57 protein-coding genes, 1 tRNA gene and 1 pseudogene (1 of these 59 running past the window's edge) are annotated in these 55,073 nt (G+C 58.7%); 36 read left to right on the top strand and 23 right to left on the bottom strand.

The window, feature by feature from the left end:
• The 5 genes in view from ispD to INF61_RS10225 are tightly spaced (each overlapping or abutting the next) and all read left to right on the top strand, a layout consistent with a single transcriptional unit that may run on beyond the window.
• Positions 1-244, top strand: the 3' end of a protein-coding gene (ispD, locus tag INF61_RS10245; RefSeq protein ID WP_193547749.1) for a 2-C-methyl-D-erythritol 4-phosphate cytidylyltransferase. It extends 467 nt beyond the left edge of the window; the window shows 244 of its 711 coding nt (coding positions 468-711); its start codon lies beyond the left edge, outside the window; it ends in the stop codon at positions 242-244.
• A complete protein-coding gene (gene ispF, locus INF61_RS10240) occupies positions 244-723 on the top strand; it encodes a 2-C-methyl-D-erythritol 2,4-cyclodiphosphate synthase (protein WP_015571711.1) in 480 nt (159 codons plus the stop codon). The genes ispD and ispF overlap by 1 nt, the downstream gene beginning before the upstream one ends.
• On the top strand, positions 720-1,769 hold the full coding sequence (gene truD, locus INF61_RS10235; RefSeq protein WP_047741218.1) for a tRNA pseudouridine(13) synthase TruD: 1,050 nt from the start codon (positions 720-722) through the stop codon (positions 1,767-1,769). Before ispF ends, truD begins: the two co-directional genes overlap by 4 nt.
• The gene (surE, locus tag INF61_RS10230; protein ID WP_033487588.1) at positions 1,750-2,511 is read left to right on the top strand and encodes a 5'/3'-nucleotidase SurE; all 762 of its coding nucleotides are present in this window, start codon (positions 1,750-1,752) and stop codon (positions 2,509-2,511) included. The genes truD and surE overlap by 20 nt, the downstream gene beginning before the upstream one ends.
• On the top strand, positions 2,505-3,131 hold the full coding sequence (locus INF61_RS10225) for a protein-L-isoaspartate(D-aspartate) O-methyltransferase (protein ID WP_193361075.1): 627 nt from the start codon (positions 2,505-2,507) through the stop codon (positions 3,129-3,131). Before surE ends, INF61_RS10225 begins: the two co-directional genes overlap by 7 nt.
• A 94-nt stretch (positions 3,132-3,225) precedes the next feature.
• Here INF61_RS10225 and INF61_RS22880 read toward each other — a convergent pair whose 3' ends face one another.
• Entirely contained in the window at positions 3,226-3,366 is a 141-nt protein-coding gene (locus INF61_RS22880) for a peptidase (protein WP_223230135.1), read from the bottom strand.
• On the opposite strand from INF61_RS22880, the gene nlpD reads away from it, so the two are divergent.
• On the top strand, positions 3,299-4,372 hold the full coding sequence (nlpD, locus tag INF61_RS10220; protein WP_223230139.1) for a murein hydrolase activator NlpD: 1,074 nt from the start codon (positions 3,299-3,301) through the stop codon (positions 4,370-4,372). The genes INF61_RS22880 and nlpD overlap by 68 nt on opposite strands.
• A 59-nt stretch (positions 4,373-4,431) precedes the next feature.
• Positions 4,432-5,424 (top strand): RNA polymerase sigma factor RpoS, encoded by a 993-nt coding sequence (gene rpoS / locus INF61_RS10215; protein ID WP_013098493.1) that lies wholly within the window; start codon positions 4,432-4,434, stop codon positions 5,422-5,424.
• A 50-nt stretch (positions 5,425-5,474) separates the two neighbouring features.
• Here the strand turns inward: rpoS and INF61_RS10210 are convergent, their stop codons facing one another.
• Positions 5,475-5,852 (bottom strand): DUF4440 domain-containing protein, encoded by a 378-nt coding sequence (locus INF61_RS10210; protein ID WP_062938006.1) that lies wholly within the window; start codon positions 5,850-5,852, stop codon positions 5,475-5,477.
• A 131-nt stretch (positions 5,853-5,983) separates the two neighbouring features.
• Positions 5,984-6,349, bottom strand: a pseudogene (locus tag INF61_RS10205) (MFS transporter); the annotation flags it as partial.
• Between the two features lie 109 nt (positions 6,350-6,458).
• Here INF61_RS10205 and INF61_RS10200 point away from each other — a divergent pair.
• Positions 6,459-7,346, top strand: a complete 888-nt coding sequence (locus tag INF61_RS10200; protein ID WP_045615863.1) for a LysR family transcriptional regulator — start codon at positions 6,459-6,461, stop codon at positions 7,344-7,346.
• Here INF61_RS10200 and INF61_RS10195 read toward each other — a convergent pair.
• Complete coding sequence (locus INF61_RS10195; protein WP_015571704.1) at positions 7,343-7,750, bottom strand: MarR family winged helix-turn-helix transcriptional regulator; 408 nt, start codon at positions 7,748-7,750, stop codon at positions 7,343-7,345. The genes INF61_RS10200 and INF61_RS10195 overlap by 4 nt on opposite strands.
• 173 nt (positions 7,751-7,923) lie before the next feature.
• Here INF61_RS10195 and INF61_RS10190 point away from each other — a divergent pair, with 173 nt between their 5' ends.
• From INF61_RS10190 to INF61_RS10180, 3 genes are read left to right on the top strand one after another with little or no spacing between them, the layout of a single operon-like run.
• Positions 7,924-8,526: a non-oxidative hydroxyarylic acid decarboxylases subunit B gene (locus INF61_RS10190; protein ID WP_003862111.1), complete on the top strand. Its 603-nt coding sequence runs from the start codon at positions 7,924-7,926 to the stop codon at positions 8,524-8,526.
• The gene (locus INF61_RS10185; RefSeq protein WP_015571702.1) at positions 8,516-9,943 is read left to right on the top strand and encodes a non-oxidative hydroxyarylic acid decarboxylases subunit C; all 1,428 of its coding nucleotides are present in this window, start codon (positions 8,516-8,518) and stop codon (positions 9,941-9,943) included. Before INF61_RS10190 ends, INF61_RS10185 begins: the two co-directional genes overlap by 11 nt.
• A gap of 10 nt (positions 9,944-9,953) precedes the next feature.
• Positions 9,954-10,175, top strand: coding sequence for a non-oxidative hydroxyarylic acid decarboxylases subunit D (locus INF61_RS10180; RefSeq protein ID WP_003862116.1), 222 nt, complete (start codon positions 9,954-9,956; stop codon positions 10,173-10,175).
• A gap of 139 nt (positions 10,176-10,314) precedes the next feature.
• On the opposite strand, the gene mutS is transcribed toward INF61_RS10180, so the two are convergent.
• Complete coding sequence (gene mutS / locus INF61_RS10175; protein WP_017692766.1) at positions 10,315-12,876, bottom strand: DNA mismatch repair protein MutS; 2,562 nt, start codon at positions 12,874-12,876, stop codon at positions 10,315-10,317.
• A gap of 113 nt (positions 12,877-12,989) precedes the next feature.
• On the bottom strand, positions 12,990-13,220 hold the full coding sequence (locus INF61_RS10170; protein ID WP_017692767.1) for a SymE family type I addiction module toxin: 231 nt from the start codon (positions 13,218-13,220) through the stop codon (positions 12,990-12,992).
• Between the two features lie 175 nt (positions 13,221-13,395).
• Here INF61_RS10170 and INF61_RS10165 point away from each other — a divergent pair, with 175 nt between their 5' ends.
• Positions 13,396-13,740: a nitrous oxide-stimulated promoter family protein gene (locus INF61_RS10165; RefSeq protein ID WP_022649174.1), complete on the top strand. Its 345-nt coding sequence runs from the start codon at positions 13,396-13,398 to the stop codon at positions 13,738-13,740.
• A 61-nt stretch (positions 13,741-13,801) separates the two neighbouring features.
• Here the strand turns inward: INF61_RS10165 and flhA are convergent, their stop codons facing one another.
• From flhA to hypA, 6 genes are all read right to left on the bottom strand, one after another.
• Positions 13,802-15,874, bottom strand: coding sequence for a formate hydrogenlyase transcriptional activator FlhA (gene flhA, locus INF61_RS10160; protein WP_032669319.1), 2,073 nt, complete (start codon positions 15,872-15,874; stop codon positions 13,802-13,804).
• 62 nt (positions 15,875-15,936) lie between these two features.
• Entirely contained in the window at positions 15,937-16,947 is a 1,011-nt protein-coding gene (gene hypE / locus INF61_RS10155) for a hydrogenase expression/formation protein HypE (protein ID WP_045344499.1), read from the bottom strand.
• Positions 16,944-18,065 carry a hydrogenase formation protein HypD gene (gene hypD, locus INF61_RS10150; protein WP_063158004.1) on the bottom strand — a complete coding sequence of 374 codons (1,122 nt, stop codon included), beginning with the start codon at positions 18,063-18,065 and terminating at the stop codon, positions 16,944-16,946. Before hypD ends, hypE begins: the two co-directional genes overlap by 4 nt.
• Positions 18,066-18,068: 3 nt before the next feature.
• A complete protein-coding gene (locus INF61_RS10145) occupies positions 18,069-18,341 on the bottom strand; it encodes a HypC/HybG/HupF family hydrogenase formation chaperone (protein WP_047732514.1) in 273 nt (90 codons plus the stop codon).
• Positions 18,332-19,195, bottom strand: a complete 864-nt coding sequence (gene hypB, locus INF61_RS10140) for a hydrogenase nickel incorporation protein HypB (RefSeq protein ID WP_032671926.1) — start codon at positions 19,193-19,195, stop codon at positions 18,332-18,334. The genes INF61_RS10145 and hypB overlap by 10 nt, the downstream gene beginning before the upstream one ends.
• A 3-nt stretch (positions 19,196-19,198) precedes the next feature.
• Complete coding sequence (gene hypA / locus INF61_RS10135) at positions 19,199-19,549, bottom strand: hydrogenase maturation nickel metallochaperone HypA (protein ID WP_193547748.1); 351 nt, start codon at positions 19,547-19,549, stop codon at positions 19,199-19,201.
• A 210-nt stretch (positions 19,550-19,759) separates the two neighbouring features.
• On the opposite strand from hypA, the gene hycA reads away from it, so the two are divergent.
• The 9 genes from hycA to hycI all read left to right on the top strand — a co-directional run bounded on the left by hycA (position 19,760) and on the right by hycI (position 27,541).
• A complete protein-coding gene (gene hycA, locus INF61_RS10130; protein ID WP_017382804.1) occupies positions 19,760-20,224 on the top strand; it encodes a formate hydrogenlyase regulator HycA in 465 nt (154 codons plus the stop codon).
• A 73-nt stretch (positions 20,225-20,297) separates the two neighbouring features.
• On the top strand, positions 20,298-20,906 hold the full coding sequence (locus tag INF61_RS10125) for a 4Fe-4S dicluster domain-containing protein (RefSeq protein WP_017382803.1): 609 nt from the start codon (positions 20,298-20,300) through the stop codon (positions 20,904-20,906).
• On the top strand, positions 20,903-22,717 hold the full coding sequence (gene hycC / locus INF61_RS10120) for a formate hydrogenlyase subunit 3 (RefSeq protein WP_032654798.1): 1,815 nt from the start codon (positions 20,903-20,905) through the stop codon (positions 22,715-22,717). Before INF61_RS10125 ends, hycC begins: the two co-directional genes overlap by 4 nt.
• Before the next feature lies 1 nt (position 22,718).
• Positions 22,719-23,642 carry a respiratory chain complex I subunit 1 family protein gene (locus tag INF61_RS10115; RefSeq protein ID WP_017382801.1) on the top strand — a complete coding sequence of 308 codons (924 nt, stop codon included), beginning with the start codon at positions 22,719-22,721 and terminating at the stop codon, positions 23,640-23,642.
• Between the two features lie 15 nt (positions 23,643-23,657).
• The gene (gene hycE / locus INF61_RS10110; RefSeq protein ID WP_193547747.1) at positions 23,658-25,367 is read left to right on the top strand and encodes a formate hydrogenlyase subunit HycE; all 1,710 of its coding nucleotides are present in this window, start codon (positions 23,658-23,660) and stop codon (positions 25,365-25,367) included.
• A 9-nt stretch (positions 25,368-25,376) separates the two neighbouring features.
• Positions 25,377-25,919 (top strand): formate hydrogenlyase complex iron-sulfur subunit, encoded by a 543-nt coding sequence (locus tag INF61_RS10105; RefSeq protein WP_003862138.1) that lies wholly within the window; start codon positions 25,377-25,379, stop codon positions 25,917-25,919.
• On the top strand, positions 25,919-26,686 hold the full coding sequence (locus INF61_RS10100; RefSeq protein WP_045338383.1) for an NADH-quinone oxidoreductase subunit B family protein: 768 nt from the start codon (positions 25,919-25,921) through the stop codon (positions 26,684-26,686). The genes INF61_RS10105 and INF61_RS10100 overlap by 1 nt, the downstream gene beginning before the upstream one ends.
• Positions 26,683-27,093, top strand: coding sequence for a formate hydrogenlyase maturation HycH family protein (locus INF61_RS10095; protein ID WP_023304315.1), 411 nt, complete (start codon positions 26,683-26,685; stop codon positions 27,091-27,093). The genes INF61_RS10100 and INF61_RS10095 overlap by 4 nt, the downstream gene beginning before the upstream one ends.
• The gene (gene hycI, locus INF61_RS10090) at positions 27,086-27,541 is read left to right on the top strand and encodes a hydrogenase maturation peptidase HycI (protein ID WP_193547746.1); all 456 of its coding nucleotides are present in this window, start codon (positions 27,086-27,088) and stop codon (positions 27,539-27,541) included. The genes INF61_RS10095 and hycI overlap by 8 nt, the downstream gene beginning before the upstream one ends.
• 88 nt (positions 27,542-27,629) lie before the next feature.
• On the opposite strand, the gene INF61_RS10085 is transcribed toward hycI, so the two are convergent.
• Together INF61_RS10085 and ascF are read right to left on the bottom strand one after the other, a co-directional pair.
• The gene (locus INF61_RS10085; RefSeq protein ID WP_040118032.1) at positions 27,630-29,054 is read right to left on the bottom strand and encodes a 6-phospho-beta-glucosidase; all 1,425 of its coding nucleotides are present in this window, start codon (positions 29,052-29,054) and stop codon (positions 27,630-27,632) included.
• Between the two features lie 18 nt (positions 29,055-29,072).
• Complete coding sequence (gene ascF / locus INF61_RS10080; protein ID WP_017382795.1) at positions 29,073-30,524, bottom strand: PTS cellobiose/arbutin/salicin transporter subunit IIBC; 1,452 nt, start codon at positions 30,522-30,524, stop codon at positions 29,073-29,075.
• 189 nt (positions 30,525-30,713) lie between these two features.
• On the opposite strand from ascF, the gene INF61_RS10075 reads away from it, so the two are divergent.
• From INF61_RS10075 to INF61_RS10060, 4 genes are all read left to right on the top strand, one after another.
• On the top strand, positions 30,714-31,751 hold the full coding sequence (locus tag INF61_RS10075; protein WP_370552971.1) for a LacI family DNA-binding transcriptional regulator: 1,038 nt from the start codon (positions 30,714-30,716) through the stop codon (positions 31,749-31,751).
• A gap of 133 nt (positions 31,752-31,884) precedes the next feature.
• Positions 31,885-32,430, top strand: a complete 546-nt coding sequence (gene hydN / locus INF61_RS10070; protein WP_017382793.1) for an electron transport protein HydN — start codon at positions 31,885-31,887, stop codon at positions 32,428-32,430.
• Between the two features lie 6 nt (positions 32,431-32,436).
• Complete coding sequence (gene hypF, locus INF61_RS10065) at positions 32,437-34,653, top strand: carbamoyltransferase HypF (protein ID WP_193547744.1); 2,217 nt, start codon at positions 32,437-32,439, stop codon at positions 34,651-34,653.
• Position 34,654: 1 nt separating this feature from the next.
• Positions 34,655-35,677 (top strand): HoxN/HupN/NixA family nickel/cobalt transporter, encoded by a 1,023-nt coding sequence (locus INF61_RS10060; RefSeq protein WP_047716707.1) that lies wholly within the window; start codon positions 34,655-34,657, stop codon positions 35,675-35,677.
• A 127-nt stretch (positions 35,678-35,804) separates the two neighbouring features.
• Here INF61_RS10060 and norW read toward each other — a convergent pair whose 3' ends face one another.
• The gene (norW, locus tag INF61_RS10055; protein WP_193547743.1) at positions 35,805-36,938 is read right to left on the bottom strand and encodes an NADH:flavorubredoxin reductase NorW; all 1,134 of its coding nucleotides are present in this window, start codon (positions 36,936-36,938) and stop codon (positions 35,805-35,807) included.
• A complete protein-coding gene (gene norV / locus INF61_RS10050) occupies positions 36,935-38,383 on the bottom strand; it encodes an anaerobic nitric oxide reductase flavorubredoxin (RefSeq protein WP_017692783.1) in 1,449 nt (482 codons plus the stop codon). Before norV ends, norW begins: the two co-directional genes overlap by 4 nt.
• Before the next feature lie 187 nt (positions 38,384-38,570).
• Here norV and norR point away from each other — a divergent pair, with 187 nt between their 5' ends.
• Positions 38,571-40,085 (top strand): nitric oxide reductase transcriptional regulator NorR, encoded by a 1,515-nt coding sequence (gene norR / locus INF61_RS10045; protein WP_017382788.1) that lies wholly within the window; start codon positions 38,571-38,573, stop codon positions 40,083-40,085.
• Here the strand turns inward: norR and gutQ are convergent.
• The 7 genes from gutQ to srlA form a co-directional block, all read right to left on the bottom strand.
• The gene (gene gutQ, locus INF61_RS10040; RefSeq protein ID WP_193547742.1) at positions 40,082-41,047 is read right to left on the bottom strand and encodes an arabinose-5-phosphate isomerase GutQ; all 966 of its coding nucleotides are present in this window, start codon (positions 41,045-41,047) and stop codon (positions 40,082-40,084) included. The genes norR and gutQ overlap by 4 nt on opposite strands.
• A complete protein-coding gene (locus INF61_RS10035; protein WP_015571676.1) occupies positions 41,040-41,813 on the bottom strand; it encodes a DNA-binding transcriptional repressor in 774 nt (257 codons plus the stop codon). The genes gutQ and INF61_RS10035 overlap by 8 nt, the downstream gene beginning before the upstream one ends.
• A gap of 63 nt (positions 41,814-41,876) precedes the next feature.
• Entirely contained in the window at positions 41,877-42,236 is a 360-nt protein-coding gene (gutM, locus tag INF61_RS10030; protein ID WP_023304310.1) for a transcriptional regulator GutM, read from the bottom strand.
• Between the two features lie 91 nt (positions 42,237-42,327).
• The gene (gene srlD, locus INF61_RS10025) at positions 42,328-43,107 is read right to left on the bottom strand and encodes a sorbitol-6-phosphate dehydrogenase (RefSeq protein WP_023304309.1); all 780 of its coding nucleotides are present in this window, start codon (positions 43,105-43,107) and stop codon (positions 42,328-42,330) included.
• A 14-nt stretch (positions 43,108-43,121) separates the two neighbouring features.
• The gene (srlB, locus tag INF61_RS10020; protein ID WP_193547741.1) at positions 43,122-43,484 is read right to left on the bottom strand and encodes a PTS glucitol/sorbitol transporter subunit IIA; all 363 of its coding nucleotides are present in this window, start codon (positions 43,482-43,484) and stop codon (positions 43,122-43,124) included.
• Between the two features lie 12 nt (positions 43,485-43,496).
• A complete protein-coding gene (locus INF61_RS10015; RefSeq protein ID WP_015571674.1) occupies positions 43,497-44,456 on the bottom strand; it encodes a PTS glucitol/sorbitol transporter subunit IIB in 960 nt (319 codons plus the stop codon).
• Complete coding sequence (srlA, locus tag INF61_RS10010; protein ID WP_015571673.1) at positions 44,453-45,016, bottom strand: PTS glucitol/sorbitol transporter subunit IIC; 564 nt, start codon at positions 45,014-45,016, stop codon at positions 44,453-44,455. Before srlA ends, INF61_RS10015 begins: the two co-directional genes overlap by 4 nt.
• A 251-nt stretch (positions 45,017-45,267) precedes the next feature.
• Between srlA and mltB the strand changes: the two genes are divergently transcribed.
• The 10 genes from mltB (at position 45,268) to INF61_RS09960 (ending at position 55,050) form a co-directional block, all read left to right on the top strand.
• Entirely contained in the window at positions 45,268-46,368 is a 1,101-nt protein-coding gene (gene mltB / locus INF61_RS10005; protein ID WP_193547740.1) for a lytic murein transglycosylase B, read from the top strand.
• 312 nt (positions 46,369-46,680) lie between these two features.
• Positions 46,681-47,334, top strand: coding sequence for a metal ABC transporter ATP-binding protein (locus tag INF61_RS10000; RefSeq protein ID WP_058700977.1), 654 nt, complete (start codon positions 46,681-46,683; stop codon positions 47,332-47,334).
• The gene (locus INF61_RS09995) at positions 47,331-48,191 is read left to right on the top strand and encodes a metal ABC transporter permease (protein WP_193547739.1); all 861 of its coding nucleotides are present in this window, start codon (positions 47,331-47,333) and stop codon (positions 48,189-48,191) included. The genes INF61_RS10000 and INF61_RS09995 overlap by 4 nt, the downstream gene beginning before the upstream one ends.
• Positions 48,192-48,205: 14 nt before the next feature.
• Positions 48,206-49,084 (top strand): metal ABC transporter substrate-binding protein, encoded by an 879-nt coding sequence (locus INF61_RS09990; RefSeq protein ID WP_022649141.1) that lies wholly within the window; start codon positions 48,206-48,208, stop codon positions 49,082-49,084.
• Positions 49,085-49,214: 130 nt separating this feature from the next.
• The gene (gene pncC / locus INF61_RS09985) at positions 49,215-49,712 is read left to right on the top strand and encodes a nicotinamide-nucleotide amidase (protein ID WP_003862172.1); all 498 of its coding nucleotides are present in this window, start codon (positions 49,215-49,217) and stop codon (positions 49,710-49,712) included.
• Between the two features lie 89 nt (positions 49,713-49,801).
• Positions 49,802-50,860: a recombinase RecA gene (gene recA / locus INF61_RS09980; RefSeq protein WP_015571667.1), complete on the top strand. Its 1,059-nt coding sequence runs from the start codon at positions 49,802-49,804 to the stop codon at positions 50,858-50,860.
• Between the two features lie 68 nt (positions 50,861-50,928).
• Positions 50,929-51,429 (top strand): recombination regulator RecX, encoded by a 501-nt coding sequence (gene recX / locus INF61_RS09975; protein WP_017382782.1) that lies wholly within the window; start codon positions 50,929-50,931, stop codon positions 51,427-51,429.
• 131 nt (positions 51,430-51,560) lie between these two features.
• A complete protein-coding gene (alaS, locus tag INF61_RS09970) occupies positions 51,561-54,188 on the top strand; it encodes an alanine--tRNA ligase (RefSeq protein ID WP_032649282.1) in 2,628 nt (875 codons plus the stop codon).
• 241 nt (positions 54,189-54,429) lie between these two features.
• The gene (csrA, locus tag INF61_RS09965; RefSeq protein WP_000906486.1) at positions 54,430-54,615 is read left to right on the top strand and encodes a carbon storage regulator CsrA; all 186 of its coding nucleotides are present in this window, start codon (positions 54,430-54,432) and stop codon (positions 54,613-54,615) included.
• 342 nt (positions 54,616-54,957) lie between these two features.
• Positions 54,958-55,050: transfer RNA gene (locus INF61_RS09960), tRNA-Ser, on the top strand.
• Positions 55,051-55,073: the final 23 nt, after the last annotated feature.

Raw genomic sequence — 55,073 nt, 5'->3', positions numbered from 1 at the left:
GCGCGTGGATTTATGGCACGCGCTGACGCCACAATTTTTTCCCCGCGAATTACTTCACGACTGCTTAACGCGTGCGCTCAAAGAAGGTGCGACCATTACGGACGAAGCCTCGGCGCTGGAGTATTGCGGTTTCCACCCAACGCTTGTTGAAGGGCGCGCTGATAATATTAAAGTGACGCGCCCGGAAGACTTACAGCTCGCGGAATTTTATCTTACCCGTACGACCCCTCAGGAGAAGGCATAATGCGTATTGGACACGGTTTTGATGTACACGCCTTTGGCGGCGTTGGCCCAATTATCATTGGCGGCGTGCGTATTCCATACGAAAAAGGTTTGCTGGCGCATTCTGATGGCGACGTGGCGCTGCATGCGCTGACCGACGCGCTGCTGGGTGCCGCCGCGTTGGGCGACATTGGCAAACTGTTCCCGGACACCGATCCTGCTTTTAAAGGCGCAGACAGCCGCGAACTGCTGCGCGAAGCCTGGCGTCGTATTCAGGCCAAAGGCTACACCCTCGGCAACGTTGATGTGACGATTATTGCTCAGGCACCGAAGATGCTGCCGCACATCCCTCAGATGCGCGTGTTTATCGCTGAAGATCTGGGCTGCCATATGGACGACGTCAACGTCAAAGCGACCACCACGGAGAAGCTGGGCTTTACCGGTCGTGGCGAAGGCATTGCCTGTGAAGCCGTGGCGCTGCTGGTGAAGGCGGTCAAATGACGGATTTCGACAACCTGACGTATCTGCACGGTAAACCGCAGGGCAAGGGTCTGCTGAAAGCCAACCCTGAAGATTTCGTGGTGGTGGAAGATCTGGGTTTTGAGCCGGATGGCGAAGGCGAGCACATCCTGGTGCGCATTCTGAAAAACGGCTGCAACACCCGCTTCGTGGCGGACGCGCTGGCAAAATTCCTCAAAATTCACGCCCGCGATGTGAGCTTTGCCGGTCAAAAGGATAAGCATGCCGTGACCGAACAGTGGCTTTGCGCCCGCGTGCCCGGCAATGCCATGCCCGATTTAAGCAAATTTGAGCTTGAGGGCTGTAAGGTACTGGAGTATGCCCGCCACAAACGCAAATTGCGTCCGGGAGCGTTGAAAGGCAACGATTTCACGCTGGTGCTGCGTGAAGTGACCGACCGCGATGACGTTGAAAAACGCCTGAAGGCCATTACCGAACGCGGCGTGCCAAACTATTTTGGCGCACAGCGCTTTGGCATTGGTGGCAGCAACCTGCTGGGCGCGCTGCGCTGGGCGCAAAGCAGCGCGCCGGTGCGCGACAGGAATAAACGCAGTTTTTGGTTGTCGGCGGCCCGCAGTGCGTTGTTTAATCAGATTGTGAGCGAACGGCTGAAAAAACCGGACGCGAATCAAGTTGTTGTCGGCGATGCGCTACAATTAGCGGGACGCGGAAGCTGGTTTGTGGCAACGGCCGATGAGATGGCCGATGCCCAGTCGCGCGTGGACGCTAAAGCGCTGATGATTACCGCCGCCTTGCCGGGCTCAGGCGACTGGGGAACCCAGGGCGAGGCGCTGGCCGCTGAGCAGTCAGCGGTGGCGGATGCGCCAGAATTACAATCATTGCTGGTGCGGGAAAAAGTCGAGGCGGCGCGCCGTGCGATGCTCCTCTACCCGCAACAGCTGAGCTGGAACTGGTGGGATGACGTAACCGTCGAGTTACGCTTCTGGCTGCCGGCAGGTAGCTTTGCCACCAGTGTTGTCAGGGAACTTATCAACACGTCGGGTGATTATGCGAATATTGCTGAGTAACGATGACGGGATCCATGCGCCAGGTATTCAGACGCTGGCGAAACACCTCCGCGAATTTGCGGATGTGCAGGTCGTGGCTCCCGATCGTAACCGCAGTGGCGCGTCTAACTCATTGACGCTGGAGTCTTCACTTCGCACCTTTACCTTTGAGAATGGCGATATTGCCGTCCAGATGGGGACGCCGACCGATTGCGTGTTTCTGGGCGTAAATGCGCTGATGCGCCCGCGGCCGGATGTTGTGGTCTCCGGCATCAATGCCGGGCCGAATCTTGGCGATGATGTGATTTACTCCGGCACCGTGGCCGCGGCGATGGAGGGGCGTCACCTGGGGTTCCCGGCGCTGGCGGTCTCGTTAAACGGCCACACCCACTATGACACTGCCGCCACGGTAACCTGCTCTATTCTCCGTGCGCTTGGCCGCGAGCCGCTGCGTACCGGACGTATCCTCAATATTAACGTGCCGGATCTCCCGCTGGACGAGATCAAAGGGATCCGCGTGACGCGCTGCGGCAGTCGCCATCCGGCCGATCAGGTTATTCCCCAGCAGGATCCGCGCGGCAATACCCTGTACTGGATCGGCCCGCCGGGAGATAAATGCGATGCCGGGCCAGACACCGACTTCGCTGCGGTGGATGAGGGTTACGTTTCCGTTACGCCGTTGCACGTAGATTTAACCGCTTATAGCGCGCATGATGTGGTGTCGGACTGGTTAGATCGGGTCGGAGTGAACGCGCAATGGTAAGTAAACGTGTACAAACTCTTCTGGAACAATTACGCGCACAGGGGATCGCCAACGAGCAGGTGCTGGATGCGCTTGCCCAGGTTCCCCGTGAGAAGTTTGTAGATGAGGCGTTTGAACACAAAGCGTGGGAAAACGTGGCGCTGCCCATCGGGCAAGGCCAGACGATTTCGCAGCCTTACATGGTGGCGCGTATGACGGAGCTTCTGGAGTTAACGCCAGACTCCCGGGTGCTGGAAATTGGCACCGGTTCAGGGTATCAGACCGCGATCCTGGCCCACCTTGTGCACCATGTCTGTTCCGTGGAACGGATTAAAGGCTTGCAGTGGCAGGCGCGCCGTCGCCTGAAACAGCTTGATTTACATAATGTATCGACACGCCACGGCGATGGATGGCAGGGTTGGCAGGCTCGCGCCCCGTTTGACGCCATAATAGTCACGGCCGCGCCACCTGAAATTCCCGCTGCACTTCTCTCGCAGCTGGACGAGGGCGGCATTCTAGTTTTGCCCGTCGGCGATGAGCAGCAGCTTTTAAAGCGCGTTCGTCGACACGGCGGCGAGTTTATTATCGATACCGTGGAAGCCGTGCGCTTTGTGCCCCTGGTTAAGGGCGAGCTGGCCTGAGACTCGGATTTTTCCAGGGTTATTGAGGCAAATTCAGCGTATGGTGTGGCGCGATAGGTTCGTGCCATCACGGTTATTTTTAAGTCACTGGTAGTTAACACATTCCTGGGGGATAAATGAGCGCGGGAAGCCCAAAATTCACCATCAGCCGTGTTGCGGCATTATCACTGGTTTCGCTCTGGCTGGCAGGCTGTACAAGTTCTGACAATGCACCTGCGCCCGTCAGTTCCGTCAATGGAACCAGCGGCTCGGGTAACACGTCCAGCGGAATGTTGATTACCCCTCCGCCTAAAATGGGCACGTCCACGGCGCAGCAAACTCCGCAGATCCAGCCGGTTCAGCGTCCAGTTACGCAGCCTTCGCAGATTCAGCCAGTGGATCAGCCTGTTCAGACCGAAAATGGCCGCATAGTGTATAACCGTAAGTATGGGAACATTCCGAAAGGTAGCTATACCGGCGGCAGCACCTATACCGTGAAGCGCGGCGATACGCTGTTCTATATTGCCTGGATCACCGGGAACGATTTCCGCGATCTGGCACAGCGAAACAACGTCCAGGCCCCGTATGGTCTGGAAGTCGGGCAAACGCTCCAGGTAGGCAATGCAACGGGTACCCCACTGACGCCTGGCAACACGGTTTCAGCGGCCGATGTGACGGCTCAAAATAACAGCGTTAAGCCTGCACAAAAATCCACCACGGTGGTTGCTTCACAACCTGTAATTACGTATTCTGAGGATTCAGGTGATCAGAGTGCTAACAAAATGTTGCCGAATAATAAAGGTACTGCGACTGTTGTCACAGCACCGACTACGGCACCTGTGGTTAGCTCTACTGTACCGACTGCAAGCAGTCAGAATGCCAGCTCGTCAATCACCACCTGGCGCTGGCCAACTGACGGCAAGATTATCGAGAACTTTGCTACCTCTGAGGGGGGCAACAAAGGGATCGATATCGCAGGCAGTAAAGGACAGGCAATCATCGCGACCGCAGACGGGCGCGTTGTCTATGCCGGTAACGCACTGCGCGGTTACGGTAATCTTATTATCATCAAACATAATGATGATTACCTGAGTGCCTACGCCCATAACGACACTATGCTGGTCCGGGAACAACAAGAAGTTAAGGCGGGGCAAAAAATCGCTACCATGGGTAGCACCGGAACCAGTTCTACACGCTTGCATTTTGAAATTCGTTACAAGGGGAAATCCGTAAACCCGCTGCAATATTTACCGCAGCGATAAATTGATGGGACATGCCAGCCAGGGTGTCTCGTCCAGGGATCACGGGTAGGAGCCACCTTATGAGTCAGAATACGCTGAAAGTTCATGATTTAAATGAAGACGCGGAATTTGATGAGAACGGAGCAGAGGCTTTTGACGAAAAAGCCTTAGTAGAAGAGGAACCCAGTGATAACGATTTGGCTGAAGAAGAGCTGTTATCGCAGGGTGCCACACAGCGTGTGCTGGACGCGACTCAGCTTTACCTTGGGGAGATTGGTTACTCCCCACTGCTAACGGCCGAAGAAGAAGTCTATTTCGCACGTCGTGCTTTGCGTGGTGATGTTGCCTCGCGTCGTCGCATGATCGAAAGTAACCTGCGACTGGTCGTGAAAATTGCCCGCCGTTACGGCAATCGTGGTCTGGCTCTGCTGGATCTGATTGAAGAGGGCAACTTAGGTCTCATCCGCGCAGTTGAGAAGTTTGACCCGGAACGCGGGTTCCGTTTCTCAACCTACGCGACCTGGTGGATTCGTCAGACCATCGAACGGGCTATTATGAACCAGACCCGTACGATTCGACTGCCGATCCACATCGTCAAAGAGTTGAATGTTTATCTGCGTACCGCGCGCGAGTTGTCCCATAAACTGGACCACGAGCCAAGTGCGGAAGAGATTGCAGAGCAACTCGACAAACCGGTTGATGACGTAAGCCGTATGCTGCGTCTCAACGAGCGCATTACCTCGGTTGACACCCCGCTGGGTGGCGACTCCGAAAAAGCGCTGCTGGACATCCTGGCCGATGAAAAAGACAACGGCCCGGAAGACACCACGCAGGACGATGACATGAAACAGAGCATCGTCAAATGGCTGTTCGAACTGAACGCCAAACAGCGTGAAGTGCTGGCACGTCGTTTCGGTTTACTGGGGTATGAAGCTGCGACACTGGAAGACGTCGGTCGTGAGATTGGCCTGACCCGTGAACGTGTTCGCCAGATTCAGGTTGAAGGACTACGTCGCCTGCGTGAAATCCTGCAAGGGCAAGGTCTGAATATCGAAGCGCTGTTCCGCGAGTAAGCAACCATTCGTCAGAAAAGGCCCGTCGTGAGACGGGCCTTTTTTATGCCTTACGGCTGCGCCGTTTCGTGCAGCAAACGCCAGGTGATGTTATCCCCTTCCTGATTAAGCACTGCGGTTGACCAGCGCACGTTGACGGGCTGGCCTGGCCGGGTTTGCGTCTCCCGGTAATGGAGCACTGCGCCGTTGTCCCATGTCTGAAGCGTTGTTAACGCATCAATGTCGATCCTGAGCCCCGGTCGGGTTCCCCGCTGCGCATATAAAAATTGGGCAAGCGCGTGATGATCTAAAGGGTTGCCACTCGGTGGAACCATCAGAAAATCCGGACGGAAACGGGCGAGCAGGGCGTCCCGATCGCCTTCGCCTGCACCTAACCAGTTTTCAAGGGCGACGTGAATGTCGAGGATCTCTTGTTCGTAATGGGTCATGGTTGCTCCTGTTGCAGTTGCGCAAGAAACTGCGTGTTGTTAAGACGGTAGACGTACAGTACGGGCAGTAGGGTGATGACTGCGGCAAAAACAAACATCCAGTGCCAGGCGGCCAGCGGCGCGACATAATCCTGCATGAAGCTCAGCGCCTGACCAACCGGGATCAGTAACCCCCCTCCGGCGCCCTGTACGACTCGCCAGGCAATCAGACTTTCCAGCGAAGATGAGAGACCCGCCGCAACGGAGGCCGCGCTAAAGAGAAGCAGTGAGAGCAGGATAACGCGCTTCGGCCCGACGTGGCGCGTCAGGATACTGCTGAAAGGGATGACTAGCGTCAGCCCGGCAATGTATCCGTTACTTACCCAGGCAAGCGCGGAAGGTGTGGTATTGAAAGCACGAGCCATCGCCGGAAAGGCGATACTGGCAATAAACATGTTTATCAAATCAAGGAAAAAGCCGAGCAGAAAGACGACGGCGATTTTGCTGCGATACGTCATGGAAGTTCCTCCGGTGAGGTGGCGTATCGTATCGGCCCGCGCGTTACGGATAAACGCGACAAAGCACGATATACTGTCAACATTATTTTGACAGTTAACCAGGCAAGCGATGCTTAATTTACAGCGTACGGCGATGTTTATCGCCGTAGCGGACACCGGCAGTTTCACCGCCGCAGCGGAGGCGATGGGGCTGACAAAAGCGGTGGTCAGCTTTCATATTCGTCAGCTTGAAGAGGAGCTGGGCGTCACCCTGTTGCTGCGAACCACCCGACGCCTGACGCTGACCGAGGCGGGGAAGCTCTTTCATCAACGAAGCGTGATGCTGTTACGGGATGCAGAGCGATTGCAGGATGATGTTCGCGCCAACCACGCCGGGCTGACGGGAGAACTGCGGATCACCACCACGCCCGAATATGGCTCGCAGGTGGTGGTGCCTTTGCTGGCTGAATTTAGCCAGCTGCACCCGGACCTTCGCGTGCGGCATGTCTCGTCCTCTTTGCATGCCGATCTTATCGCCGAGCGCTTCGATGTCGCTATCCGGCTCGGCACGCTTGCAGATTCGCGCTACCACGCCGCGTTGATGACCTCCTTCACCATCCTGCCCGTGGCAACGCCAGGCTGGCTGGCAAACCATCCGGTTAACTCGCTGGAGCAGCTGGCGGAAGCGGACTGGATCATTCACGAGCGTTTAACCTCGCCGCTGCGCTGGCAGGTGAGAGGCGTTGATCGGCATCCGGTTTCCTTTGAGATCAAGAAAGCGCCGCGCCTGTATGCAGACAGCGCCCAGGCGCTGATGGCTTTTGTCCTCGCGGGATGTGGAGTGGCGCTGCTGCCGGAGTGGCTGGTGCGAAACGCACTGGATGCAGGGGAACTGGTCTCGCTGTTACCGGCGTACACGTTCGCTCAGCAGGGCATCTATGCCGTTTATCCTGATGCCCGGCATGTGCCCGCGAAAGTGCGAACATTTATTGATTTTATGCGCGTCAGGGTTACTTAATCCTGCATCATCTTTTTAATGAGCGCTGAAAATTGCTCTCTTTCCGCGCCGTTAAGGCGCCCTAAAAACGCCTCATCCACCTCATTTCCAATCGGTTTACTGCTCTCAAGCAGGGCCTCACCTTCGGCCGTCAGAAAGACAAACCGACGGCGCTTGTCCGCCGGATCGTGCTCGCGCCTGACCAGGCCGCGTGCTTCCATGCGGCTCAGCATTTCTGCCAGCGTCGCTTTGGTGCTCACCGCGACTTCAGTCAGGGCAACCTGCTCAATGCCAGGATTTTCAGCAATTGACCGCATCACCGCATACTGTGGCTTTGTCAGTTCGGGCAATGCGTGCTGCCACTGGGCGGTATGCTGTTGAAAAAGCTGACGTAGCAGGTGGAAAGCTTCTTGTCTTAACTCCATGGACACTCCGACGGAAAAATACTCCCTCTATGATAGCCGCTCTCGGGCTGAATTTTAACGCGAGAGTTTTTTAGCGATTAGTGTGATCGTATACGAACGATCTTGTCAGCAGCAGGATCAAGGCGTAGTTTAATTAATATGTTCGTATACGAACAAACTAATTGAGGTGCTGAATGAGATTGATTGTGGGAATGACGGGCGCAACGGGTGCGCCATTAGGCGTGGCGTTGTTGCAGGCGCTGCGGGAAATGCCGGAGGTGGAAACGCATCTGGTGATGTCGAAGTGGGCAAAAACCACGATTGAGCTGGAAACGCCCTTCACTGCGCATGACGTTGCTGCCCTGGCGGATGTCGTCCATAGCCCGGCCGATCAGGCTGCCACCATCTCCTCCGGCTCGTTTCGCACCGACGGCATGATCGTCATCCCGTGCAGCATGAAAACGCTTGCGGGTATCCGCGCGGGCTACGCCGAAGGGCTGGTAGGGCGTGCGGCAGACGTGGTGCTGAAAGAGGGACGCAAGCTGGTGCTGGTTCCCCGTGAGACGCCGCTCAGCACCATCCATCTCGAGAACATGCTTGCCCTTTCCCGCATGGGCGTGGCGATGGTGCCGCCTATGCCTGCGTACTACAACCACCCGCAAACCGCCGATGACATTACCCAGCATATCGTGACCCGCGTTCTCGACCAGTTTGGTCTGGAGCATAAAAAAGCCCGGCGCTGGGAAGGTTTGCAGGCAGCGAAACATTTTTCACAGGAGAATAAAGATGGCATTTGATGATTTGAGAAGCTTCTTGCAGGCGCTCGATGAGCAAGGGCAGCTGCTGAAAATTGAGGAAGAGGTAAACGCTGAGCCGGATTTAGCGGCGGCCGCCAACGCTACCGGGCGCATTGGCGATGGCGCGCCTGCGCTGTGGTTCGATAATATTCGCGGTTTCACCGATGCCCGTGTGGTGATGAACACTATCGGCTCGTGGCAAAACCACGCTATTTCGATGGGGCTGCCGGCGAATACCCCGGTGAAAAAACAGATCGACGAGTTTATTCGTCGCTGGGACAAATTTCCCGTCGCGCCAGAGCGTCGTGCAAACCCGGCCTGGGCGCAGAACACGGTGGACGGGGAAGACATTAACCTGTTCGACATTCTGCCGCTGTTCCGCCTGAACGACGGTGACGGGGGCTTTTATCTCGATAAAGCATGCGTTGTCTCCCGCGATCCGCTCGACCCCGATCACTTCGGCAAGCAGAACGTCGGGATCTATCGTATGGAAGTGAAGGGCAAGCGTAAGCTCGGCCTGCAACCGGTGCCGATGCACGATATTGCGTTGCATCTGCATAAGGCAGAAGAGCGCGGCGAAGACCTGCCAATTGCCATTACGCTGGGTAACGATCCGATCATCACTCTGATGGGCGCCACGCCGCTGAAATACGATCAATCCGAGTATGAGATGGCCGGTGCGCTACGTGAAAGCCCGTATCCGATTGCGACGGCTCCGCTGACCGGTTTCGATGTGCCGTGGGGGTCGGAAGTGATCCTGGAAGGGGTGATTGAAGGCCGGAAACGTGAAATTGAAGGGCCCTTCGGTGAGTTTACCGGTCACTACTCCGGCGGGCGCAACATGACGGTTGTGCGTATCGACAAAGTTTCTTACCGCACTAAACCGATTTTCGAATCTCTCTACCTGGGCATGCCGTGGACCGAGATTGATTATCTGATGGGGCCCGCCACCTGCGTACCGCTCTATCAGCAGCTGAAGGCTGAATTCCCGGAAGTGCAGGCGGTAAACGCCATGTACACCCACGGTCTGCTGGCGATTATCTCCACTAAAAAGCGTTACGGCGGTTTTGCCCGTGCGGTCGGGCTCCGCGCCATGACCACGCCACACGGTCTGGGTTACGTGAAGATGGTGATTATGGTGGATGAAGATGTCGATCCGTTTAACCTGCCGCAGGTGATGTGGGCGCTGTCATCGAAGGTCAATCCGGCAGGCGATCTGGTGCAGCTACCGAATATGTCTGTGCTCGAGCTTGACCCCGGCTCCAGCCCGGCGGGGATCACTGACAAGCTGATCATTGATGCCACCACCCCTGTTGCCCCGGACAACCGTGGTCACTACAGCCAGCCGGTACAGGATCTCCCTGAAACCAAAGCCTGGGCCGAAAAACTGACCGCGATGCTGGCGGCACGTCAATAAGGAGGAAAAAATGATTTGTCCACGTTGTGCCGATGAACATATTGAAGTGATGGCAACATCACCGGTGAAAGGTGTCTGGACGGTATACCAGTGTCAGCACTGTCTGTATACCTGGCGCGATACCGAACCGCTGCGCCGTACCAGCCGCGAGCATTACCCGGAAGCGTTCCGCATGACGCAGAAGGATATTGATGAGGCGCCGCAGGTGCCGACGATCCCGCCGCTGCTGTAAAAAAAGCCCGGTGGCGGCTGCGCTTACCGGGCGATAATATTGTGCGGTCCTTTGCCCGGTGGCGCTACGCTTACCGGGCCTACGGGTTTTGTAGGCCCGGTAAGCGTAGCCGTCACCCGGCAAAAAAGACCGCAGAGAACTAAACCAGACTCTTCAACCGATAAATCCACTCCAGCGCCTGTCGCGGCGTCAGGGAATCCGGGTCGAGATTTTCCAGCGCTTCCACGGCCGGAGAGGTCTCTTCCGGGACCGCCAGCAGTGACATCTGCGTACCATCTATCTGCGTCGCCGCCGCATTCGGTGACAAACTTTCCAGTTCACGCAGTTTCTGACGCGCGCGCTTGATCACCTCTTTTGGCACGCCCGCCAGCGCCGCGACGGCCAGGCCATAACTCTTGCTTGCCGCGCCGTCCTGCACCGTGTGCATAAAGGCGATGGTGTCGCCGTGCTCAAGCGCATCAAGGTGGACGTTAGCCACGCCTTCCATTTTCTCTGGCAGCTGTGTCAGTTCGAAATAGTGCGTTGCGAACAGCGTCAGCGCCTTGATTTTATTTGCCAGACTTTCCGCGCACGCCCAGGCCAGGGACAGGCCGTCATAGGTGGAGGTACCGCGTCCTACTTCGTCCATCAACACCAGACTGTTCTCTGTCGCGTTATGCAGAATGTTGGCGGTTTCGGTCATCTCGACCATAAATGTAGAGCGACCGCTCGCCAGATCGTCCGCCGCACCCACACGGGTGAAGATACGGTCGATAGGGCCAATCTCAACTTTCTGCGCCGGAACGTAGCTGCCGATGTAGGCGAGCAGCGCGATAAGGGCTGTCTGGCGCATATAGGTGCTTTTACCGCCCATGTTGGGGCCGGTAATGATCAGCATTCTTCGCTGCGGTGACAGGTTCAACGGGTTGGCAATAAACGGTTCGTTCAGCACCTGCTCAACCACCGGGTGGCGGCCTTCGGTAATGCGAATGCCGGGTTTGTCAGTAAAGGTCGGACAGGTGTAATTCAGCGTATCGGCGCGCTCGGCCAGGTTTACCAGGACATCCAGCTCGGCCAGCGCAGCGGCGCTCAGTTGCAGGTCAGCCAGGTGCGGCATCAGGATGTCGAACAGCTCGTCATACAGCTGTTTCTCCAGCGCCAGCGCTTTACCTTTCGACGTGAGCACTTTGTCTTCGTACTCTTTCAGCTCGGGAATAATGTAGCGCTCGGCATTTTTCAGCGTCTGGCGGCGAACGTAGTGAATCGGTGCCAGGTGGCTCTGCCCACGGCTGATCTGGATATAGTAACCGTGTACCGCGTTGTAGCCGACTTTCAGGGTGTCGAGCCCCAGACGTTCACGCTCGCGGATTTCCAGCTTATCCAGATAATCCGTCGCGCCATCGGCCAGCGCACGCCATTCGTCCAGCTCTTCGTTGTAACCCGGAGCAATAACCCCGCCATCCCGCACCAGAACAGGCGGCGCATCAATGATGGCGCGTTCCAGCAGTTCGCGAAGCTCGGTAAATTCGCCCATGGTTTCGCGCAGCTTCTGCACTGGCGCGCTGTCGATCTCTCCCAACTGAGCACGCAGTTCCGGCAACTGCTGGAACGCGTGACGCATACGGGCAAGATCGCGTGGACGCGCGGTGCGCAGTGCCAGGCGCGCCAGGATACGCTCAAGATCACCCACCTGACGCAGCACCGGCTGCAAGTCGGTGTAACGATCCTGCAATGCGGCAATGGTTTGCTGGCGGCCGATCAGCGTGTCGGTATTGCGGATCGGCATATGCAGCCAGCGTTTGAGCATACGGCTGCCCATGGGGGTAACCGTGCTGTCGAGAACCGACGCCAGCGTATTTTCCATGCCGCCAGCGAGGTTCTGAGTGATCTCCAGGTTGCGGCGCGTGGCGGCATCCATGATGATGCTGTCCTGCTGACGCTCCATGGTAATGGAACGGATATGGGGCAGGGCGGTACGCTGCGTATCCTTAACGTACTGCAACAGGCAGCCTGCGGCACACAGCCCGCGCGGGGCATTTTCTACGCCAAAGCCAATCAAATCGCGCGTGCCAAATTGCAGGTTCAGCTGCTGGCGCGCGGTATCAATTTCGAACTCCCACAGTGGACGACGACGCAGGCCGCGGCGACCTTCAATCAGCGCCGTCTCGGCGAAATCCTCTGCATAAAGCAGTTCTGCCGGATTGGTGCGCTGTAGTTCAGCCGCCATGGTTTCACGGTCAGCCGGTTCACTCAGGCGAAAACGACCGGAGCTGATATCCAGCGTGGCGTAGCCAAACCCTTTACCGTCCTGCCAGATCGCCGCCAGCAGGTTATCCTGGCGCTCCTGAAGCAGGGCCTCATCGCTGATGGTTCCCGGCGTCACGATGCGTACGACCTTGCGCTCAACGGGGCCTTTCGACGTGGCCGGGTCGCCAATTTGTTCGCAGATAGCGACAGACTCACCCTGGTTCACCAGCTTCGCCAGATAGTTTTCAACCGCGTGATGCGGGATACCTGCCATCGGGATGGGCTCGCCTGCCGACGCGCCACGTTTCGTCAGGGAAATGTCGAGCAGCTGAGACGCACGTTTCGCATCGTCATAAAAAAGCTCGTAAAAATCGCCCATACGGTAAAACAGCAAAATTTCCGGATGCTGTGCCTTCAGCTTCAGGTACTGCTGCATCATTGGCGTATGCGCGTCGAAATTGTCGATTGTGCTCATGGAGTTATGATATCCATTTCTTTGAAAATATTACGCTTTGAGCGGCTCAATGGCCGATTGTTCCTTCTATTGTCGCATGAAAAAAAGGTGCGGCGCAGAAAAAAGTCACGACTTTACGAGGCATCTTCCACCATTAATTCAATGATGATTTTCCCGTGCTCGACGCCCACCCGAACCTGCGAGTTGGTGGTAAATCCCGCTTGCTCAAGCCAGTCGCCTTTCAGGCTCAGCGCTGCGTGTACGCTGTAGCGTTTTGGAATTTTCGTTTTACGGTCTTCATGACGTTTTCTGAAGTAACCCACTTTCAAGTGACGATAGGGTTTGGCGATCGCGATCTCTTGCATAAGCTCTCCGGTGAATGCGGTCAAAGGTGGTTATTTATGCCTGTATAAAATACCAGTAAAACGCAGCGGGGGGCGGGGTAATTCTGGAAGGGCGCTTCAGAAAATGGAATGCAATGACTGAAAATGTGCGGATAAAAGGGTATTATAAATGCACTTTATTGTTGAGGACGACGTTATGTCCGGTAAACGTATTTCACGAGAAAAAAAGACGATCGCCAGAATGATCGCCCTGTACGAAAACAGGTGTCCGCACGCCATAAAAGAAGAGGGGCACTATTCAGCGCTCAAGGCTTATGCCGATAAGCGGCTGGATAAATGCGTGTTTGGTGAGGAAAAACCCGCCTGCAAACAGTGCCCTGTGCACTGTTATCAGCCCGCCCGACGGGAAGAGATGAAGCAGGTGATGCGCTGGGCAGGGCCACGTATGTTATGGCGTCATCCAATTCTGACCATCCGTCATCTGATCGACGATCGCCGTCCGGTTCCGGAATTACCCGAAAAGTATCGGCCCAAAAAATAACCGGCTCCGCGCCGCAGTGGGCGACAAATTACGCGCAGGGCGACGTCGCCGGAATGACGGGTTAATTCAGACTCTCTTTATCGATTCCCAGACGCTTCATGCGCGAGAGCAGGGTGGTACGCTTCAGCCCCAGCCGTTGCGCCGCACCTTTCGGTCCGGCTACCACGCCGTTGGTCTCCTTCAGCACTCGCATAATGAGCTGATATTCATCTTCTCCCTCTTTCGCAAGCTCGGTTGCGGTCACGGTCGTTTCAGAGAGAGTAACCTCTGGCAGGGAGAGCTGGAGCACGTTCCCGCGCGTCAGCAGGACCGCGCGCTCAATGACGTTTTCCAGCTCGCGCACGTTCCCCGGCCACTCCATCGCCGAGAGGGTGCGTAGCGTTTCGGCAGGAATACTGTCGATATTTCGCCCCATCCGGCGGGCAATCTTCGCGGTAAAGGCTTTCACCAGCAGCGGAATATCTTCCGGGCGCTCGCGAAGCGGCGGCAGGCAGATCGGGAAGACGTTCAGGCGATAGTAAAGATCGCTGCGAAACTCGCGGTCGGCGACCATTTTTTTCAGATCGCGGTTGGTGGCGGCAATCAGACGCACGTCGGTCTGGATCAGCTTGTTGCTGCCGAGGCGCTCGAACTCCTGCTCCTGCAAAACGCGCAGCAGCTTGGGCTGAAGCTCCAGCGGCATATCGCCCACTTCGTCGAGGAACAACGAGCTTTTATCCGCCAGTTCAAAACGGCCCAGCCGCTGGCTGCTGGCGCCGGTAAAGGCGCCGCGCTCGTGGCCGAACAGGTCGCTTTCCAGTAAGCCCGCAGGCATCGCCGCGCAGTTCATCTTCACCATCCGGCGGCTATTGCGGTTGCTCAGATTGTGGATCGCCCGGGCAATCAGCTCTTTCCCGGTACCGGTTTCACCGAGGATCAGCACCGTGCTGTCGCTCTGCGCCACCATTTCCACCTGCTTAAGGACGCTGTACATGGCATCGCTGCGCCCGATGATTTCGCCAAACTCGCTGTCCACGTTGTTGAGCTGCTCGGTCAGCGCCAGGTTTTCGTCCACCAGCCTCTCCTTCAGGCGGTGGATCTCCTGATAGGCGAGGGCGTTATCCAGCGCAATGGAGATACGCTCGGCGATCTGGCGCAGCAGCTTCAGGTTGGCGGTGGTAAATACGGCCTCATCGCACTGCGCCAGTTTAAGCACGCCGAGCATGGTGTTGCCGGACATCAGCGGCAGCAGGCACAGGGTCTGGATCTTGTTGCCCCAGGTGTTGAACAACATCCGCTCGTAGGGGGCTACCGGATCCTGTTCATTGAGATTGAGCAGCAGGATCTCTTTGCTTTTAAATACCCGCTCGGACAGCGTTCCCGCTTCATCCACTTCGCTCTGCTCGTGCGCCGGGTTGGCTTCATCAAGGTAGTGGGTGGAGTAGATGTTCAGCTTGCCTTTCCGGTTGCCGCGTAGCGCAATGCTGATGGCATCGATTTTAAAATAGTGATGGATCTCTTTTGACACTTCGCTGACCAACTCATCCATGTCCAGGCGGGAGAGCACGGCGTTGGTGATGGCAACCAGAATGCGGAAGTTATCGCGCTCGCGGCTCAGCAGGTCGTAGTCCACGTTATTGGTGACGCGGCTTTGGATCTGCTCCGCGACAACGGCCACAATCTGGGTAAAGGTGTGCAGGCGTTCGTACTCCGCCTCGCTCCAGGGCTGGTCGGTATCGCGGATAAACTCGCAGCCGCCAAAAATTTGCCCTTCCACCGCCAGCGGCAGCATGCTGTAGTGGCCGAACGGGTGGTAAAGATTGCTCTCTGCCAGCTTCGGCCAGGCCTGGCGAAACTGGTCAAAATTGCAGTGCAGCGCTTCCGGGCGGGAGAGGATACGCCGCACCGGACCGTGGGCCAGAAACGTTTCATCTTCATATTCGAAGATTTTGCCGTTATCACGCGTTGAGAAATAGCTCGCGCGGTGGGTTGCGCTATGCCAGAGCACAATGGCGGCGCTGTCCGCCAGCGCTGATTGCCTGACCAGCCGCGTCAGGGCATCGCTCAGCGCGCCGAGATCGGGCTGTTGTAAAAGTGTGCGCGTGATGTCAAACAGGCCCTGCTGTCCAAGATCGCTCATCGGTGTATACGGCATTGTTGCTTTCCAATAGAAACTGGCAAAAAGAGAAATTCAGCGCTGACCGCTTTTGGCGCGGTCTAGCAAATTCGGGGTAACGGTTCAGCGTGCGGCAGATCCAGCGTGTGCTTCACGCCGTAAAGCCCGGTCAGGCGCACCCCTTTGCGCTCAACCACGTCGCCGATGATGGCCGCGTCTTTCCCTAAAGGATGCGTGCGCAGCTGTGCAAGTACGGCTTCCGCCGCCGCGCGTTCCACGCCGATCACCAGCTTGCCCTCATTGGCAAAGTTAAGCGGGTCTAGACCTAGTAGCTCGCACAGCCCGCGCACGGCGGGCTTAACGGGCAGGCCGCGCTCGGTCAGCTCAATCCCGCAGCCGCAGCTTGCCGCGAACTCGTGCACCACGGCATTCACGCCGCCCCGCGTGGCGTCGCGCAGGGCTTTTACGCCCGGCATGTCGCGCAGCGTCTGGATCAGCGGCGTGAGTACCGCGCAGTCACTGCGCAGCTCGCCATCCAGCCCCAGGCCTTCGCGCAGGTTCAGGATGGTTGCCCCGTGGCAGCCCAGCGTGCCGCTGACAATCAGCACGTCGCCTGCGCAAAGCTGCTGCGCGCCCCAGTGAATGTCGGCAGGGATCGCCCCCATCCCGGCGGTGTTTATGAAGAGCTTATCCGCCGCGCCGCGCTGCACCACCTTGGTATCCCCGGTGACGATGGCGATCCCCGCCTCGCGGGCGGTGTGCGCCATGCTGTTGACCACCGCCGTGAGCGTCTCCATTGGTAACCCTTCTTCGAGGATAAACCCGCAGGAGAGGTAGCGGGGGATCGCGCCGCTGACGGCCACGTCGTTTGCCGTGCCGCAGACGGCGAGCTTGCCGATATCGCCTCCCGGGAAGAACAGCGGGTCAATCACGTAGCTGTCGGTAGAGAACGCCAGCCTGTCACCGTGGGCGGTCAGGGCCGCGAGGTCAATACGCGCCTGATCTTCCTGCTCGGCGAGCCAGGGGTTATTAAAGGCTTCCATAAACAGCCGGTTAATCAACTGCTGCATCGCCTGTCCACCGCTTCCGTGCGCCATTTCCACCGTGTTCATGCTTCACACTCCTGGTTGCGATAGTGATACCACGCGGCGCATGCCCCTTCGGAAGAGACCATCAGCGCGCCAAACGCGGTTTGCGGGTTACAGGCGTTGCCAAATAACGGGCAGTGATGAGGTTTGCATTTGCCGGTGAGTACGTCGCCACAGCGGGCGCGGGGATCGTCGCACACCTGCTGCGGCTGCGGGCGGAAATGCGCTTCGGCGTCGAAGGCGCGATACGTGGGCGTCAGGTGCACGCCGGATTCGGCAATCAGCCCCAGTCCGCGCCACTCGCTGTAGCCTTCGACGCTAAACACGTCGGCTATGGCCTGCTGTGCCCGTCTGTTACCTGCATCGGGCACCACGCGGCGATACTGATTTTCCACCGCACTCAGGGCCGCTATTTTCTGCTCAACCAGCATGGTCACGCCTTGCAGTAGATCAAGTGGCTCGAAACCAGCCACCACTAACGGACGATTGTACTGTTCAGCGATAAAACCGTAGGCTTCTGTGCCGATCACCATGCTGACGTGGCCTGGCGCCAGAAACGCGTCGATACCGTTATCCGGCGCTTCAAGCAGGCTGCGCAGCGTGGGAATAAGCGTGATGTGCTGGCAGAAAAAGTAAAAGTTAGTGACGTTGCGGGCTTTCGCCTGCTGGAGGGTAATGGCGGTGGCGGGCATGGTGGTTTCAAAACCCAGCCCGAAAAAGACGACCTTACGCTCAGGATTAGCCATCGCCAGCGTCAGGGCATCCATCGGTGAGTAGACGATCCGCACGTCCGCGCCGCGCGCCTTCGCCTGGAGCAGCGAGCCATTCTTTCCCGGTACGCGCATGGCGTCGCCAAAGGTGCAAAAAATCACACCGGGACGGCTGGCGATGTCGAGACAGCTGTCGATGCGCCCCATCGGCAGCACGCACACCGGGCAGCCGGGGCCGTGGATAAACTCGATATTCTCCGGCAGCAGCTGGTCGAGGCCAAATTTAAAGATGGCGTGGGTGTGTCCGCCGCACACCTCCATGATCCGCAGCGGTTTTTCTTTCGTGTAGTCCAGCAGCGAGGCGCGGGTCTTCAGGCGATCGATAAGCTGCAACACCTGCTCAGGCGCGCGATATTCATCAACGTAACGCATGTGTTAACGTTCCTCCCCATACAACAGGGCGCCCACGTCCGGTTCGACGTCAAACATATTCTGTAGCGCATCCAGCGTGTCGCGGGCTTCTTCCTCATTAATCACGCTCATGGCAAAACCCACGTGGACCAGCACCCACTGGCCGAGACGCGTTGCGCCGGTCTCATCGTGGCTGCCTACCAGCGTCAGGTCGACATCGCGCAGGATGCCGCAGACCTCCACTTTGGCCTGATTGCCGTCGATGGAATAAATTTGTCCGGGGACGCCTATGCACATCGTTCGTTCTCCAGCCAGTTCAGCCAGGCGTCCATCCCGTCGCCGCGCGTGGCGGAAACCAGCAGGATCTCAATGTCCGGGTTCACTTCCCGTGCGTAAGCCAGGCACTTATCCACGTCGAAATTCAGGTACGGCAGCAGGTCGACCTTGTTCAGCAGCATGAGGGAGGCGGCGGCAAACATATGCGGATATTTCAGCGGCTTGTCTTCCCCTTCGGTCACGGAGAGCACCGCCACTTTATGCCGCTCGCCGAGGTCGAAGCTTGCCGGGCAAACCAGGTTGCCGACGTTTTCAATAAACAGGATACCGTTATCCGCCAGCGGCAGGCGCGGGGCGGCGTCGGCAATCATCTGCGCGTCCAGGTGGCACCCTTTCCCGGTGTTGACCTGAATCGCAGGCGTACCGGTTTCGCGGATGCGCGCCGCGTCGTTTACCGTTTGCTGGTCACCTTCGATCACGGCGCAGGAGACGTGTTCGTTCAGACGCTTAAGGGTTTCGGTCAGCAGCGTGGTTTTGCCGGAGCCGGGGCTGGAGACCAGGTTCAGCACCAGCTGTTCGCGCGCGGCAAAGCGGGCGCGATTGCGGGCGGCGAGCTGGTTATTTTTGTCCAGCACGTTGATCTCCACCTCCAGCATCTGGCGCTGGCTGATGCCCGGCGCGTGCGTACCCGCTTCGCCGTGGCCGTAATGGAGGTCGCCCGCGTCGGAACGCTGCGGGGCAAAGGTGATGCCGGTCAGGGCCGCCGCGGGACGCGGGGCAGGAGAAAAGGGCGCGGAGCGAAACGCGGAGTGGGGACGGTGTTCATCCCCTTCTATATACAGGTTGCCTTCAGCGCAACCGCAGGTACTACACATACATTACTCCTTCTCGATTTCGAGGCGTTGGATCTGCATACCGTCATCCGCCACGATGCGCAGCCCGCTGCTCTGGCACTGCGGACAGCGCTGTACCTTCGATGACAGCAGCGTGACGTACTGCTGACACTGCTCGCACCAGCACTCCGCCTGCTGCTCGTCGATATGCAGCTCGCACCCTTCCGCCAGCGTGCCGCGGCACACCAGCTCAAAACAGAAGGTGAGGGCGCTGGTCTCGACGCAGGAAAACGCCCCGACCTTCATCCAGACGCCGGTGACGCGTTTCGCGTGGTTTTGCACTGCCTGCTGTTCGATAAGTTCCAGTGCCCGCTGGCAGAGGGTGATTTCGTGCATGACGCCTCCTTAATGAATTGCCCCTTCAATGCAATAACGGTGCCAGCTTGATTTGCGTTACGGCGTGACGATGTCAACGCTGTCGAAATGACACGTCGACACTGCGGCGGTGACAGTGCACATCTCTTTAAAATCCATTTAAATCAATAAATTAAAAACTGGCACGAAATCTGCTTAACAGCCGCTAACTCCATTAACCGGATACCTTTTATGACTATTTGGGAAATTAGCGAAAAAGCGGATTACATCGCGCAACGTCATCAGCAGCTCCAGGAGCAATGGCACCTGTACTGCAATTCACTGATCCAGGGGATCACGCTGTCGAAGGCCCATCTGCATCACGCCATGAGCTGTGCGGCGCAGGGGGATATGCGTTTTGTACTGTTCGGTCACTTTACGATTTACGTCACCCTGGCGGAGACCTTCAACAGCCACACGATTGAGTACTACGTCGAGACGAAAGAGGGCGACAGGCACTGCATCGCCCGGGCGCAGCTGATGGCGGACGGCATGGTGGACGGTCACGTCAGCAACCGCGATCGCCAGCAGGTGCTGGAGCACTATCTGGAGAAAATCGCGCCGGTTTACAACGGCCTCTACGCCGCCGTTGAGCATGACAGGCCAGTCAACCTGAAACAGCTGATCGACGGAAAATCCTCCGCGAACGTGGCCTGAAAAACGAGTGTCGAGAAGTGTCGATAAGACAGTTTTTTTTCGTCAAAAATGACCATCACCAGAGGATGACCCGGTGAACCGTTTTGTAATTGCTGACTCGACGGTCTGTATTGGCTGTCGGACCTGTGAGGCGGCGTGTTCGGAAACGCACCGCCTGCACGGGCTACAGTCCATGCCGCGCCTGCGCGTCATGCGTAATGAGAAAGAGTCTGCCCCGCAGCTCTGTCACCACTGTGAAGACGCCCCGTGCGCGGGCGTCTGTCCTGTCAATGCCATCACCCGCGTTGACGGCGCGGTACAGCTGAACGAAAGCCTGTGCGTGAGCTGCAAGCTGTGCGGCATCGCCTGTCCGTTCGGCGCCATTGAGTTTTCCGGCAGCCGTCCGCTGCATATTCCGGCGAATGCTAATACTGCGAAAGCGCCGCCTGCGCCACCGGCTCCGGCACGCGTGAGTACGCTGCTGGACTGGGTGCCGGGCATTCGCGCCGTTGCGGTGAAGTGCGATCTGTGCAGCTTCGATGAGCAGGGTCCGGCCTGCGTGCGGACCTGCCCGACCCGGGCGCTGGTCCTGGTCAACATCCGCGACATCGCTCGCACCAGCAAACGCAAGCGCGAGCTGACCATCAATACCGACGTCGGCGATCTTTCGCTGCTGCGGGCGCTTAACGAGGGGGCGAAATGAACGCGATAGTTATGATGACCAGCGGTGTGGCCTGGTTTGCCGCCGCCGCTGTCCTGGCGCTGCTTCTCTCCTTCCATAAAACGCTGAGCGGGGTGATCGCCGGTATCGGCGGGGCGGTCGGCAGCCTGATGACGCTGGCGGCGGGCGGGGTTGTCCTGATCGACGGCCAGTCTGTTGACACCCTCATCCCGCTGATTCACCACGCCGTTGAGCTTACGCCGCTGAACGCCATCTGGCTGATAACCTTTGGCCTGTGCGGGCTGTTTATCAGCCTGTTTAATATCGACTGGCACCGACATCAGCACACCAAAGCCAACGGCCTGCTGGTTAACCTGTTGATGGCCGCCGCGGTCTGTACTGTTATCGCCAGCAACCTCGGCGCGCTGGTGGTGATGGCAGAAATCATGGCCCTGTGCGGCGTGTTCCTGACCGGATGCAGCGCCTCCGGCAAGCTGTGGTTTGCGCTCGGACGTCTCGGTACGCTGCTGCTGGCGCTGGCCTGCTGGCTGGTGTGGCAGCGTTTCGGCACGCTGGATTTTGCCGCGCTTAACGGTCAGCCGCTGGGCAACGACGTCTGGCTGTTGGGCGTAGTCGGTTTTGGCCTGCTGGCCGGGATTATCCCGCTGCACGGCTGGGTGCCGCAGGCGCATGCCAATGCCTCAGCCCCGGCCGCTGCGCTGTTCTCCACCGTGGTGATGAAGGTCGGTCTGTTCGGCATCCTGATGATAACCCTGACGGGCGGTCAGCCGCCGCTGTGGTGGGGCGTGGCGCTGCTGATTGCGGGGATGATCACCGCGTTCGTCGGCGGGCTGTACGCGCTGATGGAGCACAACATCCAGCGTCTGCTGGCGTACCACACCCTGGAGAACATCGGGATTATCCTGCTCGGCATGGGCGCGGGCGTCACCGGGCTGGCGCTCAACCAGCCGGCGCTGATTGCCGCCGGGTTTATTGGCGGTCTGTATCACCTTATCAACCACAGTCTGTTTAAAAGCACCCTGTTCCTCGGTGCGGGCAGCGTCTGGTTCCGCACCGGGCACCGCGATATTGAAAAGCTCGGCGGGATTGGCAAAAAAATGCCCGTCATTTCGCTGGCGATGCTGGTCGGGCTGATGGCGATGGCTGCGCTGCCGCCGCTGAACGGCTTTGCCGGCGAGTGGGTGATTTATCAGTCCTTCTTCGCCCTCGGCCAGAGCGAGGCGTTTATCGGGCGTTTACTCGGCCCGCTGCTGGCGGTGGGCCTGGCGATCACCGGCGCGCTGGCAGTGATGTGTATGGCGAAGGTTTACGGCGTCACCTTCCTGGGCGCACCGCGTACGCGTGAGGCTGAGAACGCCTGCTGCGCACCGCTACTGATGGGCGTAAGCGTGGTCGCACTGGCGCTGTGCTGCATCGCGGGCGGCGTCGCCGCGCCGTGGTTGCTGCCGCTGCTGGGCCACGCCATTCCGCTGCCGCTGGTCACGGCGCATACCGTCGTTTCCCAGCCGATGATGGCGCTGCTGCTGATTGCCGCGCCGCTCCTGCCGTTCGTGCTGATGCTGTTCTTCAGACGCGACCGTCTCGCCTCCCGCTCGCGCGGCGCGGCGTGGGCCTGCGGCTACGAACATGAGCAGTCGATGGTCATCACCGCCCACGGTTTCGCTATGCCGGTGAAGGAGAACTTCGCCGCCGTGCTGAAGCTGCGCCATTGGCTGAACCCGGTGGGCTGGGTGCCGGGCTGGCAGGGTGCCGCCGTGCCCGTGCTGTTCCGCCGCCTGGCGCTGATCGAGCTGGCGGTGCTGGTGGTGATTGTCATTTCACGAGGAGCCTGACATGAGTCTGTTACTGGCAATTCTTCAGGCGCTGGTGCTGTTCGCAGCCGCGCCGCTGCTGTCGGGCATCACGCGCGTGGCGCGCGCCCGGCTGCACAACCGTCGCGGGCCTGGCGTGCTCCAGGAGTACCGCGATCTCTTCAAACTGCTTTCCCGTCAGAGCGTCGCGCCGGACGCCGCAGGCTGGGTGTTCCGCCTGACGCCGTTTGTGATGGTGGGCGTGATGCTGACCATCGCCACCGCGCTGCCGGTAGTGACGGTGGGCTCGCCGCTGCCGGTGCTGGGCGATCTGATTACGCTGATCTACCTCTTCGCCATCGCGCGTTTCTTCTTTGCGATTGCGGGTCTGGATACCGGCAGCCCGTTTACGGGTATCGGCGCCAGCCGCGAGGCGATGCTCGGCGTGCTGGTTGAGCCAATTCTGCTGCTGGGGCTGTGGGTTGCCGCACAGGTTGCAGGCTCGACCCATATCAGTTTTATCACCGACACCGTTTACCACTGGCCGGTTTCACGTTCTCTCCCGCTGGTGCTGGCGCTCTGCGCCTGCGCGTTCGCCACCTTTATCGAGATGGGCAAGTTGCCGTTCGATCTCGCGGAAGCGGAGCAGGAATTACAGGAGGGGCCGCTCACCGAATACAGCGGCTACGGCTTTGCGGTGCTGAAGTGGGGCATCAGCCTCAAGCAGCTGGTGGTGTTGCAGATGTTCGTCGGCGTTTTCTTCCCGTGGGGGCAGATGACGCACTTCTCTGCGGGCGGCCTGCTGCTGGCCGTGGTGGTGGCTGTGCTCAAGCTGCTTATCGGCGTGCTGGTGATTGCCCTGTTTGAAAACAGCATGGCGCGCCTGCGTTTTGTTGAAACGTCACGCATCACCTGGGCCGGTTTTGGTTTTGCATTTTTAGCGTTCGTCTCCTTGCTGGTGGCGTGATTAAAGAGAGTGTTTATGTCTGAAGAAAAGAAAGGTCAGCAGTATCTCGCCGCGTTGCATCAGGCTTTCCCGGGCGTGGTGCTGGAGGAGTCCTGGCAAACCAAAGACCAGATCACCGTCACCATTAAGGTGAACTATCTGCCGGAAGTGGTGGAGTTTCTCTATTACCAGCAGGGCGGCTGGCTGTCAGTGCTGTTCGGCAACGACGAGCGTCAGCTGTGTGGCAACTATGCGGTGTACTACGTGATGTCGATGGAGCAGGGGGAGAAGTGCTGGCTCACCGTGCGCGTAGAGGTCGATCCGGCTAAACCGGAATACCCCTCCGTCACGCCGCGCGTGCCTGCCGCCGTCTGGGGCGAGCGCGAAGTGCGCGACATGTATGGTCTGGTGCCGGTTGGCCTGCCTGACGAGCGTCGCCTGGTGCTGCCGGACGACTGGCCGGATGAACTCTATCCGCTGCGCAAGGACAGCATGGACTATCGCCAGCGCCCGGCCCCGACCACCGACAGCGAAACCTACGAGTTCATCAACGAGCTGGGCAGCAAGAAGAATAACGTGGTGCCGATTGGCCCGCTGCACGTTACCTCCGACGAACCGGGCCACTTCCGCCTGTTCGTCGACGGCGAGAACATTATCGACGCCGACTACCGCCTGTTCTACGTCCACCGCGGCATGGAGAAGCTGGCGGAGACCCGCATGGGCTACAACGAAGTCACGTTCCTCTCTGACCGCGTGTGCGGCATCTGCGGCTTTGCCCACAGCACCGCCTACACCACCTCGGTGGAAAACGGCATGGGGATCGTGGTGCCGGAACGCGCGCAGATGATCCGCGCCATTCTGCTGGAGGTGGAGCGCCTGCACTCGCACCTGCTCAACCTCGGCCTGGCCTGCCACTTCGTCGGCTTTGACTCCGGGTTTATGCAGTTCTTCCGCGTGCGCGAGGCGTCGATGAAGATGGCGGAGATCCTTACCGGGGCGCGTAAAACCTACGGCCTGAACCTGATCGGCGGGATCCGCCGCGACCTGCTGAAAGACGACATGATCCAGACCCGCCAGCTGGCGCAGCAGATGCGGCGGGACGTGCAGGAGCTGGTGGACATGCTGCTCAGCACGCCAAACATTGAGCAGCGCACCGTCGGGATTGGTCGTCTTGACCCGGAAATCGCCCGCGACTTCAGCAACGTCGGCCCGATGGTGCGCGCCAGCGGCCACGCCCGTGATACCCGCGCCGATCACCCGTTTGTCGGCTACGGCCTGCTGCCGATGACCGTGCACAGCGAGCAGGGCTGCGACGTCATCTCCCGTGTGAAGGTGCGCATCAACGAGGTATTCACCGCGCTGAACATGATCGACTACGGCCTCGATAATCTGCCGGGCGGCCCGCTGATGGTGGAAGGCTTCACCTACATTCCAAACCGCTTTGCCCTCGGCTTTGCCGAAGCGCCGCGCGGGGACGACATCCACTGGAGCATGACCGGCGACAACCAGAAGCTCTACCGCTGGCGCTGCCGCGCGGCGACCTACGCCAACTGGCCAACCCTGCGCTACATGCTGCGCGGCAATACGGTCTCTGACGCGCCGCTGATCATCGGCAGCCTCGACCCGTGCTACTCCTGCACCGACCGCATGACCGTCGTGGACGTGCGCAAGAAGAAAAGCCAGGTGGTGCCGTACAAAGAGCTTGAGCGCTACAGCATCGAGCGTAAGAACTCGCCGCTGAAATAAGGATTCGCCATGTTTACCTTCATCAAAAAAGTGATCAAAACCGGCGCGCAGACCAGCAGTTATCCGCTGGAGCCGATCCCGGTGGATAAAAACTTTCGCGGCAAGCCGGAGCACAACCCACAGCAGTGCATCGGCTGCGCGGCCTGCGTCAACGCCTGCCCGTCGAATGCCTTAACGGTGGAAACGGATCTCAAAACCGGCGAGCTGGCCTGGCAGTTTAACCTCGGGCGCTGCATCTTCTGCGGCCGCTGCGAGGAGGTCTGCCCGACGGTCGCCATTCGCCTGTCTCAGGAGTACGAGCTGGCGGTGTGGAAAAAAGAGGATTTCCTCCAGCAGTCGCGCTTTGCGCTGTGCAACTGCCGCGTCTGCAAGCGTCCGTTCGCCGTGCAAAAAGAGATCGACTACGCCATCGCGCTGCTGAAGCACAACGGCGACGTCCGCGCGGAGCATCACCGTGAAAGCTTCGAAACCTGCCCGGAGTGCAAGCGTCAGAAGTGCCTGCTGCCGTCTGACCGCATCGATTTAACCCGCCATATGAGAGAGGCCAGCTGATGGAAAACTTACTCGGCCCGCGCGACGCTAACGGCATTCCGGTGCCGCTGACGGTGGAGGAGTCCATCGCCAGCATGAAGGCGTCGCTGCTGAAAAAAATCAAACGCTCGGCCTACGTCTATCGCGTGGACTGCGGCGGCTGCAACGGCTGCGAGATTGAGATCTTCGCTACGCTGTCGCCGCTGTTTGACGCCGAACGCTTCGGCATCAAAGTGGTGCCGTCCCCGCGCCATGCGGATATCCTGCTGTTCACCGGCGCGGTCACCCGCGCGATGCGTTCGCCTGCGCTGCGCGCCTGGCAGTCTGCGCCGGATCCGAAAATCTGTATCTCCTACGGCGCCTGCGGCAACAGCGGCGGCATCTTCCACGATCTTTACTGCGTCTGGGGCGGCACCGACAAAATCGTGCCGGTGGACGTCTACATTCCGGGCTGCCCGCCGACGCCCGCCGCCACGCTGTACGGTTTTGCCATGGCGCTCGGCCTGCTGGAGCAGAAGATCCACGCTCGTGAGCCGGGCGAGCTGGACAACCAGCCAGCCACTCTCCTGCACCCGGATATGGTGCAGCCGCTGCGGGTGAAGATCGACCGCACGGCGCGCAGGCTGGCGGGCTACCGCTACGGACGCCAGATTGCCGACGATTACCTGCGTCTGCTGGGCCAGGGCGACCATCAGGTAGCGCGCTGGCTGGAGGCCGAGAACGATCCGCGTCTCAATGAGATCGTGGCGAACCTGAACAGCATTGTGGATGAGGCGCGTATCCGATGAGTGAAACGGTGGTGTTCAGCCAGCTGAGCCGTAAGTTTATTGATGAGAACGATGCCACGCCGGATGCGGCGCAGCAGGTGGTCTATTACAGCCTGGCGATTGGGCACCACCTCGGGGTGATCGACTGCCTTGAAACGGCGCTGAGCTGCCCGTGGCCGGAATACCTGGCGTGGATCGCCACGCTGGAGGAGGGCAGCGCGGCGCGGCGCAAGATGGAGGGCGTGCCGAAGTACGGCGAGATCGTGATCGACGCCAACCACATCACGATGCTCGCTAACGCCTTTGACGCGGCGCTGAGCGTACAAACCCCGGCGCAGCAGGCGTGGAGCAAAACGCTGCTCGGCATGCTGCACGATATTCATCAGGAGAGCGCCATCTACCTGATGGTGAGGAGATTACGTGACTGACGTTTTACTGTGTGTCGGCAACAGCATGATGGGCGACGACGGCGCGGGCCCGCTGCTGGCGGAAAAGTGCGCTGCGAACCCGCCGGGCAGTTGGGTGGTGATTGACGGCGGCAGCGCGCCGGAAAACGACGTGGTGGCCATTCGTGAACTGCGCCCGGACAGGCTGTTAATCGTCGATGCCACCGATATGGGGCTCAACCCCGGCGAGATCCGCCTGATTGACCCGGACGACATCGCCGAGATGTTTATGATGACCACCCACAACATGCCTCTCAACTATCTGGTGGATCAGATTAAAGACGACGTGGGCGAGGTGCTGTTTCTGGGCATTCAGCCGGACATTGTCGGGTTCTATTACCCGATGACGCCGCCGGTGAAAGAGGCGGTGGACGTGGTCTATTCACGGCTTGCCGGGTGGGTTGGGGATGGGGGATTTTCTCAGCTCTGAGCAGTGCCGGGTGGCGGCTTCGCCTTACCCGGCCTACCAAACCCATCCCCCTCTCCCTGTGGGAGAGGGCTGGGGTGAGGGCAACAGGCTACTCCAGATCCCCCCCGTTACTCGCAATCACCTTCTTATACCACCAGAATGATTTCTTGCGCTTGCGGTCCAGCGTGCCGTTCCCGGCGTCGTCCCGGTCGACGTACACAAACCCGTAGCGCTTGCTCATTTCCCCCGTTGAGGCCGAGACAAGGTCAATGCAGCCCCAGGTGGTGTAGCCCAGCAGCGGTACGCCGTCCTCAATCGCATCAGCCATCGCGCGAATATGCTCGCGCAGGTAGCTGATTCGGTAGTCGTCGTTGATCTCGCCGTTTTCATCAATGACGTCCTTCGCTCCAAGGCCGTTTTCCACCAGGAACAGCGGCTTCTGGTAGCGGTCGTACATCATGTTCATAGTGATGCGCAGGCCGAGCGGGTCAATGCCCCAGCCCCATTCGCTCACCTGAATATGCGGGTTGCGCAGGGACTTCACGATGTTCGCCGCGCTGGTGTTTCCCGCGTTCATGTCCGCCGACGCGCAGCGCGAGGCGTAATAGCTGAACGAGACAAAGTCGACGGTGTTTTTCAGCAGTTCATCGTCGCCCGGGTCTTTCACAATCACCACGCCTTTCTCGCGGAACACGCGGGCAGAGTAAGCCGGATAGCTGCCGCGCGCCTGCACGTCGATAAAGAACAGGTTCTCGCGGTCTTTTTCCAGCGCCATCCACACGTCTTCCGGCTTGCAGGACCAGGGGTAAAAATTGCCGCCCGCCAGCATACAACCGACCTGGTTTTCCGGGTTCACCTCGTGGGCAATTTTGGTCGCCAGCGCGCTCGCCACCAGCTCGTGGTGCGCGGCCTGGTATTTCACCTGATCTTCGTTTTCACCTTCTTCAAATACCAGCCCCGCGCCGGAGAACGGGCTGTGCAGCATGATGTTGATTTCGTTGAAGGTTAGCCAGTATTTCACCAGCCCGTTAAACGCCTCGAAGCAGGTGCGGGCGTAGCGGGCGAAGAAATCCACCATCTTACGGTTGCGCCAGGAGCCGTACTCCGTCACCAGGTGCATCGGCACGTCGAAGTGGCAGAGCGTCACCAGCGGCTCGATGTTGTACTTTTTACACTCCTCGAACACCGCGCGGTAGAAGGCAATGCCTTCCTGATTCGGCAGCGGTTCGTCGCCGTTCGGGTAGAGGCGGCTCCAGGCAATCGAGGTGCGGAACACCGTGAAGCCCATCTCCGCCATCAGGGCGATGTCTTCTTTGTAGCGATGGTAAAAATCAATCGCCTCGTGGCTCGGGTAGAATTCGTCGTCCCGCAACGAAAACCGTTTTTCCTTGCCGACTTTTACCGCCAGACGGTTTGCGCCGTGGGGGATCATGTCGACCGTCGTCAGTCCTTTGCCGCCTTCACGGTAAGCCCCTTCACTCTGGTTGGCGGCAAGCGCGCCGCCCCATAAAAATCCTTGTGGAAAAACAGACATTCTTACCTCGCTTTCAGTTTATGCTTCTGCTGCTTTGTTCTGTACCGGTGCGGTTTGCAGGGCGCGTGCTTTTTCGGCTTCGTCTTCTACCGGGATATCCTCAAACCCTAACAGCAGGGTTAGCACGAACGACAGCACTACCGCCAGACCCATCACGCCAAACACCCAGACGATGGTCATCGGGTTGGCCGGGTCGAAGAACTGCACGCTGGTAAACAGCCCCGGCGCCGCCATCGAATGGCTGGCAAGGCCTGCCATGCCTGCCACCGCGCCGCAGATAAAGCCGCTGATCAGGCTCGCAATCAGCGGACGCTTCAGGCGTACCGCTACGCCGTACAGGGCCGGTTCAGAGATGCCCGCCATGATGGCGGAGGCCGCCGCGGCCAGCGCCGTCTGGCGCAGCTCCGGATTTTTGGTTTTCCACGCCACCGCCAGCGACGAACCGCCGAGCGACAGGTTGGCGCCGATCTCCGACGGCATCACCATCCCTTCTTTGCCCGTTTCGGCAATGGTCTGGATGATGGTCGGCGTAAACACGCGGTGCATCCCGGTCATCACCAGCAGCGGCCACAGCGCGCCCATAATGGCAACGGAGAGCCAGCCCAGATAGCCGTGAATGGTGTAGACCAGCGCGGAGATGGCGCTGCCGATCCAGATCCCGAGCGGGCCAATCAGTACGATGGCGAGCGGGGCGGCAATCAGCACGATCAGCATCGGCTTGAGGAAGTTTTTGGTCACCGCCGGGGTAATGCGATCCACCCAGCGTTCGATGTATGACAGGCACCAGGTCATCACCAGGGCGGGGATCACCGTGTAGGTGTATTTCACCGCCGTCACCGGAATGAAGGCGAACTCAACGTGCTCGCCCTGCGCGGCTTTCGCCATCAGCTCGATAAAGCTCGGGTGAACCAGAACGCCCGCGATGGCGATTGCCAGCGACATGTTGGTTTTGAACTTCACCGCCGCGGACGCCGCCACCATCAGCGGCAGGAAGAAGAACGCGCCATCGCCGATAACGGTCAGGATCGTAAGCGTCGGGTCGCCTTTGCCCAGCACGCCGGTCATCTCAAGGATCATCGCCAGCAGCTTGACCATCGACCCGCCGATGATCGCCGGGATCAGCGGAGACATGGTGCCGATCAGCGCGTCGAGGATCCCGGCGCCAATCCGGCGCAGCGTGAGCTTTTGTGGACCTTCCGCTACGGCAGGTTGCAGGTTAGCGGGCAGCAGGCTCACCACTTCACGGTATGCCTGGGACACGGTGTTGCCGATGATCACCTGACACTGGTTGTCGTTGCGCACCACGCCGAGCACGCCGCTGATGCTTTTCAGGCGTGCGGCGTCGGTGAGACTTTCGTCTTTCAGGACGAAGCGCAGTCGCGTCATACAGTGGGTGACGGCGACGATGTTCTCTTTGCCGCCCAGCGCGCTAACGACGTCGGTCGCCAGCGCAGCGTAATTTTTTGCCATCGGATGTGATCCTGTTATCGTTGTGTGAAATGTAGGAAACCGGTTTCACATAATCATCATGAGTTTCTTTTAATGAAACAAGACCACTTTTTATGCATTTTTTCGTTTCGTGATGACGATCACTCGTGGCCGTAAAAAGCGTGATAACGCCGCTGCGACAATTTTTCTGCGGTGCAGTACACTGCGCCCATCAGGTTCAGACGGAATAATAATATGACCACGATGCTGGAAGTGGCGAAGCGGGCAGGCGTATCAAAAGCGACGGTCTCCCGGGTACTGTCGGGGAACGGTTACGTCAGCCAGGAGACGAAAGACCGCGTGTTTCAGGCCATCGAAGAGAGCGGGTATCGCCCCAATCTGCTGGCGCGAAACCTGGCGACCAAACGCACCCAGACCCTGGGGCTGGTGGTGACGAACACCCTGTACCATGGGGTCTACTTTAGCGAGCTGCTGTTTAACGCCGCGCGGATGACGGAAGAGAAGGGGCGTCAGCTGATCCTGGCGGACGGCAAGCACAGCGCCGAAGAGGAGCGCGAGGCGATCCAGTACCTGCTCGACATGCGCTGCGACGCGGTAATCATCTATCCGCGTTTTCTGAGCGTGGAAGCGCTGGACGAGATCATTGAGAAATGCGAGCAGCCGATCATGGTGCTCAACCGCCGTTTGCGGAAAAACAGCAGTCACAGCGTCTGGTCCGATCATAAAGCGTCGTGTCAGGACGCGGTATCGCAGCTGATTGCGAAAGGCCACCGGGAGATTGCGATTATCACCGGTTCGCTGGATTCCCCCACCGGGGTGGAGCGTCTTTCCGGCTACAAGGACGCGCTGGCGCAGCACGGGATTGCAGTTCGCGACGCGCTGATCGCCGAAGGGAAGTGGAACCCGGCCAGCGGCGCGGCGGCGGTCTCTCAGTTGCTCACCCGCGGCGAAACGTTTACCGCGCTGGTGGCGAGTAACGACGACATGGCGATTGGCGCCATCAGGCAGCTGCACGAGAGCGGCGTCGCCACGCCGGGCGCAGTGTCCGTCATCGGCTTTGACGATGTGGCAATCGCGCCCTATATCGTGCCGTCCCTCTCCAGCGTGCGTATTCCAGTAACGGAGATGATTCAGGAGACCATCAGCCGTATGATTTTCATGCTCGACGGCGGTGAGTTTAAGCCTCAGCAAACCTTCTCCGGCGAGCTTATCCTGCGCGACTCCGTCATTGACGGCCCGCATCGCTGACGTCGACATCTGTCATCGTCACTAATGACGATGACAGATCCTTCTCTTTTAAATTTCCCTATAAAATCAATTCATTAAATATTGGCACGGTTTATGAATAGCTTCGCGCATAACAGTTATGCCGGAGAAGCAGATGAACCGTTTTATTATGGCCGATGCCAGCAAATGCATTGGTTGCCGTACCTGTGAAGTGGCGTGCGTGGTGTCCCATCAGGCAGAGCAGGATTGCGCCTCTCTCACCCCTGATACCTTCCTGCCGCGCATCCACGTCATTAAAGGCGTGAATATTTCTACCGCCGCTATCTGTCGCCAGTGCGAAGACGCGCCGTGCGCCAACGTCTGTCCGAACGGGGCGATTAAGCGCGAGAAAGGCTTCGTGCATGTGATGCAGGAGCGCTGCATCGGGTGCAAAACCTGTGTGGTGGCGTGTCCGTATGGCGCGATGGAGGTGGTGGTTCGCCCGGTAGTGCGCAACAGCGGTATCGGGCTGAGCGTACGCGCGGAGAAAGCCGAAGCCAATAAATGTGACCTCTGCTACCACCGCGATGCCGGTCCGGCGTGTATGGAAGCCTGTCCGACGCATGCGCTGGTCTGCGTCGATCGCGACAAGCTCGAACAGATGAGTGCCGAAAAACGCCGCCGCGCGGCGTTCGACACCTCGTCATCGCTGCTGTTTTAAATTGCGATGCGCGTTAACGGCGTACAGCTTCGGGTGCGCGGCAAGGTGCAGGGGGTAGGATTTCGTCCCTTCGTCTGGCAGCTTGCGCACCAGCTGGGGCTGGCAGGCGACGTCTGCAACGACGGAGAGGGTGTCCTGGTGCGTCTCGCGGGCAGTGGGGGTGACTTTACCGCGAGACTGCGCCAGGACTGCCCACCGCTGGCGCGCATCGATCGCGTTGAAACGCAGCCGTTCAGCTGGAGGACGCTGCCGGATGAGTTTGTCATCCGCCACAGCGAGAGCGGGGCGATGGACACGCAAATCGTCCCGGATGCCGCCACCTGTCCCGCATGCCTGGCGGAGATGCGCGATCCCCGCGAACGTCGCTACCGCTACCCGTTTATCAACTGCACCCACTGCGGGCCGCGGTTTACCATTATTCGCGCCATGCCCTATGACCGCCCGGCCACGTCAATGGCGCCATTCCCGCTCTGTGTGCCCTGTGAAACGGAGTACCGCAACCCGGCTGACCGGCGTTTTCACGCCCAGCCGGTGGCCTGCCCGGATTGCGGACCGCAGCTGGAGTGGCGAGCCGGGGAGGCTGCTGCCACCCGCGAATCGGCGTTAAGCGCGGCGGTGGCGATGCTGGAAGGCGGCGGGATTGTGGCGGTCAAAGGGCTGGGCGGTTTTCACCTGGTCTGCGACGCGCTTAACCCGCAGGCGGTTCGGAAATTACGGGCACGCAAGCAGCGCCCGACCAGGCCGCTGGCGGTGATGATCCCGCATGCGGACGATCTGCCGGAGGCCATCCAGACGCTGTTACGTTCACCCGCTGCGCCGATTGTGCTGACGCCAAAAGCCTGCCTTCCTGCGTTTCCTGAGGAGATTGCGCCGGGGCTGGATACGGTCGGCGTGATGCTGCCTGCGAACCCGCTCCAGCATTTGCTGATGCTGGACTGCCAGCGCCCGCTGGTGATGACCTCCGGCAACCTCAGCGGCCATCCACCCGCCATAAGCAACCAGCAGGCGCTGGAAGAACTCAGTGACATCGCTGACGGCTTCCTGCTGCACAACCGCGACATCCTGCAACGGATGGATGATTCAGTGATGGACCAGGAGGGCACGATGCTGCGTCGCGCACGCGGTTTTGTGCCGGATGCCATCACATTGCCCGCCGGATTCCGCGACATCCCGCCCATGTTATGCACCGGCGCGGAGATGAAAAACACCTTCAGCCTGGTGCGTGGCAACCAGGCGGTGCTGAGCCAGCATTTTGGCGATCTGAGCGACGAGGGGGTAGAGGCGCAGTGGCGCAGTGCGCTCTCGACGATGCAGGACATCTACGCCTTTCAGCCTGAGCGCGTGGTGTGCGATGCCCATCCGGGTTATCACGCCCGACTGTGGGCCCGGGCGCAGGCGCTGCCCGTTGAGACCGTGCTGCATCATCATGCGCATGCGGCAGCGTGTCTGGCGGAGAATGGCTGGCCGCTCAACGGCGGGGATGTTATTGCCCTGACGCTGGACGGGATCGGCATGGGCGAGAACGGCGCGCTGTGGGGCGGCGAGTGCCTGCGGGTGAACTATCGCGACTGCGAACGGCTGGGCGGTCTGCCAGCCGTTGCGCTGCCGGGGGGCGATCTGGCGGCAAAACAGCCGTGGCGCAATTTGCTCGCCCACTGTCTGGCGTTCGTACCTGACTGGCAGCAGTACCCGGAAACAGAGGTGGTACAGCGTCAAAACTGGCCGCTGCTGGCAACGGCTGTGTCGCGCGGTATCAATGCGCCGCGGGCCTCCTCCTGTGGTCGTCTGTTCGACGCCGTGGCCTGTGCGCTGGGCATTGAAACGCAACGCTATGAGGGCGAAGCCGCGTGCCGGCTGGAGGCGCTGGCCGAACGCTGCGCAGGGGTTGATCATCCGGTGACGCTCCAGACGGATAACCTTGCGCTGTTCTGGCAACAGTGGCTTACCTGGCGGGCGGAACCCGGCGAGCGTGCCTGGGCTTTTCACGATGCGCTGGCAAAAGGGCTGAGCGAACTGGCGGCAACGCATGCCCGCCGACGGTCGCTCTCTACGGTGTGCTTCAGCGGCGGCGTCCTTCACAACCGCCTGCTGCGTGCGCGCCTTCGTCATTACCTTTCTGATTTCACGCTTCTTTTTCCTTCGCGCCTGCCCGCAGGCGACGGAGCGATCTCCTTCGGGCAGGCGGTGGTTGCTGCCGCCCGATCATGTTCACAAGGGATTTAAAATGTTACGACTTTTACGCAATGAACCTCGTGCAGCGTGCCTGCTGCTGGCTCTCGGGATGGCTAACCTGCTGGCCTGGGGGCTGGCGTGGCACACCTTTAGCGGCAGTACGGCGCTGATGGCGGCCAGCCTGCTGGCCTGGTGTTACGGACTGCGTCATGCGGTGGATGCCGACCATATCGCCGCGATTGATACCGTGACGCGTAAGATGATGCAGCAGGGCAAGCGCCCGTCCGGCGTGGGCGCATGGTTTTCCCTCGGACACTCCACCATCGTGGTGCTGGCCTCCATTGCTATCGCCGCTACCGCCACGGCGTTTCAGAAAAACATGGCATGGCTCCACGAAACCGGCAGCCTGATTGGCACCGCCGTCTCCGCCACCTTCCTGCTGGCGATGGCGCTGGTGAATATGGTGATCCTGCGCGGCGTCTGGCGCAGTTTTCAGGCGCTGAAACACGGCAATCCCGTGCAGGGCGACATCACGCTGCCTGCACAGGGCGGCGTCATGAACTGGCTGTTCGGCAAAACCTTCCGCCTCGTCAATAAAAGCTGGCAGATGTACCTGGTCGGTTTCCTGTTCGGCCTGGGGTTCGACACCGCCACCGAAATCGGCGTGCTGGGGATCTCCGCCGCCAGCGCCTCCAGCGGGATGTCGGTGTGGTCGATCATGATCTTCCCGGCGCTCTTCGCCAGCGGCATGGCGCTGGTGGATACGCTCGATAACCTGCTGATGGTGGGTGCCTACGGCTGGGCGTTTAACAAGCCGCAGCGCAAGCTCTACTACAACATGACCATCACCGGCACTTCGGTGGTGGTGGCGCTGTTTATCGGCGGCCTGGAAGCGCTGGGTCTGCTGATGGACAAGTTCGCCCTCAGCGGCGGCGTGTGGGATCTGATTGGCGCGGTGAACGATAACCTGGGCGACGCCGGATTTGTGGTGGTCGGGCTGTTTGTCGCCTGCTGGCTGATCTCGATGGCGAACTATCGCTGGCGCGGTTATGACGCGCTGGTGGTGCGCTCCTGACGCTGAAAGTGTAGCGATAAAAAAAAGCCCCGGGACATCGGGGCGGTGGACAACAAAATCCAAAGGTTAAGTAAGCGTGGCAGTACTGTAGGCCGGGTAAGCGGAGCGCCACCCGGCATGACGAGGGTTAAGCTGGTAGCGATTTCAGCAGCGCGAAGGCCTCCTTCATTCTGTCTTCGCTGACGACAAAGGCGCGCATCTGACCGTCGGTATCGGTGCCGCGCGCCACCATGCCCTGAGGCGAAAGGACAATCTCCCAGTCCAGATCCTGACGCTGCGTTTCACCTGCGAGATGCAGCGGTAGTTCCGGCGTTTTTACCTTCACCAGCATGGCGGGTAATTTCACCGGGGCGTTGCCGCCGAGCAGGTTTTTCGCCAGGAACATGGCGCTTAACTGAATCGGTTGCAGGAACGGCAGCACCTGGCCGTTAATTTCCGCGCAGTCGCCCAGGGCATAAATGTCCGGCTGGGTGGTTTGCAGGTAGCTGTCCACCTTCACGCCGCGATTGATCTCTGCGCCCGCGCGGTGCGCCAGCGCGGTTTCCGGGCGCAACCCCGTCGCCGCAATAACCACACCCACTTCCACGCTGCGGTTGCGGTCGAGCGTCGCACAAATGCCGGTTTCGGTTTTGCTTAGGCTCTGTAACTGCGATTTCAGCAGCAGATGCACGCCCATGTCGGTCAGACGATGCTGTAAGCGACTGCTTACTTCTGCTGGCATCAGCGCTGACAGAATGCTGGCCGCGTGGTCAACCAGGGTGACGGATTTTCCCGCCCGGCAGAAGTCCATCGCCAGCTCGGTGCCAATCAGTCCGCCGCCGACAATCATCACCCGCGTGGCGTCGCGTAACAGGGTCTCGCTGGCCTGATACTCCTGCTGGCTGTTGAGCGTGACCATCAGCTCGCGGCCCTCAACCGGCGGCACAAACGCCGATGCCCCCGTCGCCAGCACCAGTTTGTCGTACTGCCAGGTTTTATTTTTCGCGTTCACCACGTGGGCGTCGGCGTCGATGTCGGTGACCCAGGTGTACGGAAACAGACGCAGGTTAAACTGTTCGGCAAACTCCCCCGCCGTCTGGCGGGTGAGATCGTCGGCGCGCTGATTCTGGCTAATAACGTGGCTTAAATCAGGCTTGTTGTACTCATCCATGCTGTCGGCGGCGATCACCGTCAACGGCACGTTAGCATCCTGTTTGCGGATATTTTTCACCAGCTGGCGGGCGGCAAAGCCCGAGCCGATAATGACGATGCCGTGGCTCATTTTGCCTCCGTTGCCAGTTCATCAAAGACGTCTTTCCCGAGGGAACATTCCGGGCAGAGGAAATTGTCCGGCACCTCGCTCCACGGCGTACCCGGCGCGACATCCTGCAACGGCTCGCCCAGCTCAGGATCGTAAATCCACTGGCAGACGCTGCACTGCATGCAAGGGCCGAGGTCGGCAGCGGCAGGAGCGGCTTCTGCTACAGCTTTCGGCGTAACCGCCGCGGCGGGTGCGGTTTCCGGCAGCGGCGCAAGCGCCCACTGGCGAGCAATGTCGCGACCGTGCTGGCGACAGATTTCCAGCGCGTCGAGATCCGGACGCCATTTCGCCTTCAGGCTCAGGGACATTTCAAAACCGGCATCCTGTAAACGGGTGGAGAGACGGTCTACCGCGCCGCCGCTCCAGCCGTGTGAACCAAAGGCGCTGGCGCGTTTGTTACGAAAGCGCAGGCCGGTCATCTCTTCCACCAGTCCGGCAATTTTCGGCATCATTACGTTATTCATGGTGGAGGTACCCACAAGCACGCCTTTGGAGCGGAAGACGTTGGTCAATACCTCATTCTTATCGCTGCGCGCCACGTTGAAGATTTTCACCGCCACGTTCGGGTCAACTTCGTTGATGCCCTGGGCAATGGCGTCCGCCATCATGCGGGTGTTGTTGGACATGGTGTCGTAGAAGATGGTGATGCGATCTTCCTGATAGTCCGCCGCCCACTTCAGGTACAGTTCGACAATCTGGGTTGGATTTTCACGCCATACCACGCCGTGGGAGGTGGCAATCATATCCACCGGCAGGTTGAAGCCGAGGATCTCGGTGATTTTTGGCGTGACCAGACGGCTGAACGGGGTCAGGATGTTGGCGTAGTAGCGCTGGCACTGTTCGAACAGCTCGGTCTGATCCACTTCGTCGTTGAACAGACGTTCGTCACAGTAGTGCTGGCCGAAGGCGTCGTTACTGAACAGCACCGCGTCACCGGTCATGTAGGTCATCATGCTGTCCGGCCAGTGCAGCATTGGGGTTTCCACGAAGATCAGCTGTTTGCCATTGCCGATATCCAGCGTGTCGCCGGTTTTCACGGTGTGGAAGTTCCACTCCGGATGGTGGTGGTGGCCGTTGATGGAGTCAATGGCGTTGGTGGTGCAGTAGATCGGGGTATCCGGAATGTGGGACATCAGCTCGGTCAGCGCCCCGGCATGATCCTCTTCCGCGTGGTTGATGATAATGTAGTCGATCTCATTCAGATCGATTTCGCTGCGCAGGTTCTGCACGAACTCGCGGCTGAATTTGTGATCGACGGTATCGATCAGGACGTTTTTACCTTCACGAATGAGATAGCTGTTGTAGCTGCTGCCGCGCAGCGTTTTGTATTCCGTCCCGTGAAAATCACGTACTTCCCAGTCACGTTGACCCACCCAATGAATGTTATTTTTAACCAGAATAGACATAGCAACCTCAACTTAATACGGCGTTTTCAAATAAGATGACTGTCATATATCAAGTTGCGTGCCAACTTTTTAACTTATTGAAAATAATGTGTTTTCGTTTCGATGCTCTTTAGTGGGTAGTCATTTTGACTATCTTAAAAGTTGTCAATATGACACTATGTATTGTCAAAATGACAGTGAGGCAGAGATGAGCTTTTCCGTAGATGTGCTGGCGAAGATCGCCATAGAACTGCAAACCGGTATTGGTCATCAGGACCGCTTTCAGCGGCTGATCTCCACGTTGCGCCACGTGCTGGATTGCGATGCGTCGGCGCTGCTGCGTTACGAAGGGCGGCAGTTTATTCCGCTGGCTATCGACGGTCTGGCGAAGGACGTACTCGGGCGGCGCTTTACCCTGGAGGGCCACCCGCGTCTGGAAACCATCGCCCGCGCGGGTGACGTGGTGCGTTTCCCGGCAGACAGCGATCTGCCCGATCCTTACGACGGCCTGATCCCCGGACAGGAGAGCCTGAAGGTGCACGCCTGTATCGGCCTGCCGCTGTTTGCCGGGCAGAACCTGATTGGCGCGTTAACCCTCGACGGCATGTCGCCTGATCAGTTCGATACCTTCAGCGACGAAGAGCTACGGCTGATTGCCGCGCTGGCGGCCGGGGCGCTGAACAACGCCCTGCTGATAGAACAGCTGGAGAGCCAGAATATTCTTCCGGGTAGCCCGACGGCGTTTGAGCAGGTGGCGCACACCGAAATGATCGGCCTTTCGCCGGGCATGGCGCAGCTCAAAAAAGAGATTGAGATTGTCGCCGCGTCTGATTTGAACGTGCTGATCTTCGGGGAGACCGGCACCGGTAAAGAGCTGGTGGCAAAAGCGATCCACGAAGCCTCGCCCCGTGCGGTGAATCCGCTGGTCTATCTCAACTGCGCGGCGTTGCCGGAAAGCGTGGCGGAAAGCGAGCTGTTCGGACACGTCAAAGGGGCCTTTACCGGGGCGATCAGCAACCGCAGCGGCAAGTTCGAAATGGCTGATAACGGCACGCTGTTCCTCGATGAAATTGGCGAACTCTCCCTTTCGCTCCAGGCCAAACTGCTGCGGGTGTTGCAGTATGGCGATATTCAACGCGTGGGAGACGATCGCAGCTTACGCGTGGATGTGCGCGTGCTGGCGGCGACGAACCGCGATCTGCGCGAAGAGGTGCTGGCGGGGAATTTCCGCGCCGATCTGTTCCACCGTCTGAGCGTGTTCCCGCTCACGGTGCCGCCGCTGCGCGAGCGGGGCGAGGATGTGGTTCTGCTGGCGGGCTTTTTCTGCGAACAGTGTCGGCTCAAAATGGGGCTTTCCCGCGTGGTGCTAAGTCCCGGCGCGAGGACGCACCTGCTGAGCTACGGCTGGCCGGGTAACGTGCGTGAGCTGGAACATGCGATCCACCGCGCGGTGGTGCTGGCGCGGGCAACGCGTTCGGGGGATGAAGTGGTTATTCATGCGCGCCATTTCGCGCTGCATGAGGAAACGATGCCGCCCGTGAAGCCGGTGATACCTGAGAGCGTGAACGAAAACCTGCGCGAGGCGACGGATGCGTTCCAGCGTCAGATGATCGCCCGCGCGCTGGAGCAGAATAACCGCAGCTGGGCGGCGTGCGCGCGGGCGCTGGAGATGGACGTCGCCAACCTTCACAGGCTGGCGAAACGTCTGGGGCTGAAGGGTTAAATAATCCCCGCCTGGTAGAAGTCTTGCAGGTTGATCGCGCCGCACAGCCTGCCGTGCTCGTCCACCACCGGCGCGGCGGTGATTTTGCGCTTCATCAGCACCTCTTTGGCTTCAATCGCGCGGCTGTCGGCATTCAGCGTCAGCCCGCCCTGGGTCATTGCTTCGGATACCCGCGCCTCCAGCTTGCCGCCGCCCACCAGCCAGCGGCGCAGGTCGCCGTCGGTGAAGACGCCCTTCACCTGGCGGTCATTGTTGCATACCGCAACCAGCCCCAGCCCGGTGCGGCTCAGCTCCAGCATGGCGTCCATCACGCTGGTGTCGAGTTTGACCTGAGGAATGGCATCGTCCGTGCGCATCAGGTGGTGAACTTTGTTGAGCAGACGAGCCCCAAGCGCGCCCGCAGGATGGGAGCGGGCGAAATCTTCCTCATTAAAACCGCGCGCCTGCATCACCGCCATCGCCAGGGCGTCGCCCATCATCAGCGTGTTGACGGTGCTGGAGGTCGGTGCCAGGTGCATCGGACAGGCTTCGCGCTCAACGGAAATATCCAGCGTTGCTTTCGCGGCCAGCGCCAGCGGCGAACGGGATTTGCCGGTCATCGCTAACAGGGCCACCGATTTTTCTTGCAGGCGAGGGATGATGAGATCCAGCTCTTTGGCTGAACCGGAGTAGGAGATAAACAGCATCACGTCGCGGCTTTCGATCATCCCCAGATCGCCGTGCAGCGCTTCGGCAGGATGCACGAAGAACGCCGGGGTGCCGGTGCTGGCAAGCGTCGCGGCAATCTTCTTGCCGATATGACCGGATTTACCGATACCCGCCACGATCACTTTGCCCTCGCAGTGGATAATGGTGTTGGCTGCACGAACAAAATCCTCACCCAGACGCTCCGGCAGGCGGCTGGCTTCCTGTAGCTCCAGCAGCAGGGTCTGACGGCCTGCGTTTAACAGAAAATCACTCATTTTTCTCTCCGGTTACGATCACGTCGATGCCCTTCGCTTCCAGCGCTTTTTTAAATGCCGGATCGATACCTGCGTCGGTAATCAGCTTATCGACGCTTTCAAGGCTACAGACAATGTTGGGGCTTTTACGGCCAAACTTCGACGAGTCCGCCATCAAAATCACTTCCCGCGCGGCGTTGCACATCGCTTTGCTGACGCTGAACACCTCGTTGAAGGTGGTCACGCCCGCGTTGAGGTCGATGCCGTCCGTGCCCATAAACAGCTTATCGAAGCTGAAGTGGTCGAAGGCATTCTCCGCCAGCTGCCCGTGAAACGACGCCGATTTTTTACGAAAGGTGCCGCCGGGCATCAGGATGGTCTGCTCGCTGTCGAACTCTGACAGGGCATTGACGATGTGCAGGCTGTTGGTCATCACGGTGATGTTATTAAAGCGGCTGAGCAGCGGGATCATCTGTAGGACGGTACTGCCTGCGTCGAGGATAATGGAATCGCCGTCCTGGATAAATTTGACGGCGGCTTCGGCAATCAGCGCTTTCTGGTGAGTATTGATCAGCGTTTTGTGGTCGATAGGCGGGTCGGCTTCGTCTTTATTGAGCACCACGCCGCCGTAGGTACGAATGACGGCGCCGGAGTTTTCGAGCAACACCAGGTCCTTGCGTATTGTCGTGCCGGTGGTGTCAAAGTAGTGGGCCAGATCCTCTACCGAGCACTTTCCCTGCTTTTGCAGATGCTCAAGTATGGCCGCCTGCCGCTGACGTGGTTTCATAGGCGCTTCGTTCCTTACGTTGCGAAATGATAATTCCGCAAGTTTATAACTTTCACAACGAAATTATCCATGTTTCAGATTAAGCGCTAATGATAGTGCATTCTGACAGAGTGAATCATGGGGGAAGATCACATCAGGTTGTAAATCATGCAGCGAAATGCCGTCGATCGCCTGGATTTTGGTCGGACGGGCAAACACCGTTACGCCGCGCATGATGAGGGAATCGCAAACCATATTGTTTTCATCCAGCGCAATAGCGACGACAACCCGCGGTTTAAAGCGTCCGCCGGAACGCCCAACGCCCACGCGGCCTTTCTGGCACAGGGCGTCAAAGGCGCGGTTAAACTGATGGATTTGCCAGCCGCCAAACGCCATCTGGCAAAGCCAGGCGAGGGCGGCGACGGTGATGAGTGCGGTGACCATATCGGCTCCTTAACTGCCGGGTGGCGGCTGCGCCTTACCCGGCCTACGGGGATTGTAGCCCAGGTAAGCGCAGCGCCACCGGGGAATGAACTCAGAACATCACCTGCCCACCGGTGACGTTAATCGACTGCCCGGTGCAGTACGAGGCTTTCGGGCTGGCGTAAAACAGCAGCATGTTCAGCACGTCCTGATAATCGCACCCGCGCTTCAGCGGCACTTTGTCGATGTAGTACTGTTCGACGTCCTCCGCTTTGATGCCAAGTTTGGCGGCATACTTCGGCAGCAGGGACTGGAACATCGGGGATTTCAGCAGGTTACCTAGCATCAGCGCGTGCACGGTTATGCCGTATTCGGCCAGATCCAGCGCCAGAGACTGCGTCAGCCCGACGCCGCCAAACTTCGCCGCGCTGTAGCCGGAGTTGTGCTTGCTGCCCACTTTCCCCGATTTTGAGTTGATCTGAATGATGCGACCCTGAATACCGTCGCGGATCATCAGACGGGAAAATTCGCGGGCGCAGAGGAAATAGCCCACCAGATTCACCTGCAACGAGCGATCAAAATCCCCCAGTTCGACATCGCTGATAAAGGCCGCTTTCGCAATCCCCGCGCTGTAGACCAGCAGATCGGTGCGACCAAAAATCTCATCCACGCCGCGGGCCAGCGCCATCACGCTCTGCTCGCTGGTGGCGTCGGCGCCAAATCCATACGCCATCCCTTCGCCAAATTCGGTGTTGATGGCGTCCGCTACGCGGGCGGCTTTCTCACTCTGAATATCCACGACCGCCACGCGGTAGCCCTCTGCGGCAAGCCCATGGCAGAGGAACTCGCCTAAGGTTTGTCCCCCACCAATGACAACGGCAACCTGACTCATGTGTCTCTCCTTTATTACGAAATAAATTTTAACGTGCAGCCTGGGGTGACAGCCTGCGGAACCGGCCCCTCAACGTGAACCGTGCCGGGATACTCCGCCTGCGGCTGGCCGTCGAAACGCAAGGTGATGTGCCCCAGTTCGCGCAGGTTTTGCTCGGCGACCTCACCGACGGCGGTTACGGCATAGCGCGCCTTGCCCAGCTCCAGCTGGCCACCGGCCTTCAGCTCGCCGTTTAACTCGCCGTGGCAGTGGATAAAGCAAAACTCTTCGATATCTGCCGGGGCGCCTTCGCGGAAGGTGATCAGCATCTGGTCGCTCAGCGCATCGGCTGCGCTCTGGCCGATGCGGGTAATGGTGGTCTGGTAAATCACGGTCATGGCAGGAACCTCTTATTGATAAATAAAGCCGGAGACAAACCAGGCAATTAGCACCGTTGGCGCGCCCGTCAGGAAGCGGCTCACCAGCACGGAGGGGACGCCCACGCGCACGGTCTCCTGGCGCGCTTCCGCCAGCGACAGCCCGACGGGGATGAAGTCGCACGCCGCCTGAGCGTTAATGGCAAACAGGGCGGGTAGGGCGAGGTGCGGGGGAATATTCCCCAGACCAATCTGCACGCCAATCAGCACGCCAATGACCTGGGCAATCACCGCGCCCGGGCCAAGAAACGGCGACAGCAGCGGGAAGGAGCAGATCAGCGCCAGCGTCACCAGGCCGAGCGGGTGGCTGGCGAGCGGGGCGAGGCCGTGGGCAATCCAATCGCCGAGGCCGGAGGCCATGATGATGCCGATCAGCGCCGAGACGAACGCCATAAACGGCAGAATGGTTTTCAGCACCGTGTCGATGGTGTCGCGCCCGGACTGAAACAGCACCGCCACGGCGGACCCCATCCCCATCCCGACCTTCGCCAGCAGGCCGTCGCTCTGCTCGGTGATTTTTTTGCTGGTGTCGTACTCGCGCGGGGCCGCTTTTTGCGGTGCGGATGTGCCATTCACCAGCGTGATGTTGTCCTCCTTCACGCCCGAGACATAAATGTCCTCAAGGATGTACTGCGCCAGCGGGCCTGATTTGCCCGTGGAGTGAATATTCACCGTCGGAATGCGGCGCTTCGGGTAGATGCCGCAGCGCAGGGTGCCGCCGCAGTCGATTACCGCCACGCCGATTTCCGCTTCCGGCGGCTCGCCCTCTTTGAAGCCGTCGACTGCTTCCCAGCCGGTCAGCTCGCGCAGCGTGTCGACGATCGCCGGGCGCGTGCCCGCGGTGATGTAGACGATCTTTTTGCCTTCGGTAGCGTCGAACTCCAGCGGGCCGCCCCAGCCGCCCGTGCCTTTCTCTATGCGGATCCGATTCATACTGTGGCTCCCGAAAGCTGGACTTTCTCATCAAGCTGAATGCCCATTTTTTTCTCAAAAATGGCGGTAGTGAGGTCCGTCACCCAGCCGCGGAAGAAGTTGGTCACCAGGCCGACCAGCAGATAGCTCACCGCCAGCGGGCCGAGCGGCAGTCCCAGCGTAGTGAGACCGCTGGCAATCCCGAGGTAAACAAACAGCTCGCCGGGGTTAATGTGCGGGAACAGGCCGTTCATTGAATGGCAGCTGTAGGAGGCGGCGGCGTAATAACTCGGCTTGTACTTCTCTGGCATAAAGCGGCCGAGGCTTAAGGTCATCGGGTTGCAGAACACAAAGGTGCCGATGAAGGGCAGGATCAGGTAGCGGGACAGCGGATTGCCGGCACAGCGCTGGGCGAAGCGTTCAATACGCTGCTGGCCGATAAAGTTAATCAGGGCGTTCATGATCACCAGCAGGCTGATCAGCAGGGGCAGGATCCCGGTCACCATGCCGGTGAATACCTCGCCGCCTTTCTGAAACAGCCCGATGAACCACTCGGCGCCGTGGGTGATGGTTTCTATCATTCTTCTCTCCTGTAGGGCGTTTGTTTTTGTCTATCTGCGGCTAATAATAATCACTTTGAAAGGTTTTAAAGTGTTAATCAGATCTCACAATGAAAGAAAAATGTATTATTTTGAAAGTTTATTGGTGAGGTGAATAATTTTTGGTGGAAAAAAGCGCGGATTTGCGTCGGGGAGGTGCGTACCGCTTCCTTGAGGAGTTGGGGATGCTTTACCATACTGGGTTCTTACCGAACTCGTTAAATGGATGCCACATGTTCAAGCGTCGTTATGCAGCGCTGTTGCCTGCGCTTATTCTCCTGTCCGCCTGTAGTAGCAAACCCAAGACCGAAGCCGCTCAGCCAACGGCGGGCGCGCCTTCCGGAGGATTCCTGCTGGAGCCGCAGCACAATATGATGCAGATGGGCGGCGACTTCGCGAATAACCCTGCGGCCGAACAGTTCATCGATAAAATGGTGAGCAAGCACGGTTTTGACCGCCAGCAGCTGCATGCCATTTTGTCTCAGGCGAAGCGTCTGGACTACGTGCTGCGCCTGATGGACAGGCAGGCGCCGACAGCCCAGGTGCCGACCGGGCCAAACGGCGCGTGGCTGCGCTATCGCAAACAGTTTATTACCCCGGACAACGTGCAGAATGGCGTGGTGTTCTGGAATCAGTATGAAGACGCCCTGAACCGTGCGTGGCGGGTCTATGGCGTGCCGCCGGAGATCATCGTCGGTATTATTGGGGTCGAGACCCGCTGGGGACGCATTATGGGTAAAACCCGCATCCTCGATGCGCTGGCGACGCTCTCCTTCAACTACCCGCGCCGCGCCGAGTATTTCTCTTCCGAGCTGGAAACCTTCCTGCTGATGGCGCGAGACGAACAGGACGATCCGCTCGATCTGAAAGGGTCGTTCGCCGGGGCAATGGGCTACGGCCAGTTTATGCCGTCCTCCTATAAGCAGTACGCGGTAGATTTTAACGGGGATGGTCACATCAACCTGTGGGATCCCGAAGACGCCATTGGCAGCGTGGCCAACTACTTCAAAGCGCATGGCTGGACGCCGGGCGGCCAGGTGGCGGTGCAGGCGAACGGCGAGGCGTTTGGTCTGGAAAACGGATTTAAAACCAAATACAGCGTGGCGCAGCTGGCAGCGGCAGGCTTAACGCCGTCGCAGCCGCTGGGCAATGTTGACCAGGTGAGCCTGCTGCGCCTGGATGTCGGAACCGGTTATCAGTACTGGTTCGGGCTGCCGAACTTCTACACAATTACCCGCTACAACCACAGCACGCACTATGCGATGGCGGTGTGGCAGCTGGGGCTGGCGGTGTCTCAGGCGCGTGTGCCGGCAGCGTCACCGTTTAGCCAGTAAGTTACCCTGACGGGTAGGCCGGGTAAGGCAACGCCGCCACCCGGCATGGCTGCATGCACGGTGCGGCCTGATGCCCTCACCCTGACCCTCTCCCACGGGAGAGGGGAATTTTGCAGAAACATTTCGCCACACTCCCATTTCACTCCCACCGTTTACATCTTAATCGTCTTTCATTATTGTTATGTTATAACATCATTATTGAATTGAGATTTCCATGTCCCTGTTTTCTCTCTCATCCCCGGTTCGGCTGCTGCTGGCGCTGGTGCTCATTCTGTTTCTCGGCCTGGCCGTGCGCTGGGCGGTGGCGTTGCCATGATCGTGATGAACGACCTGGTGGCGGGTTACGATCGCCAGCCCGTTACGCGCGCGCTGTCCGGCGTGATTGAACGCGGGAGCATGACCGCTATCGTCGGGGCCAACGGCTGCGGCAAATCCACGCTGCTGAAAACGCTCGCCGGCTTTATTCCGCCCGTCAGCGGTACGTTTCGCTGGCAGGGGAGACGTCCGGTGGTGGGCTGGCTGGCGCAGCGTCACGCGCTGGAGGCGCAATTTCCTCTGACCGTGCAGGACGTGGTGAGTATGGGCTGCTGGCCAGCAATCTCACTGTTTGCCGGTTTTCGTCGGAATACCCGCATGCGCATTGCCGGCGCGCTGGAGCGCGTGGGGCTGGAGTCCATGGCGTTCTCTACCATAGATGAACTTTCCGGCGGCCAGTTTCAGCGCATGCTGTTTGCCCGCGTTTTGGTGCAGCAGGCGCCGCTGGTGATGCTGGATGAGCCTTTCACCGGCGTCGATGAAGCGACCTGCAACGTGCTGATGGATCTGATGCTGGAGATGTATATGCAGGGGCAGACCCTGCTGGCGGTACTGCACGACAGCGAACGCGTCTCGCGCCACTTCCCACAAACGCTGCGGCTGGATGCTGATACGCCGCACTGGAAAACCGAGCGGGTGAGGGTGGCATGATCTGGCATCTCTTCTTCCAGCCGTTTATTGAGTACGGCTTTATGCGGCGCGCGCTGGTGGTTTGCCTGGCGCTCTCCGTCAGCACCACTGCGCTGGGCGTATTTCTTCAGCTGCGTCGGATGAGCCTGATGGGGGACGCCCTTTCTCACGCCATTTTGCCGGGTGTCGCGGTGGGCTATCTGCTCAGCGGGATGTCGCTGCTGGCAATGACTGTCGGCGGGTTTATTGCCGGGATCGCCGTTGCGCTGGTGGCCGGGCTGGTCAGCCGCCGCACGCCGCTTAAAGAGGATGCCAGCTTCGCGGGGTTTTACCTGGGCTCGCTGGCGCTGGGCGTCACGCTGGTGTCGCTGCGCGGTTCAAATGTCGATCTGCTTCATCTTCTGTTTGGCTCCATTCTCGCCGTGGATAGCGCGTCAGCCCTGTTCGTGACGGGCGTTTGCATGTTCACGCTCCTCACGCTGGCGATTTTTTATCGGGGGCTGGTCAGCGAAGCGTTTGATACCGCGTGGTTGCAGGTGAACGCGCGCTGGCTGCCCGGGATGTTACACGGTCTGTTTCTGGCGCTGCTGGTGCTCAACCTGGTAGCCGGTTTTCAGGTGCTCGGCACGCTGATGGCCGTCGGGCTGATGATGTTACCCGCCGTGGCGGCACGCTGCTGGGTGCGCACACTGCCAGGGTTACTTTTGATGGCGGGTATCAGCGGTATTTTTTGCGCGTGGCTGGGCTTAAGCCTTTCCTGGGCAGTGAGTCTGCCCGCCGGGCCCTCCATTGTGCTGACCGCCAGCGCATTGTTCTTTATTTCAGTTTTATTTAGCACGCGCAGCAGGCTGGCGGATAGCCTGCGGGCGCTTTTTTAACGCAAGGGGAAACGATGAAACGTACAGGATTAGCCGTGGCGCTCGCGCTCGGCATGATGACGCACGGCGTAATGGCGAAAACGCTTAATGTGGTGACCAGCTTTTCCATCCTGGGAGACATCACGCAGCAGGTTGGCGGCGATCGTGTGAAGGTGACGACGCTGGTGGGGCCGGACGGTGATCCCCATACTTTCGAACCTTCGCCCAAAGACAGCGCGGCGCTGAGTAAAGCTGACGTGGTGGTGGTCAATGGGCTGGGGCTGGAGGGCTGGCTCGACCGTCTGGTGAAAGCCTCCGGATTCAAAGGCCAGCTGGTGGTTGCTTCGGACGGCGTGAAAACGCACACGCTGGAAGAGGACGGTAAAACCGTGACCGATCCGCACGCGTGGAACAGCGCGGCGAACGGCGCGCTGTATGCGCAAAATATTCTCTCAGGGCTGGTGAAGGCCGATCCTGAAGATACGGCGGCGCTTGAAGCTACCGGTAAACCCTATATTGCGCAGCTCTCTCAACTGGACGGTTGGGCTAAAAAGCGTTTCAGCGACATCCCACAGGCGAAGCGCAAAGTGCTGACCAGCCACGACGCCTTCGGCTATTTCAGCCGCGCCTACGGCGTGACGTTTATGGCGCCGCAGGGGCTGTCGTCTGAGAGTGAAGCCAGCGCGGCGCAGGTAGCGGAGATCATCAATCAGATTAAAGCTGACGGCGTGAAAACCTGGTTTATGGAAAACCAGCTTGACCCACGCCTGGTGAAGCAGATTGCGACCGCCACGGGCGCCCAGCCGGGTGGTGAACTTTACCCGGAAGCGCTGTCCGCGAAGGGCGGCGTGGCGGACACCTACGTCAAGGCGTTTCGCCACAATGTGGACACCCTCGCTAACAGCATGAAATAAGCGTCTCTCTGGCCGATGCGTCCGCATCGGCTTTTTTCTGAAGCCCCCTCGTAAAACCCGACGCGCATCCCCATATTTGATGAGAAAGTGCTATCTTGTGCTGCATGTTTTTCTAAGGCCTGGAGCGAGAATGACTGACCATGAATTGATGCAGCTAAGCGAAGTGGTGGGGCTGGCGCTGAAACAGCGCGGCGCGACTCTCACGACCGCAGAATCCTGCACCGGCGGCTGGGTGGCGAAAGCAATTACCGATATTGCTGGCAGTTCCGCCTGGTTTGAACGCGGCTTTGTGACCTACAGTAACGAGGCGAAAGCGCAGATGATCGGCGTGCGTGAAGCCACGCTTGAGCAGCATGGCGCGGTCAGCGAGCCGGTGGTGATCGAGATGGCGATTGGCGCGCTGAAAGAGGCGCGCGCAGATTACGCTATCTCCATCAGCGGTATCGCGGGGCCGGACGGCGGCAGCGACGTGAAGCCTGTCGGCACCGTCTGGTTTGGCTTTGCCACCTCAAAAGGTGAAGGGATCACCCGCCGGGAATGCTTCAGCGGCGACCGCGAAAGCGTGCGTCGTCAGGCAACGGAATACGCGTTAAAAACGCTCTGGCAACAATTTCTACAAAATACTTGATACTGTATGACTATACAGTATAATTGCCTCAACAGAACAGAAGTCCATGGTGAAGCGCAGTTGCTTCTCCCGGCATGACAGGAGTAATAATGGCTATCGACGAAAACAAACAGAAAGCGTTGGCGGCAGCACTGGGCCAGATCGAAAAGCAATTCGGTAAAGGCTCCATCATGCGCCTGGGTGAAGACCGTTCCATGGATGTGGAAACTATCTCCACTGGTTCGCTTTCTCTTGATATCGCACTGGGCGCTGGCGGTTTGCCGATGGGCCGTATCGTAGAAATCTACGGTCCGGAATCCTCGGGTAAAACTACCCTGACGTTGCAGGTTGTTGCGGCGGCACAGCGCGAAGGTAAAACCTGTGCGTTTATCGATGCCGAGCACGCGCTGGACCCGGTCTATGCCCGTAAACTGGGCGTTGATATCGACAACCTGCTGTGCTCCCAGCCGGACACCGGCGAGCAGGCACTGGAAATTTGTGACGCGCTGGCGCGCTCAGGCGCGGTTGACGTGATCATCGTCGACTCCGTTGCGGCGCTGACGCCAAAAGCGGAAATTGAAGGTGAAATCGGTGACTCTCACATGGGCCTCGCGGCACGTATGATGAGCCAGGCGATGCGTAAGCTGGCGGGTAACCTGAAGCAGTCCAATACGCTGCTGATCTTCATCAACCAGATCCGTATGAAAATTGGTGTAATGTTCGGTAACCCGGAAACCACCACCGGCGGTAACGCTCTGAAATTCTACGCTTCTGTCCGTCTGGATATCCGCCGTATCGGCGCGGTGAAAGAGGGGGATAACGTAGTCGGTAGCGAAACCCGCGTGAAGGTTGTGAAGAACAAAATCGCAGCACCGTTCAAACAGGCTGAGTTCCAGATCCTCTACGGCGAAGGTATCAACTTCCTCGGCGAGCTGGTTGACCTGGGCGTGAAAGAGAAGCTGATTGAAAAAGCGGGCGCATGGTACAGCTACAACGGTGACAAGATTGGTCAGGGTAAAGCGAATGCTATCTCATGGCTGAAAGAGAACCCGGCGGCGGCGAAAGAGATTGAGAAGAAGGTGCGTGAACTCCTGCTGAACAACCAGGACTCTAAACCTGATTTCGTGGTCGACGGCGCGGATGCTGAAGAAACCAACGAAGACTTTTAATCCTCTCGGATAAAAATGAAGGGCTGCTGATGCGGCCCTTTTTGCATTTCTGAATCGACAGGTTTTTTATGAGTGAACCGACATCACGCCGACCAGCCTACTCACGCTTGCTGGATCGGGCCGTGCGTATTCTTGCCGTGCGTGACCATAGCGAACAGGAGCTGCGGCGGAAACTGTCAGCGCCCGTCATGAGCAAAAACGGTCCGGAAGACATTGATGCCACCGCGGAAGATTATGACCGCGTGGTTGCCTGGTGCTACGAGCATCACTATCTGGATGACGGCCGTTTTGCCGCTCGCTTTCTTGCCAGCCGTGGTCGTAAAGGCTATGGGCCAGCGCGTATCCGCCAGGAGCTGAACCAGAAAGGGGTAGCCCGTGAATCGATTGAAAAAGCCATGCGCGAAAGTGAAATTGACTGGTGCGAACTGGCGCGTGAGCAGGCGGTACGAAAGTACGGTGAGCCGCTGCCGCGTGAATTTTCAGAAAAAGTTAAAATCCAGCGCTTTTTGCTCTACCGCGGCTTCCTGATGGAAGATATTCAGGATATCTGGCGTAATTTTACCGATTGAACGCATGCGGGATTTTACTTCCCACTAAAGAAAACTTATCTTATTCCCACTTTTTCCAGTAGCTGGTCCGTCCAACTGTTTACAGATACAGATCTGCTGCGACATTTCGTTAGCTTGATTTCAGGATAATTATGAGCAAGAGCACCGCTGAGATCCGTCAGGCGTTTCTCGATTTTTTCCATAGTAAGGGACACCAGGTTGTTGCCAGCAGCTCCCTGGTACCGAACAATGACCCGACTCTGCTGTTTACCAACGCCGGGATGAACCAGTTCAAGGATGTGTTCCTTGGTCTCGACAAGCGTAATTATTCCCGCGCCACAACCTCACAGCGTTGCGTGCGTGCGGGCGGTAAACACAACGATCTGGAAAACGTCGGTTACACCGCGCGCCACCACACCTTCTTCGAAATGCTGGGTAACTTCAGCTTCGGCGACTATTTCAAACACGACGCCATTCAATACGCGTGGGAACTGCTGACCGGTGAAAACTGGTTCAATCTGCCGAAAGAGCGTCTGTGGGTGACCGTGTATGAGACCGATGACGAAGCGTTCGACATCTGGGAAAAAGAAGTGGGTATCCCGCGCGAACGTATCATCCGTATCGGTGACAACAAAGGCGCGCCTTACGCGTCTGATAACTTCTGGCAGATGGGCGACACCGGCCCTTGCGGTCCGTGCACCGAGATCTTCTACGATCATGGCGACCACATCTGGGGTGGCCCTCCGGGAAGCGCGGAAGAAGATGGCGATCGCTACATTGAGATCTGGAACATCGTCTTCATGCAGTTCAACCGTCAGGCCGACGGCACCATGGAGCCGCTGCCAAAACCGTCCGTAGATACCGGTATGGGCCTTGAGCGTATCGCGGCCGTTCTGCAACACGTTAACTCCAACTATGAGATTGACCTGTTCAGCACCCTGATCAAAGCCGTTGCTGAGGTAACGGGCGCAACCGATCTGAGCAACAAATCACTGCGCGTTATCGCAGACCATATTCGTTCCTGTGCGTTCCTGATTGCTGACGGCGTTATCCCGTCGAATGAAAACCGTGGCTATGTGCTGCGTCGTATCATTCGTCGTGCGATCCGCCATGGCAACATGCTGGGCGCGAAGGACACCTTCTTCTATAAACTCGTTGGGCCACTGATTGGCGTGATGGGCTCTGCCGGTGACGAGCTGAAACGCCAGCAGGCGCAGGTTGAACAGGTTCTGAAAACCGAAGAAGAGCAGTTTGCCCGTACGCTGGAGCGCGGTCTGGCGCTGCTGGACGACGAGCTGGCGAAACTCAAGGGCGACACGCTGGATGGCGAAACCGCTTTCCGCCTGTACGACACCTACGGCTTCCCGGTTGACCTGACCGCGGACGTTTGCCGCGAGCGCAACATCAAAGTTGACGAAGCAGGCTTTGAAGCCGCAATGGAAGAGCAGCGTCGTCGTGCGCGTGAATCCAGCGGTTTTGGCGCGGACTACAACGCGATGATCCGCGTTGATAGCGCGTCTGAATTTAAAGGCTACGAAGAGCTGGCCCTGACCAGCAACGTAACCGCGCTGTTTGTTGACGGTAAAGCCGTAGACAGCATTAGCGCGGGCCAGGAAGCGGTTGTTATCCTGGATAAAACGCCGTTCTATGCGGAATCGGGCGGCCAGGTTGGCGATAAAGGCGAACTGAAAGGCAATGGCTTCAGCTTCAGCGTAAGCGATACCCAGAAATACGGTCAGGCAATTGGTCACCAGGGCAAACTGGTTTCCGGCTCTCTGAAAGTGGGCGAGGGCGTTCAGGCCAACGTTGACGAAGCTCGCCGCGCGCGCATTCGTCTGAACCACTCGGCAACCCACCTGATGCACGCAGCCCTGCGCGAAGTGCTGGGTACGCACGTTGCACAGAAAGGTTCTCTGGTTAATGACAAAGTGCTGCGTTTCGACTTCTCGCATTTTGAAGCGATGAAGCCGTCTGAAATTCGTGCGGTGGAAGACCTGGTGAATGCCCAGATCCGTCGTAACCTGCCAATCGAAACCCACATCATGGATCTCGAGGCAGCGAAGAAGAAAGGTGCGATGGCGCTGTTTGGCGAGAAATATGACGACCGCGTTCGCGTGCTGAGCATGGGCGACTTCTCTACCGAACTGTGTGGCGGTACTCACGCATACCGCACCGGTGACATCGGCTTGTTCCGCATCGTTTCCGAGTCGGGGACGGCGGCAGGCGTGCGTCGTATTGAGGCGGTGACCGGGGAAGGCGCGATTGCCAGCCTGCATGCGCAGAGCGACCAGCTGCACGAGATCGCGCAGCTGCTGAAAGGCGATAGTCAGAACCTGGGCGAAAAAGTGCGTGTCGCGCTGGATCGTACCCGTCAGCTGGAAAAAGAACTCCAGCAGCTGAAAGAACAGGCTGCGGCGCAGGAGAGCGCAAATCTCTCCAGCAAAGCGGTAGACATTAAGGGCGTCAAACTGCTGGTCAGCGATCTGGCGGGCGTTGAGCCTAAGATGCTGCGTACCATGGTCGACGATCTGAAGAACCAGCTTGGTTCGACAGTTATCGTGCTGGCAACGGTCGCAGAGGGTAAGGTTTCTCTGATTGCGGGCGTCTCTAAGGATGTGACGGATCGTGTTAAAGCAGGGGAACTGATTGGCATGGTCGCCCAGCAGGTGGGTGGCAAAGGTGGCGGTCGTCCGGACATGGCGCAAGCCGGTGGTACGGATGCGGCGGCACTTCCCGCGGCATTAGCCAGCGTTGAAAGCTGGGTAAGCGCGAAACTGTAATAACTACAAAGCACAAGCAGACGCCATAGCGGTAACGTTATGGCGTCTTGCTCACTGCGCTATCGATAACGATAAAGTCAGGTTGAGTTTGTGTATATCGGCTAAACTTACGTTTAACAGAATGTGATGCCGTGACTGCTTACACTTTACGTGTTTGTCATCGCTTACTTTTTGGCGTTATATGATGGATAATGCCGGGATACAAGAGACCCGACTCTTTTAATCTTTCAAGGAGCAAAGAATGCTGATTCTGACTCGTCGAGTTGGTGAGACCCTCATGATTGGGGATGAGGTCACCGTGACAGTTTTAGGGGTAAAGGGTAACCAGGTACGTATTGGTGTTAACGCTCCTAAAGAAGTATCTGTCCACCGTGAAGAGATCTACCAGCGTATCCAGGCTGAAAAATCCCAGCAGTCCAGTTACTGATATTGTCGCGTCTCGCTGTCGGGCGAGACGCAACCCTCCTGCTATTTTTCCTGCATAAAGTTACCGTTCTATTTCAAACGCTTCGTTTTTGACCACTCTCATAATCTTATCTCATCCAAAAGACGCGCTTCTCTCAACACAATTCTGTGAAGATGCCTGCAAAATCCGCTTATAAAACACTCTCTTTGCGGCTTTTACATGCGAATTGGGTGCGAATTGTGCAAACGAAAAAAGCATGTGGAAAATTGTTTGACTTATAAGTCCCAGAAAGTAATATATGCGCCACGCAGCGACGAGAAGCTCTTAACGAGTTCCTCGAAGCACTCGAAAGAGGCGTTGTGTGGTGAGGTGGCCGAGAGGCTGAAGGCGCTCCCCTGCTAAGGGAGTATGCGGTCAAAAGCTGCATCCGGGGTTCGAATCCCCGCCTCACCGCCATTTTGCATCCGTAGCTCAGCTGG

Origin of the sequence: Enterobacter cloacae complex sp. P18RS, from assembly GCF_014982105.1 — a bacterium.
Lineage (GTDB): Bacteria > Pseudomonadota > Gammaproteobacteria > Enterobacterales > Enterobacteriaceae > Enterobacter > Enterobacter hormaechei_C.
This window is presented reverse-complemented; position numbering and strand designations above follow the sequence as displayed.

Bases quoted from the DNA above. Each gene is read 5' to 3' on its own strand.
- INF61_RS10100 (WP_045338383.1), top strand. From the start codon at position 25,919: ATGGAAAACTTACTCGGCCCGCGCGACGCTAACGGCATTCCGGTGCCG.
- INF61_RS10170 (WP_017692767.1), bottom strand. From the start codon at position 13,220: ATGCAAGAGATCGCGATCGCCAAACCCTATCGTCACTTGAAAGTGGGT.
- truD (WP_047741218.1), top strand. From the start codon at position 720: ATGACGGATTTCGACAACCTGACGTATCTGCACGGTAAACCGCAGGGC.
- INF61_RS10200 (WP_045615863.1), top strand. From the start codon at position 6,459: ATGCTTAATTTACAGCGTACGGCGATGTTTATCGCCGTAGCGGACACC.
- csrA (WP_000906486.1), top strand. From the start codon at position 54,430: ATGCTGATTCTGACTCGTCGAGTTGGTGAGACCCTCATGATTGGGGAT.
- INF61_RS10085 (WP_040118032.1), bottom strand. From the start codon at position 29,054: ATGTCTGTTTTTCCACAAGGATTTTTATGGGGCGGCGCGCTTGCCGCC.
- ispF (WP_015571711.1), top strand. From the start codon at position 244: ATGCGTATTGGACACGGTTTTGATGTACACGCCTTTGGCGGCGTTGGC.
- surE (WP_033487588.1), top strand. From the start codon at position 1,750: ATGCGAATATTGCTGAGTAACGATGACGGGATCCATGCGCCAGGTATT.
- pncC (WP_003862172.1), top strand. From the start codon at position 49,215: ATGACTGACCATGAATTGATGCAGCTAAGCGAAGTGGTGGGGCTGGCG.
- hypE (WP_045344499.1), bottom strand. From the start codon at position 16,947: ATGAACACGGTGGAAATGGCGCACGGAAGCGGTGGACAGGCGATGCAG.
- INF61_RS10115 (WP_017382801.1), top strand. From the start codon at position 22,719: ATGAGTCTGTTACTGGCAATTCTTCAGGCGCTGGTGCTGTTCGCAGCC.
- recA (WP_015571667.1), top strand. From the start codon at position 49,802: ATGGCTATCGACGAAAACAAACAGAAAGCGTTGGCGGCAGCACTGGGC.
- INF61_RS10185 (WP_015571702.1), top strand. From the start codon at position 8,516: ATGGCATTTGATGATTTGAGAAGCTTCTTGCAGGCGCTCGATGAGCAA.
- hypF (WP_193547744.1), top strand. From the start codon at position 32,437: ATGCGCGTTAACGGCGTACAGCTTCGGGTGCGCGGCAAGGTGCAGGGG.
- norW (WP_193547743.1), bottom strand. From the start codon at position 36,938: ATGAGCCACGGCATCGTCATTATCGGCTCGGGCTTTGCCGCCCGCCAG.
- INF61_RS10195 (WP_015571704.1), bottom strand. From the start codon at position 7,750: ATGGAGTTAAGACAAGAAGCTTTCCACCTGCTACGTCAGCTTTTTCAA.
- srlB (WP_193547741.1), bottom strand. From the start codon at position 43,484: ATGACCGTGATTTACCAGACCACCATTACCCGCATCGGCCAGAGCGCA.
- INF61_RS10015 (WP_015571674.1), bottom strand. From the start codon at position 44,456: ATGAATCGGATCCGCATAGAGAAAGGCACGGGCGGCTGGGGCGGCCCG.
- recX (WP_017382782.1), top strand. From the start codon at position 50,929: ATGAGTGAACCGACATCACGCCGACCAGCCTACTCACGCTTGCTGGAT.
- srlD (WP_023304309.1), bottom strand. From the start codon at position 43,107: ATGAGTCAGGTTGCCGTTGTCATTGGTGGGGGACAAACCTTAGGCGAG.
- hydN (WP_017382793.1), top strand. From the start codon at position 31,885: ATGAACCGTTTTATTATGGCCGATGCCAGCAAATGCATTGGTTGCCGT.
- INF61_RS09995 (WP_193547739.1), top strand. From the start codon at position 47,331: ATGATCTGGCATCTCTTCTTCCAGCCGTTTATTGAGTACGGCTTTATG.
- flhA (WP_032669319.1), bottom strand. From the start codon at position 15,874: ATGCCGTATACACCGATGAGCGATCTTGGACAGCAGGGCCTGTTTGAC.
- mltB (WP_193547740.1), top strand. From the start codon at position 45,268: ATGTTCAAGCGTCGTTATGCAGCGCTGTTGCCTGCGCTTATTCTCCTG.
- INF61_RS10210 (WP_062938006.1), bottom strand. From the start codon at position 5,852: ATGACCCATTACGAACAAGAGATCCTCGACATTCACGTCGCCCTTGAA.
- INF61_RS10225 (WP_193361075.1), top strand. From the start codon at position 2,505: ATGGTAAGTAAACGTGTACAAACTCTTCTGGAACAATTACGCGCACAG.
- INF61_RS10035 (WP_015571676.1), bottom strand. From the start codon at position 41,813: ATGAAACCACGTCAGCGGCAGGCGGCCATACTTGAGCATCTGCAAAAG.
- INF61_RS10145 (WP_047732514.1), bottom strand. From the start codon at position 18,341: ATGTGCATAGGCGTCCCCGGACAAATTTATTCCATCGACGGCAATCAG.
- INF61_RS10180 (WP_003862116.1), top strand. From the start codon at position 9,954: ATGATTTGTCCACGTTGTGCCGATGAACATATTGAAGTGATGGCAACA.
- INF61_RS09990 (WP_022649141.1), top strand. From the start codon at position 48,206: ATGAAACGTACAGGATTAGCCGTGGCGCTCGCGCTCGGCATGATGACG.
- norR (WP_017382788.1), top strand. From the start codon at position 38,571: ATGAGCTTTTCCGTAGATGTGCTGGCGAAGATCGCCATAGAACTGCAA.
- ascF (WP_017382795.1), bottom strand. From the start codon at position 30,524: ATGGCAAAAAATTACGCTGCGCTGGCGACCGACGTCGTTAGCGCGCTG.
- hycA (WP_017382804.1), top strand. From the start codon at position 19,760: ATGACTATTTGGGAAATTAGCGAAAAAGCGGATTACATCGCGCAACGT.
- rpoS (WP_013098493.1), top strand. From the start codon at position 4,432: ATGAGTCAGAATACGCTGAAAGTTCATGATTTAAATGAAGACGCGGAA.
- hycC (WP_032654798.1), top strand. From the start codon at position 20,903: ATGAACGCGATAGTTATGATGACCAGCGGTGTGGCCTGGTTTGCCGCC.
- mutS (WP_017692766.1), bottom strand. From the start codon at position 12,876: ATGAGCACAATCGACAATTTCGACGCGCATACGCCAATGATGCAGCAG.
- INF61_RS10000 (WP_058700977.1), top strand. From the start codon at position 46,681: ATGATCGTGATGAACGACCTGGTGGCGGGTTACGATCGCCAGCCCGTT.
- norV (WP_017692783.1), bottom strand. From the start codon at position 38,383: ATGTCTATTCTGGTTAAAAATAACATTCATTGGGTGGGTCAACGTGAC.
- INF61_RS10165 (WP_022649174.1), top strand. From the start codon at position 13,396: ATGTCCGGTAAACGTATTTCACGAGAAAAAAAGACGATCGCCAGAATG.
- gutM (WP_023304310.1), bottom strand. From the start codon at position 42,236: ATGGTCACCGCACTCATCACCGTCGCCGCCCTCGCCTGGCTTTGCCAG.
- hypB (WP_032671926.1), bottom strand. From the start codon at position 19,195: ATGTGTAGTACCTGCGGTTGCGCTGAAGGCAACCTGTATATAGAAGGG.
- INF61_RS10105 (WP_003862138.1), top strand. From the start codon at position 25,377: ATGTTTACCTTCATCAAAAAAGTGATCAAAACCGGCGCGCAGACCAGC.
- INF61_RS10060 (WP_047716707.1), top strand. From the start codon at position 34,655: ATGTTACGACTTTTACGCAATGAACCTCGTGCAGCGTGCCTGCTGCTG.
- alaS (WP_032649282.1), top strand. From the start codon at position 51,561: ATGAGCAAGAGCACCGCTGAGATCCGTCAGGCGTTTCTCGATTTTTTC.
- INF61_RS10190 (WP_003862111.1), top strand. From the start codon at position 7,924: ATGAGATTGATTGTGGGAATGACGGGCGCAACGGGTGCGCCATTAGGC.
- gutQ (WP_193547742.1), bottom strand. From the start codon at position 41,047: ATGAGTGATTTTCTGTTAAACGCAGGCCGTCAGACCCTGCTGCTGGAG.
- hypD (WP_063158004.1), bottom strand. From the start codon at position 18,065: ATGCGTTACGTTGATGAATATCGCGCGCCTGAGCAGGTGTTGCAGCTT.
- INF61_RS10095 (WP_023304315.1), top strand. From the start codon at position 26,683: ATGAGTGAAACGGTGGTGTTCAGCCAGCTGAGCCGTAAGTTTATTGAT.
- hypA (WP_193547748.1), bottom strand. From the start codon at position 19,549: ATGCACGAAATCACCCTCTGCCAGCGGGCACTGGAACTTATCGAACAG.
- srlA (WP_015571673.1), bottom strand. From the start codon at position 45,016: ATGATAGAAACCATCACCCACGGCGCCGAGTGGTTCATCGGGCTGTTT.
- hycE (WP_193547747.1), top strand. From the start codon at position 23,658: ATGTCTGAAGAAAAGAAAGGTCAGCAGTATCTCGCCGCGTTGCATCAG.